This window comes from Dermacoccus sp. CCH2-D9 (assembly GCF_001556795.1).
Classification (GTDB): domain Bacteria; phylum Actinomycetota; class Actinomycetes; order Actinomycetales; family Dermatophilaceae; genus Dermacoccus; species Dermacoccus nishinomiyaensis.
The window spans coordinates 1-47,804 of record NZ_LSJT01000147.1; the positions used below are offsets into that span (position 1 = coordinate 1).

General features: G+C 69.8%; 33 protein-coding genes and 1 riboswitch. Of the genes, 30 read left to right on the forward strand and 3 right to left on the reverse strand.

The genetic code is table 11. From position 1 onward, the window contains the following. Window positions 1-116: 116 nt before the first annotated feature. Window positions 117-1,094 (forward strand): tRNA (adenosine(37)-N6)-dimethylallyltransferase MiaA, encoded by a 978-nt coding sequence (miaA, locus tag AX669_RS12275; RefSeq protein ID WP_062258673.1) that lies wholly within the window; start codon window positions 117-119, stop codon window positions 1,092-1,094. A gap of 12 nt (window positions 1,095-1,106) precedes the next feature. After that, complete coding sequence (dapF, locus tag AX669_RS12280; protein WP_062258675.1) at window positions 1,107-1,979, forward strand: diaminopimelate epimerase; 873 nt, start codon at window positions 1,107-1,109, stop codon at window positions 1,977-1,979. A gap of 23 nt (window positions 1,980-2,002) precedes the next feature. Here dapF and AX669_RS12285 read toward each other — a convergent pair whose 3' ends face one another. After that, window positions 2,003-2,668 (reverse strand): class I SAM-dependent methyltransferase, encoded by a 666-nt coding sequence (locus AX669_RS12285; protein ID WP_006944580.1) that lies wholly within the window; start codon window positions 2,666-2,668, stop codon window positions 2,003-2,005. Between the two features lie 173 nt (window positions 2,669-2,841). Between AX669_RS12285 and hflX the strand changes: the two genes are divergently transcribed. The 9 genes from hflX (at window position 2,842) to AX669_RS12330 (ending at window position 19,013) form a co-directional block, all read left to right on the forward strand. Further along, window positions 2,842-4,368: a GTPase HflX gene (gene hflX / locus AX669_RS12290; RefSeq protein ID WP_006944588.1), complete on the forward strand. Its 1,527-nt coding sequence runs from the start codon at window positions 2,842-2,844 to the stop codon at window positions 4,366-4,368. A 152-nt stretch (window positions 4,369-4,520) separates the two neighbouring features. Further along, window positions 4,521-7,310, forward strand: coding sequence for a glucosidase (locus tag AX669_RS12295; RefSeq protein ID WP_231729599.1), 2,790 nt, complete (start codon window positions 4,521-4,523; stop codon window positions 7,308-7,310). Window positions 7,311-7,369: 59 nt separating this feature from the next. Next, window positions 7,370-9,718, forward strand: a complete 2,349-nt coding sequence (locus AX669_RS12300; protein ID WP_062258678.1) for an ATP-dependent DNA helicase — start codon at window positions 7,370-7,372, stop codon at window positions 9,716-9,718. Window positions 9,719-9,781: 63 nt separating this feature from the next. Further along, a complete protein-coding gene (gene holA, locus AX669_RS12305; protein ID WP_062258679.1) occupies window positions 9,782-10,753 on the forward strand; it encodes a DNA polymerase III subunit delta in 972 nt (323 codons plus the stop codon). A 201-nt stretch (window positions 10,754-10,954) separates the two neighbouring features. Beyond that, a complete protein-coding gene (gene rpsT / locus AX669_RS12310; protein WP_006944584.1) occupies window positions 10,955-11,215 on the forward strand; it encodes a 30S ribosomal protein S20 in 261 nt (86 codons plus the stop codon). A gap of 225 nt (window positions 11,216-11,440) precedes the next feature. Further along, window positions 11,441-14,311, forward strand: coding sequence for a leucine--tRNA ligase (leuS, locus tag AX669_RS12315; protein WP_062258681.1), 2,871 nt, complete (start codon window positions 11,441-11,443; stop codon window positions 14,309-14,311). Beyond that, window positions 14,311-15,495: a DegV family protein gene (locus tag AX669_RS12320; protein WP_062258686.1), complete on the forward strand. Its 1,185-nt coding sequence runs from the start codon at window positions 14,311-14,313 to the stop codon at window positions 15,493-15,495. Before leuS ends, AX669_RS12320 begins: the two co-directional genes overlap by 1 nt. Before the next feature lie 144 nt (window positions 15,496-15,639). Beyond that, entirely contained in the window at window positions 15,640-16,530 is an 891-nt protein-coding gene (locus AX669_RS13125) for a ComEA family DNA-binding protein (protein WP_082740959.1), read from the forward strand. After that, window positions 16,527-19,013: a ComEC/Rec2 family competence protein gene (locus tag AX669_RS12330; RefSeq protein ID WP_062258689.1), complete on the forward strand. Its 2,487-nt coding sequence runs from the start codon at window positions 16,527-16,529 to the stop codon at window positions 19,011-19,013. The genes AX669_RS13125 and AX669_RS12330 overlap by 4 nt, the downstream gene beginning before the upstream one ends. Here the strand turns inward: AX669_RS12330 and AX669_RS12335 are convergent. Further along, entirely contained in the window at window positions 19,004-19,936 is a 933-nt protein-coding gene (locus tag AX669_RS12335) for a LysR family transcriptional regulator (RefSeq protein WP_062258691.1), read from the reverse strand. The genes AX669_RS12330 and AX669_RS12335 overlap by 10 nt on opposite strands. A gap of 70 nt (window positions 19,937-20,006) precedes the next feature. Between AX669_RS12335 and AX669_RS12340 the strand changes: the two genes are divergently transcribed. Next, entirely contained in the window at window positions 20,007-20,840 is an 834-nt protein-coding gene (locus AX669_RS12340; RefSeq protein ID WP_197418913.1) for a Sir2 family NAD-dependent protein deacetylase, read from the forward strand. Between the two features lie 90 nt (window positions 20,841-20,930). Here AX669_RS12340 and lexA read toward each other — a convergent pair whose 3' ends face one another. Next, window positions 20,931-21,647 (reverse strand): transcriptional repressor LexA, encoded by a 717-nt coding sequence (lexA, locus tag AX669_RS12345; protein ID WP_006946650.1) that lies wholly within the window; start codon window positions 21,645-21,647, stop codon window positions 20,931-20,933. Between the two features lie 337 nt (window positions 21,648-21,984). Between lexA and AX669_RS12350 the strand changes: the two genes are divergently transcribed. The 18 genes from AX669_RS12350 (at window position 21,985) to AX669_RS13480 (ending at window position 47,671) form a co-directional block, all read left to right on the forward strand. Beyond that, window positions 21,985-22,413, forward strand: a complete 429-nt coding sequence (locus AX669_RS12350; protein WP_131940810.1) for a LysM peptidoglycan-binding domain-containing protein — start codon at window positions 21,985-21,987, stop codon at window positions 22,411-22,413. Window positions 22,414-22,726: 313 nt separating this feature from the next. Then, a complete protein-coding gene (nrdR, locus tag AX669_RS12355) occupies window positions 22,727-23,185 on the forward strand; it encodes a transcriptional regulator NrdR (RefSeq protein WP_062258695.1) in 459 nt (152 codons plus the stop codon). A gap of 80 nt (window positions 23,186-23,265) precedes the next feature. Next, the gene (locus tag AX669_RS12360; RefSeq protein WP_062258698.1) at window positions 23,266-26,193 is read left to right on the forward strand and encodes a vitamin B12-dependent ribonucleotide reductase; all 2,928 of its coding nucleotides are present in this window, start codon (window positions 23,266-23,268) and stop codon (window positions 26,191-26,193) included. A gap of 163 nt (window positions 26,194-26,356) precedes the next feature. After that, a complete protein-coding gene (gene serA / locus AX669_RS12365) occupies window positions 26,357-27,553 on the forward strand; it encodes a phosphoglycerate dehydrogenase (RefSeq protein WP_040014956.1) in 1,197 nt (398 codons plus the stop codon). A 298-nt stretch (window positions 27,554-27,851) separates the two neighbouring features. Further along, a complete protein-coding gene (locus AX669_RS12370; protein WP_062258699.1) occupies window positions 27,852-30,692 on the forward strand; it encodes an AAA family ATPase in 2,841 nt (946 codons plus the stop codon). Beyond that, the gene (locus tag AX669_RS12375) at window positions 30,689-31,999 is read left to right on the forward strand and encodes an McrC family protein (RefSeq protein ID WP_062258701.1); all 1,311 of its coding nucleotides are present in this window, start codon (window positions 30,689-30,691) and stop codon (window positions 31,997-31,999) included. Before AX669_RS12370 ends, AX669_RS12375 begins: the two co-directional genes overlap by 4 nt. A 167-nt stretch (window positions 32,000-32,166) precedes the next feature. Next, window positions 32,167-33,420 carry a DUF445 domain-containing protein gene (locus tag AX669_RS12380; protein ID WP_082740963.1) on the forward strand — a complete coding sequence of 418 codons (1,254 nt, stop codon included), beginning with the start codon at window positions 32,167-32,169 and terminating at the stop codon, window positions 33,418-33,420. A 119-nt stretch (window positions 33,421-33,539) separates the two neighbouring features. After that, complete coding sequence (gene hrpA, locus AX669_RS12385) at window positions 33,540-37,454, forward strand: ATP-dependent RNA helicase HrpA (protein WP_231729605.1); 3,915 nt, start codon at window positions 33,540-33,542, stop codon at window positions 37,452-37,454. A 20-nt stretch (window positions 37,455-37,474) separates the two neighbouring features. After that, window positions 37,475-37,918, forward strand: coding sequence for an HIT family protein (locus AX669_RS12390; RefSeq protein ID WP_006946632.1), 444 nt, complete (start codon window positions 37,475-37,477; stop codon window positions 37,916-37,918). 73 nt (window positions 37,919-37,991) lie between these two features. Continuing rightward, complete coding sequence (locus AX669_RS12395) at window positions 37,992-38,921, forward strand: PAC2 family protein (protein ID WP_062258718.1); 930 nt, start codon at window positions 37,992-37,994, stop codon at window positions 38,919-38,921. Window positions 38,922-39,048: 127 nt separating this feature from the next. After that, complete coding sequence (locus tag AX669_RS12400; RefSeq protein WP_062258704.1) at window positions 39,049-39,735, forward strand: EcsC family protein; 687 nt, start codon at window positions 39,049-39,051, stop codon at window positions 39,733-39,735. A gap of 271 nt (window positions 39,736-40,006) precedes the next feature. After that, the gene (locus tag AX669_RS12405) at window positions 40,007-40,945 is read left to right on the forward strand and encodes a hypothetical protein (RefSeq protein WP_131940816.1); all 939 of its coding nucleotides are present in this window, start codon (window positions 40,007-40,009) and stop codon (window positions 40,943-40,945) included. A gap of 89 nt (window positions 40,946-41,034) precedes the next feature. Next, window positions 41,035-41,143: riboswitch (SAM riboswitch) on the forward strand. A 34-nt stretch (window positions 41,144-41,177) separates the two neighbouring features. After that, window positions 41,178-42,350 carry a homoserine O-acetyltransferase gene (locus AX669_RS12410; protein ID WP_082740961.1) on the forward strand — a complete coding sequence of 391 codons (1,173 nt, stop codon included), beginning with the start codon at window positions 41,178-41,180 and terminating at the stop codon, window positions 42,348-42,350. A gap of 69 nt (window positions 42,351-42,419) precedes the next feature. Continuing rightward, entirely contained in the window at window positions 42,420-42,782 is a 363-nt protein-coding gene (locus tag AX669_RS12415; RefSeq protein WP_006946612.1) for a universal stress protein, read from the forward strand. Between the two features lie 294 nt (window positions 42,783-43,076). Further along, window positions 43,077-44,738 carry an RNA polymerase sigma factor gene (locus AX669_RS12420; RefSeq protein WP_369815087.1) on the forward strand — a complete coding sequence of 554 codons (1,662 nt, stop codon included), beginning with the start codon at window positions 43,077-43,079 and terminating at the stop codon, window positions 44,736-44,738. A 113-nt stretch (window positions 44,739-44,851) separates the two neighbouring features. Beyond that, window positions 44,852-45,775: a tyrosine-type recombinase/integrase gene (locus AX669_RS12425; protein ID WP_082740962.1), complete on the forward strand. Its 924-nt coding sequence runs from the start codon at window positions 44,852-44,854 to the stop codon at window positions 45,773-45,775. Beyond that, window positions 45,772-46,344: a hypothetical protein gene (locus AX669_RS12430; protein WP_062258710.1), complete on the forward strand. Its 573-nt coding sequence runs from the start codon at window positions 45,772-45,774 to the stop codon at window positions 46,342-46,344. Before AX669_RS12425 ends, AX669_RS12430 begins: the two co-directional genes overlap by 4 nt. 559 nt (window positions 46,345-46,903) lie before the next feature. Further along, window positions 46,904-47,671, forward strand: a complete 768-nt coding sequence (locus tag AX669_RS13480) for a hypothetical protein (protein ID WP_156445012.1) — start codon at window positions 46,904-46,906, stop codon at window positions 47,669-47,671. Window positions 47,672-47,804: the final 133 nt, after the last annotated feature.

Below are 47,804 nucleotides of genomic sequence, written 5' to 3' on the forward strand. Positions count from 1 at the left end.
TTCGTCGGCGCGCTCGTCGTTCTGGCGGCGCTCATCGCGGCTTGGCTGGTCGCCGTCACGCGACGGACGCAGGCCGCGGCCACGCCGGGCGCCTCATGACCGGCGCATCCGCCACAATGGATGCCGTGAACGGCCCTCCCGCGCCCCTCGAGGTCATCGCGCTCGTCGGCCCGACGGCGACGGGCAAGAGCGACCTGTCGCTCGACCTCGCCGAGCGTCTCGGCGGCGAGATCGTCAACGCCGACGCCTCCCAGTTCTACCGCGGCATGGACGTCGGGACGGCCAAGCTCGCGCCGCACGAGCGTCGGGGCATCCCGCATCACCAGATCGACACGCTCGACATCCTCGACGAGGCGACGATCGCTCGCTTCCAGGAGGGGGCGCGCGCCGACATCGCCGCCATCCTCGCGCGCGGCCGGCGCCCCATCGTCGTCGGCGGTTCGGGCCTGTACGTGCGCGCCGCGCTCGACGTCCTCGACATCCCGCCGACGGATCCGCTGGTGCGCGCCCACTTCGAACAACGCGCGGTGGCCGAGGGTTCCGGCGCCCTGCATCGCGAGCTGGCCGCGAAGGATCCGCAGGCAGCACGCGACATCCTCGCAAGCAACGTGCGGCGGGTCGTGCGGGCCCTCGAGGTCATCGAGATCACCGGGCGCCCGTTCAGCGCGAGCGCGCCGACCAAGACCTTCCTGCGCCCGACGATCGTCCTCGGCCTGCAAGCCGACCCAGACGTCCTCGTTGCCCGCATCGAACGCCGCGTCGACCTCATGTGGGCCGCCGGAATGCTCGACGAGGTGCGCGCCCTCGACGCCCGCGGCCTGCGTCAGGGCCGCACGGCGAGCCGCGCGATCGGTTACAGCCAGGCGCTGCGCCAGCTCGACGGCGACCTCGACGAGGCCGCAGCGAAGGCCGAGACGGCCATCGCGACGCGCCAGTTCGCGCGCCGTCAGCGCGCCTGGTTCCGGCCCGATCCGCGGCCGGTGTGGCTGCCGTTCGACGCTCCCGATCTGCTCGATCGTGCGCTCGCGGAGATCGTCGCCTACGCGCCGGAGCGGCACGGCGCGGTGGCGAAACCTGACGCCGACGCGGTGTGACACGATGAGCGCGTGACGCGCATCCACTTCACCAAGGGCCACGGCACGCAGAACGACTTCGTCCTCGTTCCCGACGAATCCGGCGAGCTCGACCTGACGCCCGAGCAGGTCGCCTACCTGTGCCACCGCCACGCCGGCATCGGCGCCGACGGCGTCATCCGTGTCGTGCGCACGGCGAACGTGCCCGAGGTCGCCCATCTCGCGCCGCAGGCGACGTGGTTCATGGACTACCGCAACGCTGACGGCTCGCTGGCCGAGATGTGCGGCAACGGCACGCGCGTCTTCGCCGAGTACCTGCGTTCCCGCGGTCTCGTGAGCGGTGACGAGGGGGCGCCGTTCGTGATCGCGACGCGTGCCGGGCTCAAGGAGATGGTGGCCGTGCCGCACGGCTGGGCCGTCGACCTCGGCCAGTGGCGCCTCGCCCGCGCAGAGGAGGCCGAGCGGCGGGGGATGGACTCGGTCGTCCAGGTTCACGGGTCACCGGACCCGCTGCCCGCCCTGAGCCTCGACCTCGGCAACCCGCACACCGTCGTCGCGCTGCCGCCGTCGGTGCACCTGTCGGCCCTGGACCTGAGCGACGCTCCGCACATCGACCCGCACCCCGAGCAGGGCTCGAACGTCGAGTTCGTCCACGCCATCGAGCACGCGCACATCGGCATGCGCGTCCACGAGCGCGGCTCGGGGGAGACCCGCTCATGCGGCACCGGCGCGGCTGCCGCGGCGCTCGCGACGTGGTGGTGGGGCGGCCAGCCGGCCGATCAGGTCGACTGGCGCGTCGACGTGCTCGGGGGCACGCTCGGCGTGCACATCAAGGGCACCGAGGTCGCGCTGTCCGGCCCCGCCGTGCTCGTCGCCGACGGCGAGATCGACCTGTCGCAGCTGTGAGGCTGCCTCTGTGACCGCTCGCGTCAGGCGTCGCTGCTGCGGCTGACGTCGTCGGACGCCGGCAGCGGCAGCGGCCCGCCGTCGTCGAGGCGTTCGATCGCGAGGATGCGGAATCCCTTGACGCTCGTCAGCCGCTCGATCGCATACGACGAGCCGAGCTGCTCGGCGAGCCACTTCTGCAGCGAGTCCGAGCCGAGGTTGCGCTGCACGACGAGATAGGCGTGCCCGCCTACGACGAGGCGCGGCAGCCATGTCAGCAACAGCTCGTGCAGCACCTTCTTGCCGACCCGGATCGGCGGGTTCGACCAGATGAGGTCGAACCGGACGTGGTCCGGCACCTGCGACGGCTGCGCGACGGCGACGTTCGAACACCCCTGCGCCGCAACGTTGTCGGCACACAGGTCGAGCGCACGACGGTTGACGTCGACGCCCCAGACCTGCGCTGACGGGGAGCGCAGCGCGAGCGTCGTCGTGATCGGGCCCCACCCGCAACCGACGTCGAGGAACGTCCCGCTCGGCGGCGGCGTCGGAGCGTGGTTGAGCAGGACGGCGGTACCGGCGTCGAGGCGATCGGGGCAGAAGACGCCGGGTGCTGTCGTCATCGAGACCGCGCGGTCGGCGAGGCGGAGCGTGAGGGTGCGACGCTCGTCGGCGGAGGCGGGCTCGGCGCTGAAGTAGTGGTCGTTCATCAGGGCCCAGCCTACGGCGTGTCCGTGGGGCATCCGGAAGCCGCAACCAGGCAGCCACCCGAGGCGATCAGCCCCGACGACCGGCCGCTGCCTCCATGCACGACGGGACTAAATCGGTGGCCCCGGACGTTCTCTCCTGCGACGATGCTGGTGCGGCTCTCGCTTGCGAGACAATGAACCGCACCGCAACGAACGACGACCTTCGACGTGAGGATCCAGCCCTGAACGAGCGCAACCCCGCCGACTTCCTGTCCCGCCGAGCCCAGGCTCTCGCCGACAGTGACGACGCGACCCCCACCTACGACGAGCGCGGCTTCGTCGTCGACGCCTATGACGGCGACCAGTTCGAGCGCGAAGAACGCGCGGCGCTTCGACGTGTCCACGGTCTGTCGACCGAGCTGGAGGACGTCTCCGAGGTCGAGTATCGCCAGCTGCGCCTGGAGAAGGTCGTCCTCGCCGGCGTCTGGAGCGAGGGCAACGCCGAGGACGCGGAGAACTCGCTGCGCGAGCTCGCCGCGCTGGCCGAGACGGCCGGTTCCGAGGTGCTCGCCGGCGTCGTGCAGCGCCGGCTGCGACCCGACCCCGGCACCTGGCTCGGCAAGGGCAAGGCCGAGGAACTGAAGGAGATCGTCATCGCTGAGGGTGCCGACACCGTCATCGCCGACGGCGAGCTGGCGCCCAGCCAGCGACGCGCGCTCGAGGACGTCGTCAAGGTCAAGGTCATCGACCGCACCGCGCTCATCCTCGACATCTTCGCCCAGCACGCGAAGAGCAAGGAGGGCAAGGCCCAGGTCGAGCTCGCCCAGATGCAGTACCTGCTGCCGCGTCTTCGCGGTTGGGGTGAGTCGATGTCGCGTCAGGCCGGCGGTCAGGCCGCGGGCGGTCAGGGCATGGGTTCGCGCGGTCCGGGTGAGACGAAGATCGAACTCGACCGTCGTCGCATCAACACGCGCATGGCGAAGCTGCGCCGCGAGATCGCCGAGATGAAGACGACGCGCGACACCAAGCGCAGCGGCCGACGTAACAACAACGTGCCGAGCGTCGCCATCGCGGGGTACACGAACGCCGGCAAGAGCTCGATCCTCAACCGCCTCACCAACGCGGGCGTGCTCGTGCAGAACCAGCTGTTCGCGACGCTCGATCCGACGGTGCGTCGCGCCGAGACGGCTGACGGGCGGGCCTACACCCTCGCCGACACCGTCGGGTTCGTGCGCGACCTGCCGCACCAGCTCGTCGAGGCGTTCCGTTCGACGCTCGAGGAGGTCGCGGACGCCGACCTGCTCCTGCACGTGGTCGACGGTTCGCACCCCGACCCCGAATCTCAGATCTCCGCGGTGCGCGAGGTGCTCGCCGATGTCGATGCGAGCGACGTCAAGGAGATCATCGTCATCAACAAGGCCGATGTCGCCGACCCCGACGTCATCGATCGGCTCATGCGCCACGAGAAGTACGCGATCGCGGTGTCGGCGCGCACCGGCGCGGGCCTGCCCGAGCTGCTCCAGCTCATCGCCGACGAGCTGCCGAAGCCGGAGCGCCGCGTCGACGTCCTGCTGCCGTACGAGCGCGGCGACCTGCTCAGCCGCCTCCACGCGGACGCGGAGGTCCTCTCGATCGAGCACCGCGGCGAGGGCACCTACGTCCACGCCAAGGTGATGCCGGAGCTCGAGGGTGAACTCCAGGCGTACCTGACGAACGCCTGAAGCCACGCCGTCGCGAGTTCAGCGGCGGCCGACGACGAGCCACCACTGTCACGCTCCCGTGAGGGTGGTGGCTCGTCGGCGCCTACGCGGTGAGGTGGCTCACCTGTCAGACGGCGCGGTGGTGTGTCCCACACTTCACCTAAAATGCGGGGGTGTCACCGACTTCCCGCCCTACCGCCACCGCGGAGCACCGCCGTCTCGCCCAGGCGCCGAAGGACAGCGACCCCTGGCGGCTGTGGGGGCCGTACATGGCGTCGCGGCAGTGGGGGACGGTGCGCGAGGACTACTCTGCCGACGGCAACGCGTGGGCGTATCTGCCGTTCGACCAGGCGCACCAGCGCGCCTACCGCTGGGGCGAGGACGGCCTCGCAGGATTGTGCGACCGGTTCGGTTTCTTCAACGTCTCCCTCGCCATGTGGAACGGCAAGGACGACCGACTCAAGGAACGCCTGTTCGGGTTGACGAACAACGAGGGCAACCACGGCGAGGACGTCAAGGAGGTCTGGTGGCCGATGGACGCGACGCCGACGCACTCGTGGGCGAGCTGGCTCTACCGCTACCCACAGGCCAAATTCCCCTACAACCATCTGCGGGCCGAGGCGGCACAGCGTTCGCGAACCGACGACGAGTACGAGCTGATCGACACGGGTGTCTTCGCCGAGAATCGCTTCTTCGACGTCGAGGTCAAGCACGCGAAGGCGAACCCGACCGACCTGTGCCTCGAGTACACCGTCACCAACCACGGGCCCGATGCTGCACCGCTCGACCTGGTCCCGCAGGCCTGGTACCGCAACACCTGGTCGTGGGGGCGCGACGACCGGGAGCCGTCGATCTCACTCGTCGACGCGAACACCGTGCGCGCCGAGCACGGCTGGCTCGGCGACTACGAGCTGCATGCCGACGGCAGCCCGCGCATCATCTTCTGCGACAACGAGACGAACGAAGGTGCCGTCTTCGGCCACGAGTTCAACCGTCGCGAGCTGACCAAGGACGGCTTCGACGCTCGCATCGTGCACGGTGACAGCGAGGCGATCCGCCTCGACTACGGCACAAAGGTGGGGTTCTGGTACCACTTCGACGACATCGGCCCGGGCGAGAGCGTCACCGTCAGGCTGCGGATGCGCGGGGTGGGCCGTTCCACCGCGCACCAACCGAAGGGCACCGCCCACCAGGAGCCGCCGCCCGGCGATCCCGCATTCGGTGAGGGTTTCGACATCGTCATGCGCACGCGCCGCGACGAGGCCGACGAGTTCTACGACGCCGTCATCCCCACCTCCGCCTCGCCCGACGACCGGCACATCGCGCGTCGTGCCTTCGCGGGTCTGCTGTGGGGCAAGCAGCTCTACCGCTACTACGTCGACGAGTGGCTCGCCGGCGACCCGGCCGGCGAGGCGCCGCCGCTGTCGCGCGTCACCGGCCTCGACGGGCGCCCGGGGCGCAACGTCGGATGGCGGCACCTGGCGCTCGCGGATGTCATCTCGATGCCGGACGAGTGGGAGTACCCGTGGTTCGCCGCGTGGGATCTGGCGTTCCACACGGTGCCGCTCGCGCACATCGACCCCGAGTTCGCCAAGCATCAACTCGTCCTCATGTGCCGCGAGTGGGCGCAGCACCCGAACGGCCAACTGCCCGCGTACGAGTGGGCGTTCGAGGACGTCAACCCGCCCGTCCACGCCTGGGCGTGCTGGCAGGTGTACGCCATCGACGGCGGCCAGGATCAGTCCTTCCTCATCCAGGTGTTCAACAAGCTGCTGCTCAACTTCTCGTGGTGGGTCAACCGCAAGGACGCCGACGGGACGTACCTGTTCGAGGGCGGCTTCCTCGGCATGGACAACATCACACTCTTCGACCGCTCCACCGACGTGCCGCCCGGCTACAAGCTCGAACAGTCGGACGCGACGAGCTGGATGGCGTTCTTCTCCCAGTCGATGCTGCGGATGGCGCTCGAGCTCGCGCGGCGCGAGCGCGGCTACGACAACGCCGCGACGACGTTCCTGCAGTACTTCATCAACCTCGCCCGGGCGATGGACCGCACGAGCCCCGACGTCGTCTCCAGCCTGTGGAACGAGGAGGACGGCTTCTTCTACGACGCCCTGTCCGACCCGGCAGGCCACATCACGCAGCTTCGCGTGCGTTCGATGGTGGGGTTGTTGCCGCTCATGGCCGTGCTCATCGCGCCGAGCTGGGTGCAGCACGAACTGCCCGACTTCGTCCGTGAGGTCGAGTGGATGATGGAGCGCGAGCCCGCGATGATGAAGGCGATCGCGCAGGCCGAGCACGACTCGGGCGGTGAGAAGCTGACGCTGTCGCTCATCTCCAAGCGCCGACGGGATCTGCTGCTCAAGCGATTGTTCGACGAGGAGGAGTTCCTCTCCGAATACGGCATCCGTTCGCTGTCGGCCGCCTACCGCGAGGAGTACACCGCCCAGATCGGCGGGCGGGAGATGTCGATCCACTACACGCCGGGCGAGTCCGACATCGACCTGTTCGGCGGTAACTCGAACTGGCGTGGGCCTGTGTGGTTTCCCGTCAACTTCCTCGTCGTCGACGCGCTGCGCCTCTACGCGGCCTCGACGCCTGGCGACACCGAGTACGAATACCCGACGAACTCGGGTCGGTTCATGAAGCTGTCCGACATCGTCCTCGACCTCGAGGATCGCCTGACGAACCTGTTCCGTCTCGGGCCGAACGGACGCCCGGGCGATCAGCGCGAGTACCCCGAGGGCCCGCTGTGGGACGAGCACGTGACTTCAGCGAGTACTTCCACGGTGACACCGGCGTCGGCCTCGGCGCCGCGCACCAGACGGGCTGGACCGCGCTCGTCGCGCACTACATCTGCTCCGACCACGCGCCGGCGCTGCCCGGTTTGCTGCCGGGGGAGTGACGTCGTCGTCCCCAGTCGTGACGGCTGGGGGCGCCGTCAGGGTGGCGGCGCAGGCTGATCCACAGCCCCGGCGCGCTCGAGTCGGTGCCGCGGTACGCGCTGGCCTAGGGTTGGGGCATGCCCGAACTGCCCTCCCTCGATGAGCTCATGTCTGCCGCCGTCAGTGGGGTGGGTGGGGTGCCGCGCCCCGGCCAGGCGAAGATGGCGCAGGCCGTCGAGCACGCCATCGAGACGGGCGAGCACCTGCTCGTCCAGGCGGGCACCGGCACCGGAAAGTCGCTTGCCTACCTCGTTCCCGCGATCCGGCACGCGTTCGACGTCAACAAGCCGGCCGTCGTCGCGACAGCGACGCTCGCGCTGCAGGCGCAGATCGTCGACCGCGACATGCCACGCCTCGCCGATGCCCTCGAGCCGCTGCTCGGGCGGCGTCCGACGTACGCGCTCGTCAAGGGCAGGCGCAACTACCTGTGCCAGCACAAGCTGGCGGGCGGCTACCCCGACGACGACGCCGACACGCTGCTCGGTGTCGGCCAGGTCGACGCCGACGCGGGTCGCACGGGCCGCGAGGTCGTCCGGCTGCGCGAGTGGGCGAACGAGACCGACTCGGGGGATCGTGACGAGCTCGTGCCCGGCGTCTCGGAGAAGGCATGGCGGCAGGTGTCGGTCTCCAGCCACGAATGCCTCGGCAGCAAGTGCCCCGTCGTCGAGGAGTGCTTCGTCGAGCTGGCGCGTGCCGACGCGAAGGAGGTCGACGTCGTCGTCACGAACCATTCGTTCATGGCGATCGATGCTTTCGAGGGCCGCCAGATGCTGCCCGAGCACGACGTCGTCGTCGTCGACGAGGCGCACGAACTCGTCGATCGGGTGACGGCGACGATCACCGACGAGCTGACGACGGGCACGATCAGCGCCGCCGCGAAACGGTGCGGGCGCCTCGCCGACACCGACGACCTCAAGCGCTCGGCCGACCTGCTCAAGGACGCCCTCGAGCAACACCAGGAAGGGCGGCTGCTCGGGCTGTCCGACCCGCTCGAGATGGCGATCCGCGCCATCCTCGACGCGGCACGCTCGATCGCGAGCGAGCTCAAGCCCAAGAACCCGCAGGACAACGACGGCGTGCGTCAGATGGCGCGCGCGGCGATCGACGACATCTTTTCCACCTGCGAGCGCATCCTCGAAGAACGCGAACTCGACGTGCTGTGGATCTCGCACAATGCGCGCGCGAACATCACGGCGCTTAGGGTCGCGCCGATGAGCGTCGCGATGCTCATGCGCGACAAGATCTTCGGCGAGCGGACCGTCGTCATGACGTCGGCGACCCTCGAACTGGGCGGCAGTTTCGACGCTGTCGCCGGCACGCTCGGCCTGCGCGGCGCGGGTGGCCCGGCGTGGAACGGCCTGGACGTCGGCTCACCGTTCGACTACCCCAAGCAGGGCATCGCCTACGTCGCGCAGCACCTGCCCGCGCCGGGGCGCGACGGCATGTCCGAGCAGGCGTTCGACGAGATCGAGACGTTGATCCGCGCCGCGGGCGGGCGCACGCTCGGGCTGTTCTCCTCGATGCGCGCCGCGCAGAGCGCCGCCGAGGCGATGCGTGAACGCCTCGGCGACGACTTCCCCGTCCTGTGCCAGGGCGAGGACCAGATGGGCACGCTGGTGCGCCGTTTCGCCTCCGACGCGAACACCTGCCTGTTCGGCACGATGACGCTGTGGCAGGGCGTCGACGTGCCCGGTTCGAGCCTGCAGCTCGTCATCATCGACCGCATCCCGTTCCCTCGCCCCGACGACCCGCTCGCCTCGGCGCGCTCGCAGGCCATCGCCAAGATGGGTGGCAACGGGTTCATGGCAGTCTCCGGCACGCACGCGGCGTTGCGGCTCGCGCAGGGTGCCGGTCGCCTCATCCGTCATGCCGACGATCGCGGCGTCGTCGCCTTTCTCGACTCGCGCATGATGACGGCGCGCTACGCCGGGTTCCTGCAGCGGTCGCTCCCACCGTTCTGGCCGACGACGGATCGCGCGCTCATCCTCAAGGCCCTCGCGCGCCTCGACGAGAACGCGCCCCCGATCCGCGCCGTCGCGGAGGCCGGCACCCGCTCGACGAAGGCGCCGACGAAGAAACCCGCGACGTCACAGCAGGCCGGGCAGGCCGGTGCCGACGCCGCGTCGGAGGCGAGGCGCGAGGAGGCGCGCTCCCGGGCCCTGGCCGCGGCGCAGGCGGCCGGCGTCAGCGGCATGGGCACCGCCAGCGCGCTGCAGGCACCCCCGCCGAAGCCTGCCCCCGTCGAGGAGAGCGCCCGCACCGCCGTCACCGACGGGCACGCCTGGACGGCCGAGGCCGACGAGGAACTGCGCGAGGGCATCGGCATGGGCCTGACGCTCGACGAACTCGCCGATCACCTCGAGATGAGCGAGGACGCCGTCGTCGCGCGCTGCGAACAGCTCGGCCTGCGCCCGCAGGGATCCTGACGTGGCGGATGGCGCATCGTGTGGCGCGGGTGCGTTGTCGGTGGCGAGTGAGAGGGTGACGGCATGAGCGACGTCCCGCAGATCATCCTCGTCACCGGGCCTGAGCGCATCCTCGCCCAGCGCGCCGTCGAGGAGAGCCTCGAGGCCATCACGGCCGCGCACCCGGAGGCCGAGGTCGTGCGCATCGACGTCGCCGAGTACCAGCCCGGGCGTCTCACGACGGAGTTGTCGCCGAGCCTGTTCGGTGGGCGCCGCGTCATCGTCGTGCGTGATTTCGACGAGGCGCCGGACGCCCTTGTCGACGAGCTCGAGGACGCGCTGAAGGTCGGTCTCGACGACGTCAACCTCATCGTGCTGCACAAGGGCGGCAACCGCGCCAAGCGCGTGCTGGATGCGCTCAAGAAGGCGAAGGCGCGCGTCATCGAGGCGCCGGCGATCAAGTCGGATCGCGACAAGTCGGCGTTCGTCATGAACGAGTTTCGTCGCGCACGCCGCCGCATCACACCCGAGGGCGTGCGGGCGCTGCTCGAGGCGGCCGGCAAGGACACCTCGGAGCTCGCCGCGGCGTGCCGTCAGCTCGTCGACGACACGAGCGGCATCGTCGACGAGAACACCGTCGGCACCTACCACGGCGGCAAGGTGGAGGCGACGGGCTTCCGCGTGGCCGACGCGACCGTCGCCGGCAACGCGCCCGAGGCCCTGCGGCTGCTGCGCCACGCGTTCGCCTCTGGGATCGATCCCGTGCCGATCGTCGCCGTCCTCGCCTCGCAGCTGCGCCAGGTCGCCAAGGTCGCCTCGGCCGGCAGTGGACGCAGTGCGGATCTCGCGAAGCAGCTGGGGATGCCACCCTGGCAGGTCGACAAGGCGCGGACGGCGTCGCGCGGATGGGACGGCGTCCGTCTCGGACGCGCGATCCAGGCCGTCGCCGCGGCCGACTTCGCCGTCAAGGGTGGTGGACGCGATCCGCAGTACGCCGTCGAGCACGTGGTCCTCGAGATCTGTCGTCAGCGCCACGCGCCGAGCGAGCGTCACTGACGGCCTCGGGCCCGCCGCCCCGATTGCGCCGCGCGGTCGCTTGGCTGGTAGATTTGAGCGAGTGCGTGTGGGCTCAGGTCGTGCGCACACGCAACAGCAGTAACCAGCGGTCTCTCATCGCCAGGTGTCCCCACGCCATATCCGAGAGGCCGTCTGTCGCCCTCACGACAGAACACATTCGACCGAAGAAGTGAGATTTTCGTGGCAAACATCAAGTCGCAGATGAAGCGGATCAAGACGAACGAGATTCGTACCGAGCGCAACAAGGCCTACAAGTCCGAACTGCGCACGTGGATCCGCAAGTTCCGCGCCGAGGTCGAGGCCGGCAACAAGGACGCCGCGTCGACGGCCCTCGCTGCTGCCTCGCGCAAGCTGGACAAGGCTGTCTCCAAGGGAGTCATCCACAAGAACCAGGCCGCCAACAAGAAGTCGGCCATGGCGAAGCAGCTCAACCAGATCTGATCGCCGTGGTGCTTCGCGAGAAGCGCTTCGCATGACGTGGGCCGTCACCTCCCGAGGTGGCGGCCTTCGTCATGCCAGGGCCCGGGCGGGCCGAGGACGAGGCGACGCGCTGCCCGAACCGGCCAGCGCGGGAAAACGCCGACGACGTGCCCCCGGCCGCCCTGACATAATGAGCCGGAACTTTCGCGGGGCCTGCCCGCACCGACGCGATGTGAGGACGATCCCTTGAGCGAGACCGAACACAGCCAGCGCTACACCGCGGAACTGGCGGGGCAGATCGAGCGCCGCTGGCAGGACGCGTGGGAGGAGGCAGGCACCTTCGAGGCCCCCAACCCGAGCGGACCGTGGGCGGACGAGCAGGGCGTCGCCGGGCGTGACAAGGTCATGATCCAGGACATGTTCCCCTACCCCTCGGGTGCGGGGCTGCACGTCGGTCACCCGCTCGGCTACATCGCGACGGACGTCTACGCGCGCTATCAGCGCACCCAGGGCAAGAACGTCCTCTACACCCTCGGCTACGACGCGTTCGGGCTGCCTGCCGAGCAGTACGCCGTTCAGACGGGCCAGCACCCGCGCAAGACGACCGAGGACAACATGGTCAACATGCGTCGTCAGCTGCGCCAGCTCGGGCTGTCGCACGACGCGCGCCGCACGTTCGCGACGATCGACCCGTCGTACTACAAGTGGACGCAGTGGATCTTCCTGCAGATCTTCGACGCCTGGTACGACCCGGACGAGAGCAAGGCCCGCCCGATCGACACCCTCGTCGAGGCGTACGAGAGCGGCCGCGTCGCGACGCCGTCGGGCGAGGCGTGGGGCGACCTCGACGCCGCTGGGCGCGCTGAGGCGATCAACGCGCGCCGCCTGGCGTACAAGTCGGACGCCCCCGTCAACTGGTCGCCGGGCCTCGGCACCGTCGTCGCGAACGAGGAGGTGACGGCGGACGGCCGCACCGAGCGCGGCAACTTCCCGGTGTTCAAGCGCAACCTGCCGCAGTGGATGATGCGCATCACCGACTACGCCGACCGTCTCGTCGACGATCTCGAGCGCCTCGACTGGCCCGAGTCGATCAAGCTGCAGCAGCGCAACTGGATCGGGCGCAGCAACGGCGCGTCGGTGCGTTTCGACGTCGCGACCCAGGCCGGTTCGGGCGAACAGATCGAGGTCTTCACGACGCGTCCCGACACGATCTTCGGCGCGACGTTCATGGTGCTCGCGCCGGAGCACCCGCTGCTCGAGACGATCGTCCCGGAAGCCTGGCCAGCCGGGACGAATGAGTCGTGGACGGCGGGTGCCGGGACGCCGCGCGACGCCGTCGCCGCCTACCGCCGTGAGGCCTCGCGCAAGAGCGACGTCGAGCGTCAGGCGGGGGAGAAGGGCAAGTCGGGTGTGTTCACCGGTGCCTTCGCGACGAATCCCGTGACGGGTCGGGCGGTGCCCGTGTTCGTCGCCGACTACGTCCTCATGGGCTACGGCACGGGCGCGATCATGGCCGTGCCCGCGCAGGACGAGCGTGACTGGGAGTTCGCGCAGGCCTACGGCCTCGACATCGTGCGCACCGTCCAGCCGAGCGAGGGCCACCCGGAGGATCAGCCGTACACGGGCCAGGGCGCCGCGATCAACTCGTCGACGGCCGGGCTGTCGCTCGACGGGCTCGACATCGAGACGGCGAAGAGGAAGGTCATCGAGTGGCTCGAGGCCAACGAGCGTGGCACGGGCACGACCACGTACCGCCTGCGCGACTGGCTGTTCTCGCGTCAGCGCTACTGGGGCGAGCCGTTCCCGATCGTCTACGACGAGGACGGGACGGCGCACGCGCTGCCGGAGTCGATGCTGCCCGTCGAACTGCCCGAGGTAGCCGACTACTCGCCGAAGACGTACGACCCGGAGGACGCCGAGTCGATGCCCGAGTCGCCGCTGTCGCGCGCCGACGAGTGGGTCAGCGTCGAACTCGACCTCGGCGACGGTGTCAAGAGGTACACGCGTGAGACGAACACGATGCCCAACTGGGCCGGTTCGTGCTGGTACGAGCTGCGCTATGCCGACCCCGCGAACACCGAGCGCTTCGTCGACGCGGGGTGCGAGGAGTACTGGCTCGGCAAGGGCCGCGGCTTCGGCAAGGGTGTCGCGAACGACCCGGGCGGCGTCGACCTGTACGTCGGTGGCGCGGAGCACGCCGTCCTGCACCTGCTGTACGCGCGCTTCTGGCACAAGGTGCTGTTCGACCTCGGCCTCATCTCGAGTGAGGAGCCGTTCCGCAAGCTGTTCAACCAGGGCATGGTCCAGGCGTACGCCTTCCGCGACGGGCGCGGCCAACCCGTGCCGGCCGCGGAGGTGCGCGAGCGCGTCGAGGGCGACGAGACGATCTACGAGTGGCAGGGCCAGCGAGTCACCCGCGAGTACGGGAAGATGGGCAAGTCGCTCAAGAACGTCGTGACGCCCGATGAGATGTGCGACACCTACGGTGCCGACACGTTCCGCGTCTACGAGATGTCGATGGGTCCGCTCGACGCCTCGCGACCGTGGGAGACGCGCGCCGTCGTCGGATCACAGCGCTTCCTGCAGCGCCTGTGGCGCAACGTCGTCGACGAGAACACCGGTGAGCTGCGGGTCGACGAGGAGGGGATGGACGAGGCCACGACACGCCTCGTGCACCGCACGATCGACGGCGTCACCGGCGACTACGAGAACCTGCGCTTCAACACGGCCGTCGCGAAGCTGATCGAACTCAACAACGCGCTGACGAAGCTCGACGCCGTGCCGCGCGAGGCCGCGGAGGCCATCGTCCTCATGACGGCGCCGCTCGCCCCGCACCTCGGCGAGGAGCTGTGGCGCCGCCTCGGACACGAGCAGAGCCTCGCGTTCGAGCCGTTCCCGACAGCCGACCCGGCGCACCTCGTGCAGGGCACCGTCGTCGCCGTCGTCCAGGTCGCGGGCAAGGTGCGTGACCGTCTCGACGTCGCCGCCGACATCAGCGAGGCCGACCTCGAGGCCGCGGCGCTCGCCAGCGAGAAGGTGCAGAACTTCCTCGAGGGCAAGCAGGTGCGCAAGGTCATCGTGCGCGCGCCGAAGCTCGTCAACATCGTCGCGGGCTGATGGCTCGAGCCGGTGGCAGGGCCGGTCGGGTCGGTGTCGTCACCGACTCGACCGCCTGCCTCCCCGCCGAGTTGGTCGCAGGCTGCGCGCCTGACGCGGCGAGCCTGCTGAGGGTCGCGCCGCTCAACGTCACGATCGGCGACGTCACGCGCCCCGAGGACGAGTTGGGGGCTGACGCGGTCGCCTCCGCACAGGCCGAGGGGATAGCGGTGACGACGTCGCGCCCGTCACCGGCGGCGTTCGTCGAGGCCTACCGGGCGCTCGCGGACGCCGGATGCACGAGCATCGTGTCGCTGCACGCATCGCAGGCGTTGTCGTCGACGGTGAGCTCGGCGCGGCTGGCGTCGCTCGAGGCGGGGTTGGACGTCGAGGTTGTCGACTCGCGCACGCTGGGCATGGCGCTCGGTTTCGGCGTGCTCGCGGCGCTGCGCTGGTCGCAGGCCGGGTATGACGTCGACGCCGTGGCCGAGGCGGCGCGCGCCACGTGCGCGTCGTCGCGCACGGCGTTCTACGTCGACTCGTTGGAACCGCTGCGCCGCGGCGGGCGGATCGGGCGAGCCGGGGCTCTGTTCGGCTCGGCGTTGTCGATCAAACCGCTGCTGCAGGTCGACGACGGCGTCATCGCGCCGCTCACGCGCGTGCGATCGCGGGGCAAGGCCGTCGAGCGGCTCGGGACGTGGGCTCTGGCTCAGGCCGAGAACCTCGGCGAGGGCAAACGCGTCTGCGCCGTGCACTCGCTGCAGCACTCCGAGTTGGCGCAGGTGCTCGTCGACCGGTTGGGCGGTGGCGCGTCCCCTGGGGCGGGGCGGGACGGTGAAGCGCGTTCCGCTGAAGCGAGCTCGACCGGTTCGTCTGGGGGTTCCGGTGACGATGCGACGGGGCCGGCCGGGCCGGCCGGGCCGGGCGGCCGGGCTGAGGGTCCGCGAGCGGGCGGTGCCGCAGGCGCGGCGGGCCCCGATGCGGCCGACCAGGTTGGCGACGTGGCTGCGCTCGGAGCGCCCTCGCCGGACGGAACACGGGGCGACGGTGCCGGCGCTGGAGCGGAGGCCGACGCCGCGTCGTCGTCAGCCGTGCGGTGGGCGATGGCGCCGGTGCAGGCGCGCCTAGGAGCCGTCGTCACCGCGCACGTGGGAGCCGGAGCACTCGGCGCCGTCGTCGCGGTGATGCCGGAACCGCCGGGCTGACGACGGCTGCTGCGAGCCGCATCGGCCGCGCCTCTTCCACAGCTGTGACGGCCACGGGCCCATCCGGCACGCGCCTGCACGCGTTTCCACACCTTCGGCTCGCGTCAGCGAGCGTGGAGGGATGGGGCTTCTTACCGTCGAGGCATGACCCGCAGAACGCTGCCCGAGACCGACGACCGGCTCGACGAGGTGCTCGCCGAGATCGAACGCGCCCGCCACGAACCGACGTGGGTGCCCGAACCGGAACGCACCGCCCGCCGACTCGTCCGAGCACCGGACGGCCTCGAGGACGCCCGATGGCGTCCCTCGCGTCCGGCTGCCCTGCTCATCGGCGTGTGCGCGGTGCTCGCCGTCGCCGTGCTGGGGCTGCGTCTGCTGCTCAGTTCCGGAGATGACGGTGCGGCACCGAAGGCGCTCATCGCGTCGTCATCGCCGCGTATCGCCGGGAGCGCCAGCGTGGCGACGACGGGGAGTAGGGGTGCTGCGTCGACGCCGTCTCACAGCACTGCCATGGCTTCGGTCGCCGGCGCGACGAGCGGCGCGCCTCTCAGCATTCACGTCGTCGGGGCGGTGCGGCGCCCGGGCGTCGTCCAGGTGCCGGCCGGAAGCCGCGTCGCGGATGCCGTGACGGCGGCCGGCGGGATGTCGGGTGCCGACGCGACGGCGATCAACCTGGCTCGGCCGCTCGCCGATGGGGAGCAGGTCCACGTCCCCCGCCCGGGCGAGAGCGTCCCCCCGCCGGTGCCCGTGGCGCCGGCTGCAGGGGCCACCGCACCGGGCGCTCCGGCGGCCGTGGCGGGCCCGACTGCTCCGGGAGCGCCCGGTGGCGGGGCCGCGGCCGGGGGCGTCGTCAACGTCAACACCGCGGACGCGACATCGCTCGACGCGTTGCCCGGGGTCGGGCCGGTTCTCGCGCAGCGCATCGTCGAGTGGCGTGAGAAGAACGGTCGGTTCTCGAGCGTCGACGAACTCGGTGAGGTCTCCGGTATCGGCGACAAGATGCTCGATCGCCTGCGCAGCAAGGTCACCGTGTGAGTCTCGGCGGCCACGACATGCGGTTGTTGTCGGCCGCGTGCGTCGCCTGGGCGGCCCTCGCCACCCTGCTCTCGGCTCGCCCCGACCCCGCGATCGTGGTCGTCGTCCTCGCCCTCGTGACGATCGTCGCCGGGGCCCTCGCGTTCGGGACGCGCTTGCCTGGTCTACGGGCGGACCAGTCAGCCCGAGCCCGGCACGAGGGCGAGGATGACGAGAATCCGGCGTCATCCCACGGGTCGGGGTGGGCGCTCTGGGCGCTGCTGGTCATCGCGCTGACGACGATCGTCCTCGCTGCGGCGCAGGTGACGTTGGCGCACGAGGAAGCCGGGCCGGTGACGACGCTGGCCCGTGACCGCGCCGTCGCGACACTCGAGGCGAGAGTGACGGGCCAGCCGCACCGGGTCGTCGGCGCCGGAGGCGACGAGCGCTTCGTCGTCCCGGCCCAGATCGACCGCATCACGGCGCGCGGACGCACGCAGGAGGTCGCGACGCCCGTCATCCTCGTCGGCGATCGTCGGTGGACGAACCTCACCTGGCAGTCCCACCTGCGGGCGCGCGGGCGTCTGGCCCCATCGCAGCGTCTCGGGGCGGCGCGCGCCGTCGTGCAGGTCAACGGTGCCCCGGACGTCGTCGGCGCTCCGCCCTGGGTGGTGACGACACTCGAACCTGTTCGGGCCGGGCTCGTCGGCGCCTCGTCGCAGTTGCCGGACGACCCCGCCGGCCTGTTGCCCGCGCTCGTCGTGGGCGACACGGCCCATCTACCGGACGACCTGACGGACGCGATGAACGCCACCGGCATGTCGCACCTCAACGCCGTGAGCGGTTCGAACGTGACGGTCGTCCTCGTCGCGACGATGTGGTTGTTGGGGTGGTCGCGCACGTCACGTCGGGTGCGGGTGGCCCTGGCTCTCGTCGCGCTCGCCGCGTACGTCGTCCTGTGCCGACCCGAACCGAGCGTGGTGCGCGCGGCCGCGATGGGTGCCGTGGGAGTGCTCGGCACGTCGTGGGGACGCGAACGCGCCGCCTGCCCGGCGCTCGCGGCAGCCATCGTCGGATTGTTGGTGTGGGATCCGTGGCTTGCCGTCAGCGTCGGCTTCGCCTTGTCGGCGCTGGCGACGCTCGGGCTCGTTCTGTTCGCGCGACGCTGGTCGCAGGCCCTGCTCACGAAGCTCGGTTCGCGGCGCGGCCGGTTCGTCGACGGGATGGTCGAGATCACCTGCGTCCCGCTCGCCGCGCAGGCGCTGTGCCTGCCGGTGCTCGTCGCCCTCAATTCGTCGGTGTCGTGGGTCTCGATCCCCGCGAACGTCACGGCCGAGCCATTCGTCGCGCCGGCGACGCTCGGTGGCATGATCGTGTCGACCGTCGCCGTCATCGCTCCGACGCTCGCAGGGTGGCTCGTGTGGTTGCCGGGGCTGCCCACCTGGGTGATCTGCGCAGTGGCCCGCCTCGCTGACGCCGTCCCCGGCGGCTCGGTGCCCTGGCTCCCGGGGCTGGCCGGAGTCGTGCTCGCCATTGTCGTCGTGGCCGTGCTCCTGTGCGCGTGGCGGGCCATCGTCTTCACCGGTCGCTTCGGTCTCGTCGCGCTCGGGGTCGCGGGGGCGCTCCTGGCGGCTGTGCTCGCGCCGTTGCCGGGGGAGTCGGCCGCACCGCCCGCGTGGGTCTATGCGCAGTGCGCGGTGGGTCAGGGGGATGCCGCGCTCGTGCGCACCGGGGCGACGCGCGCCGTCATGATCGACGTGGGGCCTGCCGACGGCCATCCCGCGCAATGCCTCGAGCGCCACGGCATCACGACGCTCGACGCCGTCATCCTCACCCACTTCCACGCCGACCACGTGGGCGGACTGGCTGAGGTCTTGCGTGCTTCCGACGCTCCGGTGGCGGTCCTCGGAACGTGGGTCATGGAGGGCGCTCAGGAGAGCGAGGGACTCAAAGGCCGCGGTACAGCGGCGTCGTCACGATCGCGCGGCGAGCAGGGCGCGTTGGGTTCGGTGCAAGCAGCGCTCGAACAGCCTCGGGCTTCGCTCGGGGCGCTCGCACCGGGACAACGCCTCGTCATCGGCGAGGTGACGATCGAGGTGCTGTGGCCGCGCCGCGTCATGACGGAGGGGTCGGTGCAGAACAACGCCTCACTCGTGCTCGACGTATCGGCGCCCGCGTATCACGCGCTCATGCTGGGCGATTGCGAACGTGAGGCGCAGGCCGCGGTGATCGAACAGGTGCGTCAGAGCGCCCGGCGACGCGCGTTCGACCTCGTCAAGGTGGCGCACCACGGTAGCTCCAACCAGAACGAGCGCCTCTACGAGGCGGCGGCCGCGCGTCAGGCCGTGATCGGGGTGGGCGCCGGCAACGACTACGGTCACCCGACGAAGAAGACGCTCGAACTGCTGGCCCGGCACGACGCGCGGGTGTGGCGTACCGACACGCAGGGTGACGTGGACGCCCTCGCGACGGGTGGCTCGATCAGCCTGCAGGCTCAGCGATGAGCGTGCTGCGCGCTCGGCACCCGTGCTGCCGCGTCGGCGAGGGCTTCGAGGGTGGCGGTGACGGCGGGGACCCGCTGCAGGTCGGGTGTCGTCACGGCGAACACGCAGCGCCGGCTCGACGGCAGCAGCGGCAACGTCACGACGTCCGGATGCGACGTGGAGCGCAGGATCAGCTCGGGAATGAGCGCGACGCCGAGGCCCTCCGCGACGAGGCCGAGAACGGTGACATAGTCCTCCGTCTCGAACGCGACGTCGGGCGCGTAACCGGCGCCCTGGGCGAGGCTGACGAGGTGGCCACGGCATCGGGGGCACCCCGCGATCCACGAGGCGTCGCTGAGCTCCTCCATGCGGACGCTCTCGGCTGCGGCGAGGGGGTGATCGCGCGGGACGGCGAGACGCACGTCGTCGTGCAGGAGCCCGCGGGTGAGGAACGGGTCCAGGTCCTCGCCTGCGGGGAGCGGGTCCGCGTCGTCGTACGTGAACGCCACGGCGACGTCGCAATCGCCGGCACGCAGGCTCGCCAGGGATTCCGGGGGTTCGGCCTCGGCGAAGCTGACCTTGACGTCTGGGAACCGCTCCTTGACGAGTGCGAGGGCGCGCGGGACGAGCGTTGACGATGCCGACGGGAACGCCATGAGGCGCACCCGCCCGGCGCGCAACCCAGCGATGGCGGCGACCTCACTCTCGGCGGCCTCGAGGGCACTGAGGACGGGCGTCGCCGTGCGCGCCAGCACCTGCCCGGCCTCCGTCAGCCGCACCGAGCGGCCGAGGCGCTCCACTAGAGCCGTCCCGGTCTTCTCCTCGAGACGGCGCACCATCTGCGACACGGCCGGCTGAGAATAGCCGAGAGCGGCAGCGGCGGCGGTGAAGCTGCCCTCGTCGCTGATCGCCTTCATGACGCGGAGCCCGGCTGCATCGATCATGCACCAAGAATAACGTGCTCTTATCCATTGTTGAGACAATCGAACGCAGACCTATGGGAGGGGCAGGATGATGAGCGGCGTCGCGGAACTGACCGATTTCGTGCGCGCGGGAGGGCTCTTCGTCCTCACCGGCGCCGGCATCTCGACCGAATCCGGCATCCCCGACTACCGGCGCCCCGACGGCACGCGCCGCACGGTTCCCATGACATACCAACAGTTCCTCGCCACCCACGAGGCGCGTCAACGGTACTGGGCGCGCAGTGCCGTCGGCTGGGAGATCTTCGACGCGGCGGAACCGAACGTCGGGCACGTCGCGCTGGCGCGACTGCAGGGTGGCGGCCTCGTCGATCACCTCGTGACGCAGAACGTCGACGGCCTTCATGCGCGTGCCGGTGCCCGCGACGTCACCGAGCTGCATGGGTCGCTCGAGCACGTCGTCTGCGTCGCGTGCGGGACGCGGGAAGGGCGCCGTGGCTTCCAGGTACGCCTGCGCGAACTCAACCCCCAGCTGCCGACGCAGGCGCGCCTGCTCGCCGACGGCGACGCGGACGTCGCGGTCGAGCTGGAGCGCGGTGTCATCGTGCCGGCGTGCCTGCGCTGCACGGCCACGACGGTGAAGCCGGACGTCGTCATGTTCGGTGAGTCCGTCGCTCCTGAGGTCGTGGAGGCGCAGATGCGGGCAGTGGAACGCTGCCGGGGCGTGCTCGTGCTCGGCAGTTCGCTCAAGGTGATGTCGGGTTACCGGTTCGTGCTCGCCGCCCTCAAGCAGCAGAAGCCGGTCGCCCTCGTCGGGCTCGGCGCGATGCGTGGCGAGGAGCGGGTCGACCTCGTCGTGCGCGAACCCCTCGGCCCGACCCTCACCGCCGTGTGCGACGCGCTGGGGCTCGACCTCGCGACGTCCTGACGTCTCGGCGTCGAACGTCGGGGCGCAGAAGGGGCTGAGAGTCGAGTTGCAACCACACGCTGGACCGATCCGCGCGGCGCGGCCAGCGCCTCAGATGCTGCGCAGGACGGCCGTGACCTTGCCCATGATGCTCGCGTGGTCGCCGTCGATCGGGGAGTAGGCCTCGTTCGCGGGCATGAGCCACGTCTTGCCCTCGCTGCGGCGCAGCGTCTTGACCGTGGCCTCCGAGTCGAGCAGTGCCGCGACGATCTCCCCGTTGGCGGCGTCGGCCTGGCGTCGCACGACGACCCAGTCGCCCTCGCAGATGGCCGCATCGATCATCGAGTCGCCGACGACGCGCAGCAGGAACAGCTCGCCGTCACCGACGATCTGACGCGGTAGCGGGAAGACGTCCTCGACGGCCTGCTCGGCGAGGATCGGGCCACCGGCCGCGATGCGGCCGACGACCGGCACGTATGACGGCGTGGGTCGCTCGTCGCCCGAGCCCGTCTCGTCGTGCTGCGACTCGGATAGCGCAGACACGGCGTTGCCGCGGTAGCCGCGGGTCGCCGCACCCGAGTCGGGGGAGACGACCTCCATGGCGCGCGGGCGGTTCGGGTCGCGGCGCAGGTATCCCTTGCGCTCGAGTGCGGCGAGCTGATGGGCCACCGAACTCGGGCTCGTCAGACCGACGGCCTCGCCGATCTCACGCAGGCTCGGGGGGTAGCCGCGCTCGTCGACGGAACGTCGGATCACGGTGAGCACCTTGTGCTGGCGTGGCGTCAGCTTGCCCGGCGTGCGCTCCTGCATCGAATGAACGTCACCCATGGTGTGACCCCTCCTGGTCCTCGTCGCACGTCGGTGGTCGCGTTGGCGACACGTGCACCCTCCGGCGGGGCGGAAATGCCCGCCATGACGGGGTTGTCGGTGCGCGGTGCTTGTGTATCTGACATCACCCACAGTACGCGGTGTCGCACACACTTTTCAAAAATGTGTACGAAGAAATCCGTGCGCGCCGTTCGAAAGCACGTTCGGGTGTCGTACAATTGTTCTATCGCACGCGTGTTCGATCGGTCCCTCCGGGCTGACCGGGTCGCGTGAGGAAGCCGCACCGGTGACGGTGTGGCGGCGCCTCGGGGGTATCCCGAGAGAAGGAGTGGTTTCGATGGTTGCTTCGAGTACTGCAGTTCGACGTGAGCCCGTGCTGGGTTCGGGTGTCGACGTGCGCCGCGTGGCGCGGGTCGACGCTGCGGCATCCCGCTCGCACCTCCACCTCGTGCCCACGGGTGGCGCGGTGCAGGTCGTCACGAACTCTCAGAGCGTTCGTTTCGCCCGTCGTCGCTTCACGGCCGTGTGCGTGGCTCTCGTCGTCGTGGCGGGGGCCATCCTCGCGGGCCGGGCGATGGCGAGCGGTGTCGACGGTACGCAGCGGCACGAGGTCACCGTTCGCGCGGGGGAGACGCTTTCGCAGATCGCGGCGCGTGAGATGCCGGGCGTGCGCAACGACCAGGCGGTCGTCGCGATCGAGCACGAGAGCAACCTCGGCTCGTCGCAGGTGCAGGCCGGCCAGAAGGTGATCATCCCCGCACCGTGAAGTGTGACGATCGCCATCGTCGGGTTCGAGGGTTCGAGGGGGCGTGAGTCGCCTCCCCCCCGGCTGGCGCAGGATTCCGCGGCGCACGAGTGGCGGGGGTCGTCGCGAGGTTGCGCAGGGCGAGTAGACGCGGCCTCGGTGCTGTTGCGCGTCGGGTCTCAGGGGCCTAATATCTCTACATGTGGGGCTTTGGCCCCCGCTTCCCCCTAGATGTTGATTCTCCTCCGCTGATGTGCATCTGCGCTCTGAGGCCGGAATCCCGGGGTGGAGCGCCGTCGTCCCGAGTGTTCCCAGCCCCGTCGGAAGGTTTGACGTGCACTGTCCGTTCTGCCGCAACACCGACTCCCGCGTCGTCGATTCGCGCTCGAGCGAGGACGGCACCTGCATCAAGCGGCGCCGTCAGTGCCCGAACTGCGGCAAGCGGTTCTCGACGATGGAGACCGCAAGTCTCACGGTCGTCAAGCGTTCCGGGGTCAGCGAGCCGTTCTCGCGCGACAAGGTGATGTCCGGGGTTCGCAAGGCGTGCCAGGGCCGCCCGGTCACCGACGACCAGTTGGCCGTTCTCGCCCAGCAGGTGGAGGAGTCCATCCGCTCGAAGGGCTCCGCCGAGATCGACGCCCATGACGTGGGCATCGAGATCCTCGGGCCCCTGCGCGAACTCGACCACGTCGCCTATCTGCGCTTCGCCTCCGTCTACCAGGCCTTCGAATCGCTCGAGGACTTCGAGACGGCGGTCAGCGAGTTGCGTCAGTACGCCGCCTCGGCGTCCTGACCCCGCGCGCCTGCCGAGGGCGCGCCCCCCAGATCACCCTCACGTACCAGCTCACCCCACCTGCCAGGAGGCTCACGGTCATGACCGAGACGACGAAGGCCCGCGCCAAGACGGGACGCCGCACCGGCGGCGTCACGATCGAACGCATTTTCACCACGCCCGGCGTGCACCCGTACGACGAGGTCACCTGGGAGAAGCGGGACGTCCTCCAGCAGAACTGGAAGACGGGCGAGACGATCTTCGAGCAGTCGGGTGTCGAGTTCCCCGACTTCTGGTCGCTCAACGCCTCCACCATCGTCACGACCAAGTACTTCCGTGGCGCCGTCGGCACGGACGCGCGTGAAAGCTCCCTCAAGCAGCTCATCGACCGCGTCGTGCTGACCTATTCCAAGGCCGGGCGCGACAACGGCTACTTCGCTACCGACGAGGACGCGGAGATCTTCGAGCACGAGCTCACCCACGCCCTGCTGCACCAGGTGTTCTCGTTCAACTCGCCCGTCTGGTTCAACGTCGGTACCGCGAGCCCGCAGCAGGTCAGCGCGTGCTTCATCCTGTCGGTCGAGGACTCGATGGATTCGATCCTCAACTGGTACAAGGAGGAGGGCTTCATCTTCAAGGGTGGCTCGGGCGCCGGTCTCAACCTCTCCCGCATCCGCTCCTCCAAGGAGCTGCTCTCCTCGGGCGGCACCGCATCCGGCCCGGTCTCCTTCATGCGCGGCGCCGACGCCTCGGCCGGCACGATCAAGTCCGGTGGCGCGACGCGTCGCGCGGCCAAGATGGTCGTCCTCGACGTCGACCACCCCGACATCGAGGAGTTCATCGAGACGAAGGCGCGCGAGGAGGACAAGATCCGCGCGCTGCGTGACGCCGGATTCGACATGGACCTCGGTGGCCGCGACATCGTCTCCGTGCAGTACCAGAACGCCAACAACTCGGTTCGTGTGAACGACGAGTTCATGCAGGCGGTCGTCGACGGCGGCAGCTTCGGTCTGCGCGCCCGCGACACCGGTGAGGTCATCGAGACCGTCGATGCGCGTGAGCTGTTCGACAAGATCAACAAGGCCGCGTGGGAGTGCGCCGACCCGGGCGTGCAGTACGACGACACGATCAACGCGTGGCACACCAACCCCGAGACGGGCCGTATCACGGCGTCGAACCCGTGCTCGGAGTACATGTCGCTCGACAACTCGAGCTGCAACCTCGCCTCGCTCAACCTGCTGAAGTTCCTCAAGGAAGACGACACGTTCGACGCGGCGACATTCGCCAAGGTCGTCGAACTCGTCATCACGGCGATGGACATCTCGATCTGCTTCGCCGACTTCCCGACCGAGTCGATCGGCAAGACGACCGTCGACTACCGCCAGCTCGGCATCGGGTACGCCAACCTCGGTGCACTGCTCATGGCGACGGGCCACGGTTACGACTCCGACGGTGGCCGCGCCCTGGCGGCCTCGATCACCTCGCTGCTCACGGGTGCCGCCTACAAGCGCTCCGCGGAGATGGCGGCCGTCGTCGGCCCCTACGCCGGCTACGCCCAGAACAGCCAGGCGCACAACCGCGTCATGCGCAAGCACCGCGCGGCCAACGACGAGCTGTCGTCGCACAAGGACATGGGTGCGATGGCGAGCGACATCCACTCCCTCGCCACGAAGGCCTGGGCCGACGTCGTCACGCTCGGCGAGAAGAACGGCTTCCGTAACGCGCAGGCCTCTGTCCTCGCCCCGACCGGCACGATCGGCTTCATGATGGACTGCGACACGACGGGTATCGAGCCCGACTTCTCGCTCGTCAAGTTCAAGAAGCTCGTCGGTGGCGGTTCGATGCAGATCGTCAACCAGACGATCCCGCGTGCGCTGAGGAAGCTGGGCTACCAGGACGAGCAGATCGAGGCGATCGTCGAGCACATCGCCGAGAAGGGCCACGTCATCGACGCGCCCGGTCTCAAGCCCGAGCACTACGAGATCTTCGACTGCGCCATGGGTGCGCGCGCCATCTCGCCGATGGGCCACGTGCGCATGATGGCCGCCTGCCAGCCGTTCCTGTCGGGCGCCATCTCGAAGACGGTCAACCTGCCCGAGACCGCGAGCGTCGACGACATCGCCGAGGTGCACCTCGAGGGCTGGAAGCTCGGCCTCAAGGCCATCGCGGTCTACCGCGACAACTGCAAGGTCGGCCAGCCGCTGTCCGACGGCAAGGCGGAGAAGAAGTCCGAGCCCGCCGCGACCAGCACCGAGACCCCGGCTGCGGAGAAGGTCATCGAGTACCGTCCGGTCCGCAAGCGTCTGCCGAAGCGTCGCTCGTCGCAGACGACGTCGTTCGCCGTTGGCGGCGCGGAGGGCTACCTCACCGCCGGCACGTACGAGAACGGTGACCTCGGCGAGCTGTTCCTCAAGTTCGGCAAGCAGGGTTCGACGCTCGCCGGTGTCATGGACGCGTTCTCGATCGCGGTCTCCATCGGCCTGCAGTACGGCGTGCCACTCGAGACGTTCGTCGAGAAGTTCACGAACCTGCGCTTCGAGCCGGCCGGTATGACGGACGACGCCGACGTGCGCATGGCGCAGTCGATCATGGACTACGTCTTCCGCCGCCTGGCGCTCGACTACCTCGACTTCGACACGCGCTCGTTCATGGGCATCCACACCGCGGCCGAGCGTGCGCGTCAGCTCGAGACGGGTTCCTACGCTCCGAGCGAGGGCGACGACGAGAGCTTCGACGCGGAGTCGAACTCGCAGACGGCCGCCCCGGCCCGTCAGGAGCGCGCGGGTACCACTGCGCCGGCAGCTCCGACGACGTCGGAGGAGGAGCGTGCCGACGAGGTCATCTCGGGCTCGGGTGCAGCCTCGGCCCGTGAGGTGAGCAACGAGATCCACAGCTCCACCGAGCTGCTCGAAAAGTTCCAGGGTCACGCCGCGGATGCGCCGATGTGCATGACGTGCGGGACGAAGATGCGTCCGGCCGGTAGCTGCTACGTGTGCGAGGGCTGCGGAAGCACCTCCGGCTGCAGCTGATGCTTCGCTGAGGCATGAAGGCAGGCGTCGCCGGTGACGAGAGTCATCGACGGCGCCTGCCGTCTTGCCCGCTGAGATGGATCGTCCTGCGATCGCCTCGATGAAGTCTCATGATGTGAGCGACGCGTCAGGTCGTCGTCACCGCCAGCGAAAGGAACCGGCCGTGAAGGCACTGCTGCTCGAGAACGTGCACCCCCTGGGGGAGGCGCTGCTGCGCGAGGCCGGCTTCGAGGTCGACATGCGCATCGGCGCGATGGACGAGGACGAGCTGATCGAGGCGCTGCAGGGCGTCGACCTGCTCGGCATCCGCTCCAAGACCGAGGTGAGCGCGCGCGTGCTCGACAATGCGCCCGACCTGCAGGCGATCGGGGCCTTCTGCATCGGCACGAACCAGATCGACCTCGCGCACGCCGCGGGGCGGGGCATCGTCGTGTTCAACGCACCGTTCTCCAACACGCGCTCGGTCGTCGAACTTGCCATCGCCGAGATCATCATGATGGCGCGCCGCCTCAGCGAGAAGGACCGCGCGCTGCACGACGGGGTGTGGCACAAGGACGCGAAGGGCAGCCACGAGATCCGCGGCCGCAAGCTCGGCATCGTCGGGTACGGCAACATCGGCTCGCAGCTGTCCGTCGTCGGGGAGATGCTCGGCCTGCAGGTCTACTTCTACGACACCGACGACAAGCTCGCCCTCGGCAACGCGACACGCTGCTCGTCGCTCGAGGAGCTGCTGTCGATCGCCGAGGTCATCACGCTGCACGTCGACGGGCGCTCCGGCAACGCCGGTTTCTTCGGCGCCGAGCAGTTCGCCGCGATGCGCCCGCGCTCGTTGTTCCTCAACCTCTCGCGCGGCTTCGTCGTCGACTACGACGCGCTCAAGACGCATCTCGAATCCGGTCACATCGCCGGTGCGGCGGTCGACGTGTTCCCGACCGAGCCCAAGAAGAAGGGCGATCCGTTCGACTCACCGTTGCAGGGCATCCCCAACGTCGTGCTGACGCCGCACATCGGCGGCTCGACGGAGGAGGCGCAGGAGGACATCGGACGGTTCGTCGCCGCGAAGCTGCGCGACTACGTCCAGCGTGGTTCGACGACGCTCAACGTCAACCTCCCGTCGCTCAACCTGCCCGAGCGCCCGGGTCAGCACCGCATCGTGCATTTCCACAAGAACGTGCCGGGTGCGCTGGCGCGCATGAACGGCATCCTCGCCGAGCACGGCGTCAACATCGAGGGTCAGATGCTCGACACCGCCGCGGACACCGGCTACGTCGTCACCGACGTCGTCTCCCAGCTGCCCGACGCCGTCCTCGACCAGCTGCGCGCGATGCCGGAGACGATCAGGCTGCGCGTCGTGCGCTGAGCCGCACCGACCTGCCGCGACCCGTCCCGCGACGGTGTACGAGTGCAGCGTCAGCGGCCCACGAACCGCCCACGCGAAGCGCGTACCCGCGCCATCGCGTGGGCGCCGGCGCCTTCGGACGTCCTCTCGAGCCACCGGACGCACACCGTCCGAAGGGTGAGTCGCAGGCTAGACTGACCGGCAGAACCGACGACGCAGCCGCAGGCTCCGCGTCGCCGAATGCCCCCTTCGACGCAGGTGACGGCGGCCCTCGCTGAGGGTTCGCCGTGCCGGGAGTGACGGTGTGATGCAAGCCCCCATGACGTGGTCCGACGAGGCTGCGGATGGCCAGCGCGAGACCGATCTGGGTCGGTGGCGGAGCACGTACGACCTCATGGCCGAGCACGTCGAGGCCGACCCCGCGTTCGTCGCGTCGTGGCAGCAGCTCGACGCGCTCGCGCACGCCCGCGACATCGAACTGAGGGCTGACGTCGAGGCGATGATCCGCCGCCCCGACATCAAACGCTTCGCCGAGGCCCTCGCGCAGTGGGGCGCGCGGCCGGGCCCATATGTCGGGGCCGGCGCGCTCGCGCGGCACTGGCTGCCGCGCGTCGTAGCGCACTGCGAGGACCGCCTCGGCGAGCTCGAGGACGTGCTGGCGAAGGTGCTCGTCACCCCGACCTCGCTCGACGAGGCGGGCACGTCGATCGCGCGTCTCGAGGACGTCATCGGATCCGGCGGGCCTGATCTCGCGCGCGTGCCGACGTTCCTGTCGCTCGTGTGGGCCACCTCCGGCCAGGGGGACTGGCCGGTGCTGTGGCCGGGTGGGGCGGACGCGTTCGCGACCCTGGGGTGGATGGGGCGCCACCTCACGCACGCCGAGCGCTACGTCGACTTCGTGACGCTGTGCCGTGCGTTCAGCCCCGCCGGCGCCTACCGGGCGCAGCGCGTCGTCACGGCGCTGGGCGAGAAGCCGTCGTTCGTCGGCTTCGGCGCGGCGCTGCCTGCGCTGGCGACCGAGTCGACGCAACTGCACCGTACTTTCGAGCAGGGCGTCGGCTATCCGGACGGCGAGTCGGAGGCACGCGCCGCGTCCCTGGCGCTGCAGTTGCGCGGTCATGCCGCGCTGGTCGCGCGCAGCCTGCACGAGCAGCTCGAGCGCGCCACCGGCGTCAAGCTCGCCGAGACGAGCCTGCAGACCCGGACGGAGGCGTCCTCGCGCGCGGCCTACCGCAGCGATTCGCACTCGACGTGGCTGCTGCCCTCGAGCAGCGGGGGAGCGCCCGCCCTGCGCGTGTGGATGACGAGCTCCGGCATCGCCGTCGGGCTGATGTCGGGCTGGGATTCCGCGGCGGGCGCCGAACGTCACGAGGAGCTCGGCTCGCGGCTCGAGCAGAACCTGCCTGCCGGTCTGGAGTTCATCCATCTCGGCCCGGCCGGCGCGCCGGACCGCCTGACGCCGACGGGGGCGTCGTACGAGGGTGGCGAGGTGTTCGTCGGCCGCTGGTTCCCGCACCCCGACGGGGTGGGGCGGCGCAGCTTCGCCGCGGACGTCGAGGACACCGTGCGCCGCGTGCTGCCGCTGGTCGACACGATGCGCGGCTCCGATGCGCCCGTCGAGGGCATCGACGAGGAGCTCGCCATCGCGCTGCGCGCCTTCCTGGCCGACCGTCCGTACCCGGCGGAGCGCGATCAGTGGCACGTCGAGCAGCGCCGCACCTTCGCGGCCTCGCTCGAAGCGGAGGCGCTCGCCGCGTTCGACCTCGCGACGTTCAAGCGCATCATCGCCGGTGGCGCCTACGGGTCGACGGGCACGCACAGTGTCCTCGACGCGCGCCTCGCCGCGCTCGATGCGCGTGGCCTCGAGAACCTCGCGCGCTCCGTCACGCACCTGCTGTGGGGTGAGGGCGATGACGCCGACCGCATCGACGCGGTCATCGACCCCGAGGGCGCCGATGAGGTCGCGCTCGACGAGGCCGTCGCGATGAAGCTCCTGGCGATCGCGCACCCGCACCGCTACCTGCCCGTGTACGCGATGACGGGGCGTGACGGCAAGGTCGCTCTCGCGCAGGCGCTCGGTGTCGTCCTGCCGCGTCGGCGCGAGTTGTCGCGTGGTCGGCTGCAGGTCATCGCCGCGGACCGGTTGCGCGGCAAGCTCGAACCGTTGCTGCCGAACGACCCGTGGGGGCAGGTGCAGTTCGCGCTGTGGCTGCTGCGCAAGGGCGAGACGAGCGTCGACCCCGAACGAGATCTGGTCGCCGAGGCGGCGGCGGATCTGCTCGTGGACGAGGAGTTCCTGCGCGAGATCGACGAGTTGCTGCAGGACAAGAAGCAGCTCATCTTCTACGGTCCGCCCGGGACGGGCAAGACGTTCATGGCGCAGCGATTCGCGGCGGCCCTGCAGCCCGACCCGACGAAGCGCGCCGTCGTGCAGTTCCACCCGTCCACGTCGTACGAGGACTTCTTCGAGGGCTTCCGCCCGCGTCTCGACGCCGCTGGCGCAATGGTCTACGAACTGCGCAAGGGGCCGTTGGCGCTCATGGCCGAGGCCGCCGAGGCCGACCCGACGACGCCGCACATCATGGTCATCGACGAGATCAACCGCGCGAACCTGCCGCGCGTCTTCGGTGAGCTGCTGTTCCTGCTCGAGTATCGCTCGCAGTCGGTCATGACGAGCTACCGGCCCGACGAGGGCTTCCAGCTGCCCTCGAACCTGTACTTCATCGGCACGATGAACACGGCCGACCGATCGATCGCCCTCGTCGACGCTGCGCTGCGACGCCGCTTCCACTTCCTGCCGTTCATGCCGCACGAAGGCCCGATGGAGGGGCTGCTGGCGCGCTGGCTGGAGCGCGAGAACGGCCCCGTGTGGGTGGCGGGCGTCGTCGATCGGGTCAACGAGGAGCTGCGTCAGATCCTGCGCGGCCCGCACCTGCAGATCGGCCACAGCCACTTCATGGTGCGCGACCTCGACGACGCCGCGCTCGCCCGCATCTGGAAGTACGGCGTCTACCCGTTCATCGAGGATCAGCTCTACGGGCGCGAGGACGTGCTCGCGACGTTCACCTGGGAGGCCGTGCTCGAACGGCACGCCCAGGCTGCGCATGCTGACGACGACGCGGCGCGCGCCACGAACGACGCGGCGCCCGAGGGGTCATGACGGCGCTCGCGGTCGGCGCCCTCGCGCCGGACGAGCGCGTTCGCCTCACCCTGGCGGAGCACTCGCGTTCGGAGCCGGTCCGCGTGCCGAGCAGTGCGCGTCGCGCCCTGTTCTCGGTCGGCTCGGATCGGGTGAGGTTGCTCGCCACTGCCGATCCGGAGGCCGTCGTCGTCGAGACGACGTCGTGGGTCGGCACGGTCAGCGTTCCCGGTTTCGAGGTGCGGATCGTGCCGCGCGTGCCGATGGCATCGATCTTCGCCATGCTCGGCGGGCAGGACGCGTCGATCGCGTGGGGGAGTGAGACGAGCGATTTCGCGGGTGACGGCGAACTGCTCGACGGATCGGCGCTTGTCGTCCTGCGCGCTGTCGAGGCGGCGACCCGCCGCGGGCTGCTGCACGGGTATCGCACGCGCGAGGAGGAGAGTTCGACGCTGCGGGGCCGCTTGCTCGTCGACCAGCTCGCCCGCAGACCGTGGACGGTCGGCGCCCCGGTGTGCCGGTTCGAGGAGTTCACGTCAGACGTCGTCGAGAACCACCTGCTGCGCGCGGCCGTCGTCCGCGTGCTCGGCGCCCCCGGCCTCAGCCCGCAGACGCGGCGTCTCGCCGTCGAGCTGCTCGCGCGGTTCGACGGGGTCGCCGACGCCGATCCGCGGGAGCTGGCGCTCGAGATCCCGTTGACGCGGCTCAATGCGCACTACGAGCACGCGATGGGTCTGGCGCGTCTCGCGATCGACGGTTTCTCGATCCGTCACGACGAGGGCGAGCGCGGTGCGAACGCGTTCCTCGTCGACGTCGACCTCGTCTTCCTGCGCTTCGTCGCCACCGAGCTGCGGGCCCGGTTGTGGCCCGCGCATCGCGTCGAGCAGGCCGAGGAGCTCGCGCTCGACGACGCCGCGTCGCTGCGCGCTACCGCCGACATCCTCGTGCGTGACGCGAGCGGCCCCCGCCTCGTCATCGGCACCCGCTACCACCTCGGCGACGACGACGTGCCCCGCCGCACGGGTGACCCGCTGCACCTCATGACGGGCGGAGGTCGCGACACCGCGCGGACTCCTCGCGACCCGGCCGCCGCCGTCGCGAACGACGCGGCCGCGTTCTTCCCGGTCATGGTGCAGGCCGCCTCGCTCGACCTCGACGCAGCACTCGTCGTCTATGCCCACGCGCGGCGCCGCCCGGCGAGCCGCATCCGGATGCCGGCGACGCGGGCGAGCGTCCACTCGTGGCACGTCGACCTCGACGCGTCGTGGCGTGAGCTGAGCGATGGCCTCGACGATCTCGCGGCGCACGTGCGGCGTCTGTGCGGGTGACGGGCGCCGAGCTCCTGCGGCTGCGCACGCCCCCTGCGTCTCCTGTCACCCGAGACGCCGCGCACGTCACCCCGCGGCCGCCACGCACCGGCGTCCGCAGTGCGCCCTGAGCGAAACCCGGTGCCGTCGAGGCGGTGCGCGAGCGAGAGCCCGACTATCGTGGCGGCGTGTCCACGACGATGAACCTGGCCCCCGCCGATCTCGAGCGCCGTGCTGCGCTGCGTCGCATGCGCCTCGTGGCGACGGGGCTGCTCGTCCTCGCGGCCGTCATCTACATCCTCACGCACGGCCATGGCGGGGCGTGGGGGTACGTCAACGCGGCGGCCGAGGCTGCGATGGTCGGTGCCGTCGCCGACTGGTTCGCGGTGACCGCGCTGTTCCGTCACCCCCTCGGTCTCAAGGTGCCGCACACGGCCATCATCCCGACGCGCAAGGATCAGCTGGGCAAGAGCCTCGAGGAGTTCGTCGCCTCCAACTTCCTCACCCCCGATCTCGTGCGTGAGCGCATCCGCGGCGTCGACGTCCCGCGACGCGTCGCGGCCTGGGTCGAGCGCCCCGGTCAGGCCGAGCGGCTCGTCGCCCAGATCACCCCGCAGCTCAACAAGGCGCTCGAGAGCCTCGACGAGGACGAGGTGCGCCACTTCCTCGACGCCGTCCTCATCCCGCGTCTGCAGCGCGAGCCCATCGGCGAACTCGCCGGGCACCTGCTCGAAGGGGTCGTCGCGGACGGCACGCACCACGGGTTCGTCGACGTCTGCATCACCGAGATGCACGTCTGGGTGAGCGAGAACAAGGATGCGGTGACGCGCATCGTCGGGGCGAAGGCGCCGTGGTGGTCGCCGCAGTGGCTCGACGACGCCGTCGTCGACCGCATCCACCTCGAGATCGTCAAGTGGCTCGCGGAGGTGCGCGACACACCTGATCACGCGATGCGTCGCGCGATCGACGCGTTCCTCGCTCGCGCCGCGCACGACCTGCAGCACGACGAGAAGACCCAGCAGCAGGCGGAGAACCTCAAGCAGCGCTTCCTCACCCACCCCAGCGTCGCCGACGCGGCCCTGAACGTGTGGTCGTCGGTGCGTCGGATGCTCGGTGACGCTCTCATGGATCCCGACGGCGAGCTGCGGGCGCGGATGGTCCACCACCTGCGGGCGCTCGCGCAGCGCATCCGCACCGATGACGCGCTCCACGCGAGCCTCGAACGTCGCCTCGAGGACGTCGCAGCCGCCGGCGTCGAGGGATACGGCCACGAGATCACGGCCCTCATCTCCTCGACGGTCGAGCGCTGGGACGCGCAGGACGCCTCCGAACGCATCGAGTCGTTCGTTGGGCGCGACCTGCAGTTCATCCGCATCAACGGCACCGTCGTCGGCGGCCTCATCGGCCTCCTCATCTACACGCTCAGCCAGCTCCTGCCCTGACGGCGGGGGGCGCTGGGCCCTGCCCGAACGCGCGCGGCCATCACCGGCGCGCGTGAGAAAATGAGCGAATCGTGAGTACTCCAAGACCTTCGCAACCTTCCTCGAACGGCGATCCGGCGATGCCCGGGCCGCCGCTCGCCTCATCGTCCCGCCGGCGCAGGCCGAGCCGGAGCAGAGCGAACGCGTCACCCCGAGGGGACGAACCGGCCCTGGCCGCCGAGGCCATCCCCGACCCCACATCGGAAGCAGCGTCGTACGTCCTGCGCTACCCGGGCCACCTGCCTGTCGTCGAGGCGAAAGACGAGATCCTCGAGGTGATCCGCGACCACCAGGTCGTCATCGTCGCGGGCGAAACGGGTTCGGGCAAGACGACGCAGCTGCCGAAGTTCTGCCTCGAACTGGGGCGCGGGCGCGCCGGCGCCATCGGCCACACCCAGCCGCGACGCATCGCGGCGCGTTCGGTCGCCGAGCGGCTCGCCGAAGAACTCGAGTCGCCGCTCGGTGAGACGGTCGGCTATCAGGTGCGCTTCGTCGACGAGTCGTCGAAGAAGACCCGCGTGCGCGTCATGACCGACGGCATCCTGTTGTCGCAGATGCAACGCGATCGGGATCTGCGTCAGTACGACACGCTCATCATCGACGAGGCGCACGAACGCAGCCTCAACATCGACTTCATCCTCGGCTACCTCAAGCAGTTGCTGCCGCGGCGCCCCGATCTCAAGGTGATCATCACGTCCGCGACGATCGACCCGGAGCGCTTCGCCGAGCACTTCGCCGGCCCGGACGGGCCCGCGCCGATCATCGAGGTCTCGGGGCGCACCTACCCCGTCGAGACGCGGTATCGCCCCCTCGTGCGCGAGCTCGCGCCGAGCAAGCCGGGGGAGGACCCCAAGCTCGAGGACGTCGATCAGGTGACGGGCATCGTCGAGGCCGCACAGGAGCTGTGGCGCTCAGGCAGCGGTGACGGTTCGGCGCAGGACATCCTCGTCTTCTGCTCCGGTGAGCGCGAGATCCGCGACGCCGCGGACGCGCTCAAGGGCGCTGACTGGGGGCGCGTGCGTCACGACGTCGAGATCGTGCCGCTCTATGCGCGCCTGTCCGCCGCCGAGCAGCATCGCGTCTTCGCGCCGCACCACGGGCGACGCATCGTCCTGGCGACGAACGTCGCGGAGACGTCGCTGACGGTGCCGGGCATCCGCTACGTCATCGACACCGGCACCGCGCGCATCTCGCGCTACAGCCAGCGCACGAAGGTGCAGCGCCTGCCGATCGAGCCGATCTCGCAGGCCTCCGCCCGTCAGCGCGCCGGCCGGTGCGGCCGCGTCGCCGACGGCATCTGCATCCGGTTGTACTCGGAGGAGGATCTCGCGTCCCGCCCGGAGTTCACCGACCCCGAGATCCTGCGAACGAACCTCGCGAGCGTCATCCTGCAGATGACGTCCCTGGGCCTCGGCGACATCGCGCGCTTCCCGTTCGTCGACGCGCCCGACGCCCGCCAGATCAAGGACGGCCTGGCGCTGCTCGAGGAGTTGCACGCCCTCGACACCACCGCTCAGGGGCCGCGCAAGAAGCTGACGCCGACCGGCCGCACTCTCGCGCGCCTGCCCGTCGACCCGCGGCTCGGACGCATGCTCGTCGCCGCCGCCGAGAACGGCTCGCTGCGGGAGGTACTCGTCATCGTCGCGGCGATGTCGATCCAGGATCCGCGTGAGCGCCCCGCGGACGCGCAGGCCCAGGCGGATCAACAGCACGCCCGGTTCAAGCACGAGAAGAGCGACTTCCTCAGCTACCTCAACCTGTGGAACTACGTGCGCGAGCAGCAGCGCGAACTGTCCAGCAGTGCCTTCCGGCGCCTGTGCAAGCGCGAGTACCTCCACTACCTGCGGCTGCGCGAATGGCAGGATCTGCACGGTCAGCTCAAGGCGGCGTGCAAGCAGGCCAAGCTGTTCATGAGCGACAACGCCGCGAGCGAGGATGCCGTCCACCAGGCGCTGCTCACGGGTCTGCTCAGCCACGTCGGGCTGCGGGATCGTGAGAAGCGTGAGTACCTCGGCGCCCGTCAGGCGCGTTTCGCGATCCAGCCCGGCTCGACGCTGTTCCGACGCCAACCCGACTGGGTCATGGCGGGCGAGCTGGTCGAGACGACCCGCATGTGGGCGCGCACCAACGCGGTCGTCGACCCCGCCTGGATCGAACGGGCGGGCGCCCACCTCGTCAAGCGCTCGTATGCCGAACCGCACTGGGAGCGCTCGCGCGCGGGGGCCGTCGCGTCCGAGCGGGTCACGCTGTACGGCATCCCGATCGTCGCGGGCCGCAAGGCGGCCTACGGCGCGATCGATCCGGAGGTCTCTCGCGACCTGTTCATCCGTCACGCTCTCGTCGAGGGTGACTGGGATGCGCAGCACCAGTTCCTCAAGGACAACGCGGCGCTGCGCGCGCGCTTCGCCGACCTCGAGGCGCGCGCCCGACGGCGTGACCTCGTCGTCGACGACGACGTCCTGTTCGACTTCTACGACGAGCGCATCCCGGCGGACATCGTCTCCGGGGCGCACTTCGACCGGTGGTGGAAGAACGAGCGTCGCACGAACCCGAGCCTGCTCACCTTCACCGAGGATTTGCTCGTCGCCGACGACGCGGACGCCGTCGACGAGTCGGCCTACCCGAAGTCGTGGCGGCAAGGCAGTCTCAGGCTCAAGTTGACGTATCAGTTCGAGCCGGGTGCAGACGCCGACGGCATCACCGTGCACGTGCCGCTGCCGGTGCTCAACCAGGTCGAGGATCACGGGTTCGACTGGCTCGTGCCCGGTATGCGTGAGGAACTCGCGACGGCCCTCGTGAAGTCGCTGCCGAAGAACATCCGACGCAGCTTCGTCCCGGCTCCCGACCATGCGCGGCGGGCGCTGGCGCTCATGGATGCCCAGGGTCGCCCGGGTGAGGTCCCGTTCGCCGACGAGCTGGGCGAGGCGCTGTTTCGTCTCACCTCGGTACGTGTGCCCGCGGGGAGTTGGGACCCGGGGAAGCTGCCCGACCACCTGAAGGTCACGTTCAGGGTCGAGGATGAGCGGGGCCGCAAGATCCGTGAGAGCAAGGATCTCGCGGCGCTGCAGGACGAACTCGCCGGGCGTCTGCGTCAGTCGATCGCGAAGGCGGCCGGAGACCTCGAGCAGCAGGGGCTGACGCAGTGGACGTTCGGTGAGCTGCCCCGCCAGTTCACGAAGTCGGCCGGCCGCCAGCGGATGACGGGCTTCCCGGCTGTCGTCGACCACGGCCGTGACGTCGCTGTCGAGGTGCTCGGCACCGAGTCCGAGGCGCGCCAGGCCACTCGGCTCGGCACCCGCCGTCTGCTGCTGCTCAACACGCAGGTGCCGTGGAAGCGAATCCTCGGCCTCATGAGCAACCGGCAGAAGCTCGCGCTCGGCAACAACCCGCACGGTTCGATGGACGCCCTCATGGACGACGTCCTCGCGGCCGCCGTCGACTCCGTCATCGAAGGCATGCCCGGGCGCGAAGTGCGCGACGCAGAGCAGTTCGACGCGGCCCTCACGGCGATCCGTCAGCAGGTGGCACCGCTCGTGCTCGAGGCGGCCGAGAAGCTCGCGCCCGTGCTCGAGCACGCCGCCGAGGTGCAGCTCGGGCTGTCACGATTGACGGCGCCCGCGGCGAAGGCGTTGCACGACGACGTCGCCGCTCACCTCGTCGCGCTCATCCATCCCGGTTTCGTCGCCGAGACCGGGTTGGCGCGCCTCGGTCACCTCGATCGCTACGTGCGGGGAATGCTCGAGCGGCTCGACAAGGGCGTCACCGATCTCGTGCGTGACGCCGACCGCGCCGACCTCGTCGCGACCGTCCGACGTGAGTACGACGACATGGTCGCCGGGCTGCGCCCCGAGCGCCGTGGGGACGCCGACGTGCTCGACATCCGCTGGATGATCGAGGAGCTTGCCGTCAGCCAGTTCGCGCAGCGTCTGGGCACCGCTCACCCGGTGTCCGAGAAGCGGATCTACAAGGCGATGGACGCTGCGGAGGCCCGCTGATCGGGCGTAGGTTGGAGGCCATGGCGAGCATCTTCAGCAAGATCATCGACGGCGACATCCCGGCGCACTTCGTCTGGCAGGACGAGGTGTGCGTGGCGTTCCTCGTCATCGACCCCATCACCGACGGGCACACGGTCGTCGTGCCGCGCGGGGAGATCGTCGAATGGACGCAGGCGCCGCCGAGCATCTTCGCGCATCTCACGGGTGTCGCGCAGATCATCGGTCAGGCGCAGCAGCGCGCGTGGCAGGCGCAGCGCGTCGGCCTGCTCGTCGAGGGGTACGAGGTGCCGCACCTGCACCTGCACGTGTGGCCGACGCAGAGCCCGGCCGAGTTCGACCCGCACGCCGTCACGCGCGGCCAGGACCAGCAGATCCTCGCCGAGAATGCCGAGGCGCTGCGGGCGCAGTTGCGCACCGACGGTCATGCCGAGACCGTTCCGGACGCCGCGTCGCCGCAGACCTGAGTGGCCGCGGCGTGGGGGAATCATCCCCGCGCGCGGGGCGTTGAACGGTGAGCACCTGACGAAGGAGTACGACGTGCTTGATCCCACGCAACTGTTCCGCATCGAGACCGACACCCCGCTCGCCGAGCAGAGCGCCTCGACCCTCGTGGTCTCGCTGGGCGGTTTCATCGACGCGGGCAACACGCAGAAGTTGATGACGGCGCACATGCTGGGCACGCTCGAGCACACGGTCGTCGCGTCGTTCGACGTTGACCAGTTGCTCGACTACCGCGGTCGCCGCCCGATGATGACGTTCGATCGCGACCGCTACAGCGAGTACGACGACCCGGCTCTCGTGCTGTACCGCCTCGTCGACGCCGAAGGCACGCCGTTCCTGCTGCTCGCCGGCCCCGAGCCCGACTACCAGTGGGAGCGCGTCAGCGAGGCCGTCCGCATCCTCGCGGCGAACCTCGGCGTCTCGCTCATGGTGAGCGCGCACGGAATCCCGATGGCCGTGCCGCACACGCGCCCGGTCGGTTTCACGCGTTTCGCCTCCGATCAGCGTCTGCTGACGGAGAACGAGCCGCTCTTCGGCAACGTCCAGGTTCCCTCGAGTGCCGAAGGGCTCATGCACATCCGGCTCGCCGAGGCGGGCATGGACACCGCAGGTTTCGCGATCCACGTGCCGCACTACCTCACGCAGGTCGAGTTCGCGGACGCCGCGCTCGCCGCGCTCGAGGCCGTCTGCGGGCTGACGGGGCTGGCGATCCCCGCTCAGGAGCTCGCCGCGATCGCCGGGCTGCATCGCGTCGACATCGCCAAGCAGATCAGCGAGAACGACGAGGTCACCGAGGTCGTCGAGGGCCTCGAGCGGCAGTACGACGCCTTCACCGAGGGTCGTCGTCGACGCTCGCTCCTCGCCGCCGAGATGAACGACCTGCCGAGCGCAGACGAGATCGGCGCCGAGCTGGAGCAGTTCCTGCGCGCCGAGGGAGAGGATCCGGGCACCAAGGGCTCGTTGTGAGCCCGCGAGCGCTTCTCGCCGGCCGTCGGTCTGAGCCGACGGCCACGCGGGCTTCGCAACGCTCGCCTGGCTGCGGCCACCCCTGCGGTGGCTTGCCGGGCCCCCGCCAACTTGGGAGGATCACCTCATGTTCGGATTCGGTCAAGACAAGAAGGCTCCTGCAGCCCCCGAGAAACCGTCGGGCATGCTCGACTCGACGGCCAACACCCTGGCGCAGCACCTCATCTCGGTGGGCATCGGGGGCGTGGCGACGTTCAAGTCGGCCCGCGCCGTCGCCGACGAGGCGATGAAGAAGGCGGGCTCCAAGGAAGCGGCGATGGACGACGTCGTCGCATCACACACGAAGCTCGCGGGCGCGAACGGCTTCCTCACCAACCTCGGCGGTTTCGTCACGCTCCCCGTGGCACTGCCCGCGAACGTCATCGGTTTCTACACCGTCGCGACGCGCATGGTCGCGGCAATCGCCGCCATCAACGGTCACGACGTCGACGACCCAGCCGTGCGCTCGGCGATCCTGCTCGACCTCATCGGTGCGGACGCGACGCAGGTCCTCAAGGGCCTCGGCCCGATGACGGGTGGCGTCGCGACGAACGTCGCCACGCGCAAGCTGCCGCCGGCGGCGCTCGCCGTCGTGAACAAGTCCGTTGCGTTCCGTCTCGGCTCGCAGGTGGGGCGTCGCTTCCTCACGCGCATTCCGCGCCTCATCCCCGTGGCGGGCGGCTTCATCGGTGGCGGCCTCGATGTCGTCCTCATCCGCAAGATCGCCCAGTCGGCGCGTCGCGACTTCGTCGCGCAGATCCCGCCGTCAGCCTGACGTCGCCCTGATTCCACCCCGAACGCCACTCGTCTTCGGCGGGTGGCGTTCGGCGTGTCCGGGCCGGTTCGGCGATGTGTCGTCCGTGCGCATCAACGGGCTTCCGGGCGACGATCTGAGGGCCGCGAACCCCCGCCTGGCCTTGCTCGAACGGCCCACTCACCCACAGGTGTGACGGCTACGGCCCGTTTCGCGGCCCGCAGGATGCCTCGTCCACAGGTTTGTGGCTCGTGGTCAGCGCGCGGGTGGCGTCATGGGTTTCGCTGGGGGCATGAAGACAACAACACGACTCAAGGGCCTCAGCGCCCTGGTGGCAGCCCTTCCCGATCTCGTCGGCTCCGAGGGGGCGGGCGCCGTCATCGTCCTGTTCGAACGTGACGGTGCGCTCGCGGGGGTGCTCGGCTGGGCGGACGATGCGTGCGACGGGGAGACGGCGCACATGCTCGACGTCGTCGCTGAGCGGCGCGCGACGATGGGTGCGCAGGCCGCCATCGCCATCGCCTATCGCTGCGAGCCGGGCCGCGTCGACATCGCGGCCCTCGCGAAACGCATCGAGCGCCGCGTGCCGCTGCACCACGTCCTCGGTGCCAGCGACGAGCACTGGTGGGCCATCGAATGCGAGCTCGGCTGCTGTGACGGCGCGATCCACGAGATCCCGTCCCTGTCAGAGCAGACCCGCGAGCAGCTTCGCGACGTCCGCCGCGGCGGCGAGGCCATGGCCGCCACCGCGCGCCCCGTTCCCAGCGTCGTCGACGTCCGAGCCGCCTGGGCACGGTTGTGCGACGTCCCCGACACCGCGTCGGGCACCCGGCGACGCTCCCGCAGCGCCGACCTGCAGGTGCTCGCCGACGCTGTCGTCGACGGCCCGACGCGCGATGAGATCCTCCTGTGCGTCGCACCCGAACTGTTCCGTCTGCTGAGCCCGGGCACGCCGCTCGGCGAGCCTGGCCCGCTGATGACGAGCGCGTGCCTGCGAACTTGGCTGCCGCTCGTGCCGCGCCACGGCCGCGCCGCGTGGAAGGCCCTCGAGGCCGCCGCGACCTGGCGCGAAGGCGACCTGCGAGGAGCCGGTGCGTGCGCCGCGGCGTCGCTGCGCATCGGACGGACGTCATTGGGGCAACTGCTGCGCGACATCACAGGCACGGGGTTGTCGTACGAGCAGGCCGTCGGTGCGCTCCACACGAAGGCTCGGCAGAGTTCCGTCGCCTGACGAGCGTGCCGGTTGTGGGAGCGCGCCACATCGTGGACGTCGCCGCGCGGGCGATGGAAGCCGCGGGCAGGGCCGCCTACTGTGTCGCAGGTCAAGAGTTTCAGCGACACAAGCCCCGGCTTGCTGAGCGGCAACCCTCCCTCGCGGCGGGGTGCCCCGGGTGACGACAGGGCCGCCCGTGGGCGGCAAGCGCGAGAGGTGGGTTGCGACCCACCTCGGAATCGAGGACGTCATGGTTTCGCACCGTCGCCTCGCCGTGGCCGACTCCGCGGCGCCCCTCACCGACGACGGGTTCAACCCGCACGCACGTGCCGTCCACATCGGCACCCTGACGCTGGAGAACGGCGCCGCCCTGCCCGACGTCGTCATGACGTACGAGTGCTGGGGCGAGCTGAACGACGACGCGAGCAACGCCGTCCTCGTCGAGCACGCCCTGACCGGAGACTCGCACGTCGTCGGGCCGGTCGGCCCCGGGCAGCCGACGGCGGGGTGGTGGCCTGGTCTCATCGGCCCCGGCGCGCCCCTCGACACCGACGAGCTGTTCGTCGTGGCGATCAACGTGCTCGGCGGCTGTCGCGGCAGCACGGGCCCCATGTCGCTCGCACCAGACGGCCGGGTGTGGGGCGGGCGCTTCCCACACGTCAGCGTCAGGGATCAGGCGCGCGCCGAGGCGCGGGTCGCCGACGCTCTCGGCATCGCGCGCTTCCACACTGTCATCGGCGGCTCCTTCGGCGGGATGCGCGCCGCGGAGTGGGTGGCGACCTTCCCGCATCGGGTGCAGCGCGCCCTCGTCGTCGCGAGCTGCGCGGCGGCGGGCGCCGACCAGATCGCGTGGGGGCACACGCAGGTGCGGGCAATCGAAGCTGACCCGGATTTCCGGGGTGGCGGCTACCTCGAGCAGGGCGTCTTCCCGACGTCGGGGCTCGGGCTCGCCCGCCAGATCGCGCACACCTCCTACCGCAGCGCGCACGAGTTGCAGGAGCGGTTCGGGCGCGAGTCGCAGGGAGCGGACCGCACGCTCGACGGCGGCCTGTTCGCCGTCGAGAGCTATCTCGAGCACCACGCCGCGAAACTCGTTGCGCGGTTCGACGCCATGAGTTATGTGCGGCTCACGCAGGCGATGGCGACGCACGACGTCGGCCGCGGCCGCGGCGGCATCGAGCCTGCGCTTCGGGTGTTCGGGGGTGAGCTCGTCGTCGCCGCGGTCGACTCCGATCGGCTGTTCCCGGTCAGTGCCTCCGCCGACATCGTCCGGGCTCACGGGCGCGGACGGCTGCGTCTCATCCACTCGCCGCACGGTCACGACGGTTTCCTCATCGAGGCCGACCAGATCGCGGCGCTCGTGCGCGAGGTCATCGCTCGGCCGCTCACGGCCGAGGCGGGCCGCGTCCATCCCGTGGCGTGACGGCGGGCGCTCGCGGCACCTCGGGTAGCGTGTGAGCCGATCGCCACAGTCGCAGAACAGGGGTTGCGCATGTCCGTCGTCGTCAGTTTCGCTCCGGGCCCGGAGGGTGAGGCCGCGGTGGCCGAGGCCGTGCGTCAGTCGAGTGTGCTGGGGCGCCCGCTCGTACTCGTCTCGACCGTCCCGAGCGACGACGCGCGCGCTGCCGCGCAGGAGAGTGCGGACGCGGTCGGCGGCCGCGTCGTGCAGGTGGAGGAGGGCCAGGACGCGGTCGAGGTGATCCTCGACGAGGTGGCCGAACTCGACCCGGCGCTGCTCGTCATCGGGCTGCGTCGCCGCACGCCCGTCGGCAAGCTGATCCTCGGTTCGAGCGCTCAGCGACTGCTGCTCGACGCGCCGTGCCCCGTCCTCGCGGTCAAGCCCACAGCGCACTGATCTCGCGCTGCTCCCAACCCCGGCCTGACGCGCTTGCGTCAGGTCGGGAACACCCGCGCACGCAGGGGCGTTGAACCCCGTGATTCTGCGGTTCTCGACCCAGAGTTCTATAATGGTGAAAGAAGCGACGCGGGGGATCGAATCAGGCACCACGGTGCCAGGCGAGCTCAGGTGAGTCTCGAGCAACCGGCTCTCGTCGGATCCCGCCCCCGTGGTTCGTCTCTTCCCTCGTACGAAGCGCTCGGCGCGCGATTGCGCCTGCCCGATGCGTTGTGCACTCTCGGAAGGTAGTTGGTGACCTCAGTGTCCGAAACGGCTCAGACCCCCGCGCTTCCCGCGGACATCGACCATCCCGCGGTCATTGCTCTGTTCGAGCAGGGGCGCGCGAGCGGCACGGTCGACAGCGTGGTGCTGAAGACCGCCCTCGAAGAAGCGAAGATCTCCATGGCCAAGCAGAAGGCGGTGCTGAAGGCGCTGGGGGCCGAGGGCATCGAGATCGTGCTCGACGAGGTTCACGCGGCCCAGGCCGTCGCCACGACGACCGGGCGCAAGAGCGCGGCGAAGAAGTCGACTGCCAAGAAGACCGCGACGAAGACCGCTGCCGCGAAGAAGACCACCGCGGCCAAGACGACGACCGCGAAGAAGGCTGCCGTCAAGAAGACGGCGGCGAAGAAGGCCGTAGAGGCGGAGACCGACGTCGAGCTCGACGAGATCGTCACCGCCGACGAGGCGAGTGAGGCCCCCGCGAAGAAGGCGGCCGCCAAGAAGACCACCGCCAAGAAGGCGACGGCGAAGAAGGCCACCGCGGCCAAGTCGACGACCGCGAAGAAGACCACCGCCAAGAAGTCGGCCGCTGACGAGCCGGACGAGGTCGTCGCCGAGGACGTCGAGATCGACGACGTCGTCGTGACGGACGTCGAGGCAGGCGCCGAGGAGGTCGACGAGGCGAAGAAGCCCGCCGGCGAGGCCGAAGACGAGAAGGGCGGCTTCGTCCTGCGTCCGGGTGACGAGGATGACGCGCCGGCCCAGCAGGTCGTGACGGCGGGTGCGACGGCCGACCCGGTCAAGGACTACCTCAAGCAGATCGGCAAGGTCGCCCTGCTCAACGCCGAGCAGGAGGTCGAGCTCGCGAAGCGCATCGAGGCCGGCCTGTTCGCCGAGCAGAAGCTCGAGTCGGGCGTCAAGATGGACATGAAGCTCAAGCGCGAGCTGTGGTGGATCGCCTCGGACGGCAAGAACGCGAAGAACCACCTCCTCGAGGCCAACCTGCGTCTCGTCGTGTCGCTGGCCAAGCGTTACACGGGTCGCGGCATGCTCTTCCTCGACCTCATCCAGGAGGGCAACCTCGGCCTCATCCGCGCGGTCGAGAAGTTCGACTACACCAAGGGCTACAAGTTCTCGACGTACGCGACGTGGTGGATCCGTCAGGCCATCACGCGTGCCATGGCCGACCAGGCGCGCACCATCCGCATCCCGGTGCACATGGTCGAGGTCATCAACAAGCTGGCTCGCGTGCAGCGTCAGATGCTTCAGGACCTGGGCCGCGAGCCCACGCCGGAGGAGCTGGCCAAGGAGCTCGACATGACCCCCGAGAAGGTCATCGAGGTCCAGAAGTACGGCCGTGAGCCCATCTCGCTGCACACGCCCCTCGGTGAGGACGGCGACAGCGAGTTCGGTGACCTCATCGAGGATTCCGAGGCCGTCGTCCCGGCGGACGCCGTCAGCTTCACGCTGCTGCAGGAGCAGCTGCACTCGGTGCTCGACACGCTGTCCGAGCGCGAGGCGGGCGTCGTCTCGATGCGCTTCGGCCTCACCGACGGCCAGCCGAAGACGCTCGACGAGATCGGCAAGGTCTACGGCGTGACGCGTGAGCGCATCCGTCAGATCGAGAGCAAGACGATGAGCAAGTTGCGTCACCCGTCGCGCTCGCAGGTGTTGCGCGACTACCTGGACTGAGCCAGACGGGTAGCGAGGCAGAAATCCGCGTCGTTCCGGCGCTTTTTCGCCTTACGTCGTGAACTCTAAGGGTGCACAGCGTTCCTAGTCGGGGTATCGCTCAGACTGGAGGCATGCCCGGAGAGTTTAGCGTGCCCGAACTGCGTGAGTTGCTGATCTCTTGGGAGCTTGCGCTCAAGGCCGACAGACGCTCGGCGCAGACGATCAAGTCCTACACCGAGGGCGTCAAGCAGTACGTCGCGTTCGCTGAGGCGCGCAAGGCCGACCCGCTGAGCCGGGCGACCTTGCGCGCCTTCTGCGTGCACCTGGGCGAGACGGGGCGCGAGGCTGCGACCGTCCGTGCTCGCCAACTCGGGGTGCGCAGGTTCACCTCATGGCTCGCCGAGGAGGACGAGCTCAGCGCAGATCCATTCATCGGCGTCAAGGCGCCGAAGCTCGACCAGAAAGTCATCGAGCCGCTCACCGCCGACCAACTCAAGGCGCTGCTTCGCGCCTGTCGTGTTCCGGGCGAAGCAACCGCCGCCCGAAAGCTGCGAGCCCGCCGGGACGAGGCAATCCTGCGCTTGATGATCGAAACCGGCGCGCGCGCGGGCGAGGTGGTCGCGATCCATGTCGATGACGTCGATCTGAGGGAGCAGACGCTCGTCATTCGCCGCGGCAAGGGCGGCAAGGGGCGCGTCGTCCCGTTCGGCCCGCAGACAGGGCAGGCAATCGACCGTTACATGCGCCTTCGCCGGGGGCACGCTCTCGCTTCACGGCCCGAGTTGTGGCTCGGGGATCGAAGCAAGGGGTTCTCGTACGATGCGCTGCACAAGACGTTGCGTCTTCGTGCGGACGCGGCCGGCATCGAGGGGTTCCACCCTCACCGCCTTCGCCACACCGCCGCGCACCGCTGGCTCGCAGCCGGCGGCAGTGAGGGCGGGCTCATGGCCGTCGCTGGATGGACGCGGCCCGACATGCTCATGCGCTACACGCGCGCCCAAGCTGCGGCCCGCGCTCCCGAAGAAGCCAAACGATTGAACCTGGGGGAACTGTGACGGAAATGCTCGACGCGGAATCCATTCGCGAACTGGTGGGGCGTCGTAAGCGCCTCATGCCTGAGATCGATGCCGCTTTGGCAGTGATCCGAGCGCAGGGGAAGCGGCAGGGCTACCTCAACGAAATCGTGATCCGCTGCGACGAACGGCACAAGGGTGGCCTGCCCAAGCTGGGCACCGCAGTGCGGCTGGACACCTCGCGCTTCGTCGTGCACAGCACGATCAAGTGGGCGCCCCGCGATCAACTGAAGCTGACGCCCTGGCAACACGAGGCCTACCTCGGAGTGGGACTGGGTGACGACCCACTCGACGACGCCGCTCTCGTCGACTGGGCGCGGCGCCTCGATGAATGGTCCCGCGGTCTACCGAGCACCGGAGGGCGGTGGCTGCGTGGGCAGACGCCGTTCGACCTGCGGACCATCGTGCGGGTAGGAGAGGATCCCGTGATTACGCCATGGGTCCGGTGCAGGCGGGGGGCAGTTCGCGTGCTGGCGCTGCGGGCGACCTCTCGCGTCATCGTGGACGCTGGGGCATTGCGACGTCGACCGCACGGTGGTGCATGGGCCTGAGTGTCCGCCATGTGACTACGCGACGAATGGCCGGCGCGGCTGTCCGCACCCGTCGCACGCCTGAGAACACCGGAACCCGTACACGGGAATCTGTCTTTCCCCTGCGGGTCGAACGATCCAAGAGCCCGAGGGGTGCATAGCCCCACGATGAACGCCCGTCACCTTTCGAGGTGGCGGGCGTGTCGTGATGGCGGGTTCCGGCGTGGGAAGATGGAGCCTTCTTCTATGAGAGGTCGTGCCCGATGGCGGGCAATAAGGCTGTTACCCCTGTTCGTATGTCGTGTGTCCGTGGTTCCTGCACGCGAGTAGCTTCGAAGCGATCGGTTCGCGGTTTCTGCAGCACGTGTATAGACACGAATCGAATGAGTGCTTCCCCTGGGGCTGCTTTAACCGGCGGGGCATGGGTTCAGTCGCGGGGTGTTCAGCGATGGGTTCCAAGCATCTAAGACGGGCTAGCAGTTCACTGGGCTCGATGAACGCCCGCCACCTCACCTCGAGGTGGCGGGCGTTTCGTCGTTTCAAGCAGTGCACGCTATCCGTTACGAATAGAGTAACGACTGTGAACACTTATACGCCGTGTGCAGTGTGCGAGCAGCCCATCGACGGCCCCGTGGTCGCCGTCGACGTCCACCACCGTCGCAACCGCCACGAACGGGGGTGGACGGCGCGGGAAGCTGTATGCCTCGAGTGCGTGGCGAAACCTGCGGATCGCACCGCCCTCGCCTACGTCACGGGCATGGCGCACGTCGAATCATGGTGGCGAGAAGAAACGCCCGCGCCGTGCGCCGGCTGTGGCCGCCCGACCATCGTGCGCCCCGACGGTCGCCGCAAGGTCGTCGCGTGCTCGAGCGCATGCCGAACGGCCTCGTACCGGGAGACCAGTTCGGAAGCCGTAACGCGCGAGTGTGACGGTTGCGGAGCAGTTGTCGCGGGCCGCTCGGATCGCCGCTACTGCTCGCCCGCGTGCCGGCAGAGGGCGCACCGCCGTCGTAGCGCGGCCCCGGAAGTGCAGGCCGTCGCGCCCGTGGCCGTGGAGTTCGAGCCCGCGAAGGTGCCCGGCAAGTCGCTTGAGCGGTGCCGCCAGGAACAGACCGAGAGCATTCTCGATTGGGTGGAGACCGTCACCTCGTCCACCATGACCCCGCGGCCGCTCGCTCGCGCGGCATGGCTCGCCGCTCAGGTGGACGCCCGCACGCTGGCACTGCTCGAGGATCACCTCGTCGAGGGTGGCACGTGGAGTTCGGCGGCCGAGCAGCTTGGGTTGCCGCTGGGAGAGGTGCTGGCCCGGTATCAAGGGCGGGTGAAGGTGAGCGGCGAGGGGCGTTAAGGCTCGGAGCCCTACGGGCAGGGAAGTTGCCTTTGCTGGAACCCTGCCCAGAAACCCCTGAAGCGCCCTGGGTTTGGTGGCTCTTCACGAATGAGGGTGTAGCGCGGGTCTGAACCCTCCGGCTTCGAGCAGC

Bases quoted from the DNA above. Each gene is read 5' to 3' on its own strand.
- miaA (WP_062258673.1), top strand. From the start codon at position 117: ATGGATGCCGTGAACGGCCCTCCCGCGCCCCTCGAGGTCATCGCGCTC.
- AX669_RS12285 (WP_006944580.1), bottom strand. From the start codon at position 2,668: ATGAACGACCACTACTTCAGCGCCGAGCCCGCCTCCGCCGACGAGCGT.
- hflX (WP_006944588.1), top strand. From the start codon at position 2,842: ATGAACCGCACCGCAACGAACGACGACCTTCGACGTGAGGATCCAGCC.
- AX669_RS12300 (WP_062258678.1), top strand. From the start codon at position 7,370: ATGCCCGAACTGCCCTCCCTCGATGAGCTCATGTCTGCCGCCGTCAGT.
- holA (WP_062258679.1), top strand. From the start codon at position 9,782: ATGAGCGACGTCCCGCAGATCATCCTCGTCACCGGGCCTGAGCGCATC.
- AX669_RS12320 (WP_062258686.1), top strand. From the start codon at position 14,311: ATGGCTCGAGCCGGTGGCAGGGCCGGTCGGGTCGGTGTCGTCACCGAC.
- AX669_RS13125 (WP_082740959.1), top strand. From the start codon at position 15,640: ATGACCCGCAGAACGCTGCCCGAGACCGACGACCGGCTCGACGAGGTG.
- AX669_RS12335 (WP_062258691.1), bottom strand. From the start codon at position 19,936: ATGATCGATGCAGCCGGGCTCCGCGTCATGAAGGCGATCAGCGACGAG.
- AX669_RS12340 (WP_197418913.1), top strand. From the start codon at position 20,007: ATGAGCGGCGTCGCGGAACTGACCGATTTCGTGCGCGCGGGAGGGCTC.
- lexA (WP_006946650.1), bottom strand. From the start codon at position 21,647: ATGGGTGACGTTCATTCGATGCAGGAGCGCACGCCGGGCAAGCTGACG.
- AX669_RS12350 (WP_131940810.1), top strand. From the start codon at position 21,985: ATGGTTGCTTCGAGTACTGCAGTTCGACGTGAGCCCGTGCTGGGTTCG.
- AX669_RS12360 (WP_062258698.1), top strand. From the start codon at position 23,266: ATGACCGAGACGACGAAGGCCCGCGCCAAGACGGGACGCCGCACCGGC.
- AX669_RS12370 (WP_062258699.1), top strand. From the start codon at position 27,852: ATGACGTGGTCCGACGAGGCTGCGGATGGCCAGCGCGAGACCGATCTG.
- AX669_RS12375 (WP_062258701.1), top strand. From the start codon at position 30,689: ATGACGGCGCTCGCGGTCGGCGCCCTCGCGCCGGACGAGCGCGTTCGC.
- hrpA (WP_231729605.1), top strand. From the start codon at position 33,540: ATGCCCGGGCCGCCGCTCGCCTCATCGTCCCGCCGGCGCAGGCCGAGC.
- AX669_RS12390 (WP_006946632.1), top strand. From the start codon at position 37,475: ATGGCGAGCATCTTCAGCAAGATCATCGACGGCGACATCCCGGCGCAC.
- AX669_RS12400 (WP_062258704.1), top strand. From the start codon at position 39,049: ATGTTCGGATTCGGTCAAGACAAGAAGGCTCCTGCAGCCCCCGAGAAA.
- AX669_RS12405 (WP_131940816.1), top strand. From the start codon at position 40,007: ATGAAGACAACAACACGACTCAAGGGCCTCAGCGCCCTGGTGGCAGCC.
- AX669_RS12410 (WP_082740961.1), top strand. From the start codon at position 41,178: ATGGTTTCGCACCGTCGCCTCGCCGTGGCCGACTCCGCGGCGCCCCTC.
- AX669_RS12415 (WP_006946612.1), top strand. From the start codon at position 42,420: ATGTCCGTCGTCGTCAGTTTCGCTCCGGGCCCGGAGGGTGAGGCCGCG.
- AX669_RS12425 (WP_082740962.1), top strand. From the start codon at position 44,852: ATGCCCGGAGAGTTTAGCGTGCCCGAACTGCGTGAGTTGCTGATCTCT.